Below are 57024 nucleotides of genomic sequence, written 5' to 3' on the forward strand. Positions count from 1 at the left end.
GCCGCCCGCCCGCAGGCCTTTGACCCGCTCGTCGAGGTGGCCCATGGCCGACAGGATCAGGATGGGCGTGGATGCCCCCGCCGCGCGCAGGGCCTTGACCACCGACAGACCGTCGAGCCCGGGGATCATGCGGTCCATCACGATGGCGTCGAATTCGGACGAGGTCGCCAAGTAGAGCGCATCTCGGCCGTCGCCGGCCTGTTCCACCGTGAAGCCCTCTTCACGCAGGCCTTTGGCGATGTAATCCGCCGTCGAGACGTCGTCCTCGACGACCAGCACCCGCCTGGACATGCCTGAGCTCCTTCGCGTGCGACCGCCGTCAGTCCTCCGCGGGCCTGGTGTCAGCTAGGACCGGGACCCGCGTCTTGGCAAGAAAACCGCGCGTCTCCCGGTGCGCCCGGCGTCTGACGCGGGCCTGTCCGGCTTCCTTACAAGCCTGTGGGCCGCCGCGAAACGGCCTGGCTGGCATTCCTGTAAGGTGAAGGCGCAGCCCGCTGTGAGGCGCCCGGCCAAGGATCGCACGCGACGCAAGAGAGCGAGTTGCTCGTCCGGCTCCCGCCCCAAGCGCCCGGCCACGCCATCGGAGCTGCATCATGACCGTCGCCATCTTCGAGCCAGAGGCGCGGCTCGCCTCGCGGGAGGCGAACCACAGGTTCCTGAACACCCTGGCCGCCCTCCACGGACTGCTGCGCAGCGACTTCGGCGGGTTCGCCGATCCGGCCGTGCGCGACGCCGTCCGGGTCTTCTCCAGCCGCATCCAGGCCTTCGCCAACGTGCATCGCGCCCTGGGCGAGGACGACGGCGAGGTCAGGGTCGACGCGGCCGCCCACCTGGGCAGGGTGTGTGAGGAGCTGTGCGTCGCCCACCTGGCGCCGCGCGGCGTCCATTGCGAGTTCAGGTCGGACCCCGCGACCATGCCCCGTGAGGCCTGCCAGAGGCTCGGCCTGATCATCGTCGAACTGGTCACCAACGCCGCAAAGCACGCCTTCCCCGGGCGTAGCGGCGGCTGGGTCAGGGTGTCCCTGCGCCGCACCGGAACCGGCTGGCTCTGCCAGGTCGCCGACAACGGCTGCGGCCTGCGCGGCGGAGGAACCGGCGACGGCCTGACCCTGGTCCGCAGGCTCACCCAGGCCCTGGGCGGCGAGGTGCGGCTGCACTCGGACCCTGGTGGCGTCATCGTCACGCTCAGCCTGCCGGATTCGCCCTCGGCGCGGATCTGAAGGGCCGGGCCTGGCGGCGGCCTGGATCCCTCAGAAGCTTAGCGCGCGTCGGCCGAGCGCGCGGGGCCTGGCGCAGGCCCGGCGTCGCCGCGCCCCAGGGTCAGCACCGCGCGCAGGCCCGGGCGGTTGTCCTCCAGCCGCAGCTCTCCGCCATGCAGTTTCGCGGCCGCCGCGACGATGGAAAGCCCAAGGCCCGAACCCGCCCCGCCACGCGCCTCGTCCAGCCTGACGAAGCGGTCCTTCACCCGCTCCCGGTCCGCGTCGGGGATGCCGGGACCGTCGTCCGCGACGACGATCTCCGCCGCCTGCCGGCCGCCCAGCACCTCCAGGGTGACCGTCGCGCCGGACCCTGCGTGCCGGGCGGCGTTGAACAGCAGGTTGCCGACCGCCTGGCGCAGCAACTGCTCATGGCCGTCGATCGCCAGCGGGTCCATAGGACGGACCTCCAGCGTCTGGCCGGCGTCCTCCAGCACCGGCGCGAACAGGCTCGCCAGATCGAGCGCCAGTTCGTCCAGCCGCAGCGGTTGCATCATCTCCCGCGACAGGCCCGACTCCGCCCGGGCGATGTCGATCAGGGCGGCGAACACCGACAGCACCCGCTCCAGCTCCTGGCTGACCTGATCGAGGGCGGCGCGGCAGTCGTCGTGGCTGGTCGCCGGGTCGAGCGCGCCCTCGACGGCGCCCCGCATCCGCGTCAGCGGGGTCCGCAGGTCGTGGGCCAGGCTGTCGGTGACCGTCCGCATGCCGGTCAGCAGCTCCTCGATGCGATCGAGCATCCGGTTAAGCGAGGCCCCGATGCGATCGAACGAGTCGCCGCGCTCCGAGACCTCGGCGCGCGCGCCGAGGTCGCCGGCCGCGATCCGCTCGGCGACGCCGGCGACCGCCTCGGCCCGCCGGATCACCAGGGCGTTCAGCAACAGCCCAACCCCAAGGCTGGCTGTGACCACGATCGCGAGCGCGATCAGCAGGCCGTCGGCGGTCCGCGCCTCGAAATCGCGCTGCCCGGCCGCGTCGCGTCCGACGACCAGCAGCGATCCGTCCGGCAACCGGGCGGCGGTGGCGTTGAGCGTGATCGGCCCGGCGCGGGTCCGCGAGCTGACCTTGACCCAGTCGCCCAACGGCAGAGGCGTCGGCGCGGCCAGCAGGTCGCCGCCGATGCGCCGGCCCGCCGGATCGAACAACGCATAGTGGGATTCCGGCGCGGCCAGCCGCGTCCGGCGTTCCATCCGCTTCACCAGGCCCGGCGCGCCTTCCACGGCGAAAGCCTCGGCGAGAATCTGACCCTCCGCGACGGCGGCGTCGCGCTCGCGGTCGAGGAACACATCCTCGGCCGACAGATTGACCAGGTAGAAGGCCAGGGCGACCGCCCCCAAGACCGTGGTCATCGCAAAGGCCGTGAAGGCCAGCGGCCGCAGGCGCAGGGAGGGCCTCAGCGACCCAGCCCTCATGCCTCCAGGCCCGCAATCGCCGACGCCATGCGCGCCCTCCTGTCCAGCGCCCCTTATGCAGCGCCGCTCCCGGGGCCGCCCGGCAGCGAGCTTACACCCTTGTAAGTCCCGGGCGAGGCCGCTGCGGCGGGGGCCTGCGAAGGTGCGCCCCATGGCCCAGGGACGGGGCCGGGTTGGAGACCGACGTGAGTTGGAAGCTGTGGGTTGGCGGCGCTTCCGCCCTGGTGCTGACGGGCGGGCTTTGCCTGGTGTCGCCGCGGTTGGGCGGCTTGGCCCTGATCGTGGCCGCGCTCGGCGCCGTGGCGGCGTTCGCCTACCGCCTCCTCTGAACGGCTCCTGGCCCTGGGTGAAACGCGAGTCGCCGGCGAGCCGTTAAGGCATCGGCGCGGGAGAGGTCTGGAGATGCCCAGTTTCGGCGCGCCCGCGCGCAGACGCACGCGCGGATTGTCATGGGCGTGGACGGTGGCGGCGGGACTGCTGGCCGGATGCGCCACCTATTCGCCATCGCCGCTTCCCACCGCGCCGCAGCTCGCCCCGGCGGTTGACCGGCTGGCCCACGACCAGCCGTTGCCTGCCGGTCCGCTCACCGTCGCCCAGGTCGCCGCCCTCGCCGTGCAGAACGACCCGGACCTGCGCGCCGTGCGCGCCCAGCACGGCGTCGCCCAGGCCCAGTTGATCCAGGCCGGCGTGCTGCCCAATCCGCAATTCGGCGGGGCCGTCCTGCCGCTGCTGGCCGGCGTCGGGACCACCACCGCCTGGAACGCCGCGCTCAACTTCAACTTCGGCGCCCTGGTCACCTACCGCACTCGCCAGGAGACGGCGCGCAAGGCCGTGCAGCAGGTCGATGCCGACATCCTCTGGCGCGAGTGGCAGGTGGCCGGGCAGGCGCGCCTGCTGGCCGTCGACCTGATCGAGGGCCGGCACAGCCTCGAGGTGCTCGCCCAGGCCCGCGACCTGCTCGCCGGCCGCGGCGAGCGGCTGGAAACCGCGCTCGCGGCCGGGAACGTGACCCTGGCCGACGCCGCGCCCTACCTGGCGGCGCGGCAGCAGGCCCAGGCCCAGCTCGACGACCTGCAACGCCGCATGCTCGGCGAGCGCCACCAGTTGAACGCCCTGCTGGGCCTGGCGCCCGAGGCCGTCGCGCCGCTGGCGGCCAGCGCGGACCTTCCGCCCCTCGACCCTGCGGCCATCGAGCGGGACCTGCCCAACCTGCCGCTCCGGCGGCCCGACCTGGTGGCCTTGCAGCTCGGCTACGCCGCCCAGGACGCCAGGCTGCGCACGGCGCTGCTGAGCCAGTTCCCCGGCCTGACGCTGGGCGTCTCCGGCAGCAGCGACAACGCCAATGTGCGCAACGCGGGCCCGACCGCCAGCGTCGGCCTGCCGGTCTTCGACCGCAACCAGGGCGGCGTCGCCGTGGAGCGGGCCACCCGGGCCGTGCTGCATGAGGAATACGCCGCTCGGCTGACCGCGGCCGTGGGCGAGGTCCGCGCCCGGCTGAGCGAGATCGCCGCGACGGAGCGCCAGCTTCAGCAGGTCCGCGCCGACCTGCCCATCGCCGAACAGCGGGCGGCCAAGGCCGAGGCGGCCCTGCGCACCCGCGACATCGACCAGCGGACCTATGTGGACCTGGTCAACGCCCGCCTCACCCGCCTCGCCCAGGCCGTCAGCCTGGAACAGGTCCTGCTCGAGCAGCAGGTGGCGATCGCCACCCTGGTCGGCGCGGGCCTGCCCTCCGTCCAACCGTTGCCTCAGGAGGCGTCGCGATGAGCCCGCGCCCGATCCGACCCGCGCTCGCGGCCGCAGCCCTCGCCGCGACCCTGGCCGCCTGCGGCCAGCCGCCGCCCGCCCCGCCGGCGCCCACGGTCCTGGTGCGCACCCAGCCGCCGACCCAGGGCGCGCTTCCCGACGTGGTGACGGTCTATGGCGCCGCCGCGCCGGCCAGCGGCGCCGTGCAGACGCTGAGCCTCCAGCAGCCGGCGCGGGTGGACACCATCCTCGTGGCGCCCGGCGCCTTGGTGAAGGCCGGCCAGCGGCTGATCGCCTACAGCCTCAACCCGCAGGCGGTGAGCGCCTACCGCCAGGCCGCCGCCGCCCTGAAGCTCGCCCAGGACCAGCAGACGCACGCCGCCCAACTGTTCGCCCAGCAACTCGCGACCCGCGACCAGGTGGCCCAGGCCGAGGCGGGGCTGCGCGCCGCCCAGGCCAACCTCGCGGCGCTCGGGCAGCAAGGGGCCGCCGCGCCCTCCGGCGGGCTGTCGGCGCCCTTCGACGGGGTCGTGGTGTCGATCCCGGTCGCGGCGGGCGACCAGACGATGGCCGGCGCGGCGCTCGTGACGGTCGCCCGGAGCACCGGATTGGTGGTCACCGCGGGCTTCGACCCCGGCCAGGCGGCGCGGCTGAGGGTAGGCCAGCCCGCGACGCTGCAGAGCCTGTCCGGACGGCCGGCGGTTGCGGGGCGGGTGCTTCGGATCGCCGGCGCGCTCAATCCCCGGACCCGGCTGGTGGACGCCGACATCGGCGCCGCCGGCGGCGGCCTGATCCTCGGCGACGCCTTCCGCGCGGCGGTGACGGTCGGCCAGGTGGCGGGCTGGCTCGCGCCCCATGTGGCCGTGCTCAACGACGGCCAGCGGGACTACGTCTTCCAGGTGGCGGGCGGCCGCGCGCGGCGGGTCGACGTCAGCCTCGTGCGCAGCGCCGGCGACGTGGACGTGATCCGCGGGCCGCTGGACCCGCGCCTGCCGCTGGTGGCCGACGGCGCCTACCAGCTCGACAACGGCGCCCAGGTGCGCACCGCGGCCGCCAAATGAGCTTCACCGGCTTTATCGAGGCGCAATGGCGCGCGATCGTCCTGGTCGCCTTCGCCCTGGCCGCCGCCGGCCTGGCGGTGGCTGTCACCCTTCCGGTCGGGCTGTTCCCGCAGATCGCCTTCCCGCGGGTCGTGGTCGACCTCGACGCCGGCAGCCGGCCCGCCGACCAGACCGCCCTGCTGGTGACCCGGCCGGTCGAGGAAGCGATCCGCATGGTGCCGGGCGTGCTCGACGTGCGCTCCGAGACCAGCCGCGGCTCGGCGCAGATTTCCATCGACTTCGGCTGGGGCCGCGACATGACCGCCTCGACCCTGCTGGTGGACGCCGCGGTGGCCAAGACCCTGCCCAGCCTGCCGCCCGGCGCCGCCTACGACGTGCGGCGGATGGACCCGACGGTGTTCCCGATCACCTCCTACGCCCTGGAGTCGCACACCGCCTCGCCGGTGGCGCTGCAGGACCTCGCCCAGTACCAGATCAAACCGCTGCTATCTTCCATCCCCGGCCTGTCGCGGGTCGCCGTCCAGGGCGGTGACACCTCCGAGGTGCAGGTGCTGGCCGATCCCCACCGGCTGACCGCCTACGGCCTGTCGATGGCCGACCTCGCCAATGCGCTCAGCGTCGGCAACAGCCTGCAGGCGGTCGGGCGGCTGCAGGACCGCGGCAAGCTCTTCCTGGTGATCTCCGACCGCAGTGTGATCCACGCAGCCGACGTGGGCGAGGTGGTGGTCCGTTCCGATCCGACCGGCGTGGTGCGGGTGCGCGACGTGGCCACGGTGGTCGACGGTGTCATGCCGCAGTGGACGCGGGTGGTGGAGGACGGCCGTCCGGCGGTGCTGTTCAACGTCTACGAGCAGCCGGACGGCAACGCGGTGCAGATCGCCAAGGGCGTGCAGGCCAAGCTGGCCGCCTTCAAGCTGCCGCCCGGCGTGCGCCTGGTGAAGTGGTACGACCAGAGCGAGCTCGTCACCCAGTCGGCGGGCAGCGTGCGCGACGCGGTCCTGATCGGCCTGGCGCTGGCCGCCATCGTGCTGATCATGTTCCTGCGCAGTTGGCGGGTGACCCTGATCGCCGTCCTGGTGGTGCCGGCCACCCTGGCCGCCACCGTTCTGGTGCTCAGCATCGCCGGCATGAGCTTCAACATCATGACCCTGGGCGGCATCGCCGCGGCGGTCGGCCTGCTGATCGACGACGTGATCGTCATGGTCGAGCACATCGCCCGGCGCGCCGGCGCGCCGACCCCCGAGGGCGGCGTGATCGGGGCCGCGGCGGTGATGCCGGCGGCGCGCGAGTTCATGACCCCGCTCACCGGCTCGAGCCTCGCGACGCTCATCGTCTTCCTGCCCCTGAGCTTCCTGGACGGCGTGACGGGCGCCTTCTCCAAGGCGCTGTCGGTGACCATGGCCGCGGCCCTGGCCATCTCCTACCTGATGACCGCCCTCGTGGTCCCCGTGCTGGCCCGCAATCTGGTGGACTTCCAGCGCTGGCGCGACCCGGGCGCGGGGAAGACCAACTGGCTGGCGCGCCGGCACCTGAGCCTGCTCGACGCCCTCTTCCGGCGGCCCTGGATCCTGGCCGTGGTGTTCGCTGTCCTGCTGGCAGGCGGGTTCCTGGCGTCGCGCGCGGTGCCCACCGGCTTCATGCCCAAGGTCGACGAGGGCGGTTTCATCATCGACTACACCACAAAGCCCGGGACCTCGCTCGACGAGACCGGCCGCGAGGTCGCCCAGATCGACGCCCTCCTGAAGGCCACGCCCGAGGTGGAGACCTTCTCCCGCCGGCTCGGCACGGGCCTCGGCGGCAACCTGGGCCAGAGCTACCACGGCGACTACTTCGTCCGCCTGAAGCCCGACCACAAGCGCTCTACGCCGGAGGTGATGGCCGCCGTGCTGGCGCAGACCACCGCTCTGACGCCCGGGGTGCAGATCGAGGTCGCGCAACTGATGGAGGACCTGATCGGCGACCTCACCGCCGTGCCGCAGCCGATCGAGGTCAAGCTCTATGGCGCCGACACCGCCACCCTGATCCCCCAGGCCGAGCGGGTGGCGGTCGCGATCTCCAAGATTCCCGGCGTCGTGGAAGTGAAGAGCGGCGTGAAGCTGGCCGGCGACGCGCTCGACGTGCGCATCGACCCGATCCGCACGGGGCTGGAAGGCATGACGCCGGACCTGGTCACCCAGGCGCTCTCCACCGCCATCGCCGGCGCCGTCGCGACCAACCTGCCGCAGCCGACCAAGGTGGTGGGCGTGCGGGTGCGCCTGCCCGACGCGCTCGGCCTTCGCGAGCCGGACCTGGCGGCCCTGCCGATCCGTGCGCCGGACGGGCATGTGTTCCCGCTGAGCAAGGTCGCCACGGTGGTCCCGGTGACCGGTCAGCCGGAAATCTCCCGCGACAACCTGCAGCCGATGCTGGCGGTCACCGGCCGGATCGAGGGCCGCGGCATGGGGGCGGCGGTGGCGGACGTGAAGACGGCGCTGGCGCGGCCCGGCATGCTCGATCCGGGCACGCGCTACGAGCTGGGCGGCCTCTACCAGCAGCAGCAGATCGCCTTCACCGGCCTCGCCAAGGTGTTCGTCGCCGCCCTGATCGCGGAGTTCATCCTGCTGCTGATCCTCTACCGCCGGCTGTGGCTGCCGGTGATCATCATCGGCTGCTCGCTGCTGTCGACCACGGCGGTGTTCACGGCGCTGTTCCTGACCAAGGTGGAGCTGAACATCACCGCGCTGATGGGCATGACCATGATCATCGGCATCGGCACGGAGATGGCGATCTTCTTCGTCTCCGAATACGCCGAGTTCGCCCATCGGATGCCGCCCCGCGAGGCCCTGCGGCAGGCCGCCCGCGAGCGGCTTCGGCCCATCACCATGACGACGCTGGCGGCCATCCTCACCCTGACGCCGCTGGCGCTGGCCATCGGCCAGGGATCGGGCATTCAGCAGCCGCTGGCCATCGCGATCATCGCCGGCCTGTTGCTGCAATATCCGCTGGTGCTGCTGGCCATGCCGGTGCTGATCGGCCTGACCGTGCGCCGCGACGCCTGACGGCGCCTGCGGCGTCAGACCGGACTGGCGCCCGGGGGCCGAGGCCTGCGCGCGGTGAAGTCGCGGGCGATGACCACGCCGCCGCCGTCGCCCTGGATCGCCGAGGCCTTGTCGATGATCAGGCGCTCCAGGTCGCGGGCCATGCGCTCCTGGATGCCGGTCTCGGCGCGCAGCTTCTCCCGGGTCTCGCTGACGATGGCGTGGACCGCGGCCGAGCCGTGCCGCTCTTCCGTCGCGATCGCCCTCAAGGCCTCGTCGAGAGCCAGGTCGATCGCGTGATGGGTCTTGCGCGATGTCGCGGTCAGCCCCTGCAGCAGGGCGCTGCTGATGGCCAAGGCGCTGCGCAGGTCGATTTCGAGCGCCGACAGACGCGCCTGCAAGGCGTTCACGTTGGCCGGCTCAGGAGTGCTCATGGACAGATCTCGCAAGATGGTGATGACGCCGAAAGTCTTGGGGCGGAACGGATGGCGGCTCGGGCCTCGGAAGAAGCCCCACAACCGTCATGCCGCCTCCAGGTTCAGCTCGGGTACGATGTTGTCGAGGCCGATCAGGCTGATCATCCGGCCCTCGCTCGCCAGCAGGCCGCGCACGAAGGTCTTGGCCGCGCCGGACGCCACGTCGGGGGTGGGCTGGATCACGTCGTCGGTCACCGACAGGATGTCGGAGACCGCTTCGACGAGCAGGCCGATCGCCTGGCCGCCGATCTCGGTGACGATGATCACGTGCTTGGCCGTGGGATCCGCGGCGTCGAAGCCGAGCCGCGAAGCCAGGTCGACGATGGGCAGCACGGCTCCGCGCAGGTTGATCACGCCGTAGACGAAGTCCGGCGCCCCCGGCAGGGCCGTGGCCGGCGTCCAGCCACGGATCTCACGCACCGCCATGATGTCGACGCAGAAGTCCTGGGCGCCTACGCGAAAGGAAATCAGCTCGCGCGCGGATCCGTGATGGGCGGGTTGGCTCATCCTCAGAATTCCGACCATTCGTCCTCGGCGACGGCCGCCCCGCCGACGCTGGCCGCGACCTTGCGGGCCATGGCCCGGGCCGGCGACGGAGCCGCAACGTCGCGCCCGGTCGCCGCGCGCGGCCCCGAGCGGCTGACGGCCTTGCCCGCCGCGACCTTGAACCGCGAAATCAGCGCGGCCAGCTCGCTGGTCTCGCTCTTGAGCGAGTGGGTGGCGGCGGTCTGCTCCTCCACCATCGCGGCGTTCTGCTGCACCACCTGGTCCATCTGGTTGACCGCGGTGTTGACCTGCTGAAGCCCCGTGGCCTGCTCCTGGGCCGAGGCGGCGATTTCCAGGACCAGGGTGTCGATCTTGGCCACCTGGGTCACGATCGACTGCAGCGCCCGGCCCGTATCGCCGACCAGGGCCACGCCCTGGCCGACCTGATGCGACGAGGCCGAGATCAGGGTCTTGATCTCCTTGGCGGCTTCCGCAGAGCGCTGGGCCAGGGCCCGCACCTCGGAGGCCACGACCGCGAAGCCCTTGCCCGCATCGCCCGCCCGGGCGGCCTCGACGCCGGCGTTCAGGGCCAGCAGGTTGGTCTGGAAGGCGATCTCGTCGATCACGCCGATGATCTGGCTGATCTGGCCGGAGGACTGCTCGATCTCGCCCATGGCCTGGACAGCCTCAGCCACCACCGCGCCGGAATGCTCGGCTTCGGCCTTGGCGGCGGTGACGACCTCGCTGGCGTCCTTCGCGCCCGAAGCGGTCTTGCGCACCGTGGCGGTGATCTGGTCCAGGGCCGCGGCCGTTTCCTCAAGGCTCGCCGCCTGCTGCTCGGTGCGGCGCGACAGGTCGTCCGAAGCCTGGCTGATCTCCTCGGCGCCCGACCGGATGCCGTCGGTGTTGGCGGAGACGACCCGCATCGTCTCTTCCAGCTTCTCCATGGCGTCGTTGAAGTCGCTGCGGAGCTTCTCGTATTCGGTGGCGAAGGCGGTGTTCAGGCGGAACACCAGGTCGCCGTCCGACAGCTTCGACAGGCCGGTGGCGAGGGATTCGACCACCATCGCCTGCTGCTTGGCCGCGGCCTCGCGCTCCGCCTCGTTGCGGGCGCGCTCCTCCTCGGTCCTGCGGCGCTGGTCGGCCGCCTCGCTCTCCAGCCGCTGCTTCTCGATCGCAGCGTCCTTGAACACCTGCACGGTCTTGGCCATCGAGCCGACTTCGTCACGCCGATCGTCGCCGACCACCGCCACGTTCAGGTCGCCCTTGGCCAGGCTCTCCATGGTGTCGTTCAAGCCCTTCAAGGGGTTGGCGACCCAGGCGCGGATGGCGAAGAAGGCGAAGCCCACGACCAGAACAAGGCCGCCCAGGATCACGCCGTAGGTCATCAGGATCGTGCGGTTGGTGGTCGCCGTCAGGTCGTCGCTGGCCTTGCTGGCGGCCTTGTTCATGGCGTCGACCTTGGTCGCAAACGCCGGCCCGAGCGGCTCGAATTTGGACGCGCAATCGCGCTGATACACCGGCAGAATCTTCAGGACCTCCGCAGGCGCCGTGGTCGTCTTGCCGAGGCGAATCGATTCCGCGCAGTCATTGTTGACGACCTGCAGGCTCTGGGCCTTCAGCGCCTGGATGTCGGCGGCGTCGGATGGCGAGGCCTTTGCGGCCTCATCCATGTAGTTTTCAGCCTTCTTCGCGGCGGTGTTGAATTCGTCTTCCGACTTGCGATTTCCTTCGTCGGTGGTGGCCATCACCAGGTCGCCGATGGCCGCCCGCGCGGTCTGCATGTTTCGAGTGGCGCGCGCCAACAGGACTGTCGCCTGATCGCGGTCGATGATGGCGCTGTAGTCGGTGTCGATCTTCTTGAGCTGGCTCGTCGCATAGAACGCGACCCCCAACACGAAGACGCCGAAGAGGGCGAGGACTGCCAGGAATTTTCCAATGATCGGGACGTTCTTCACTCGACTCTCCGCATTCTGACGGATCGATGACAGATTATTCGACTTCGATCGGTCCGTTTTGATGCCACCTTGGCTATCTATTCCATCATCGTATTAACCCTTCTCTTAACAGGTCGTAACTTGGCAGATCGATGATTTGGGATTTAAGTATATAAGTAGATATACTAGTCGTATCTATTGAATTAGTTCTTATGTCGGCTCCGACGTAATCTTGATCCATATGGCCATAGCCATTTGGCTGTTTCGGCCAACCGCACGGCTCGCCCGCCCCATGCGGCTGCGGCCGGGCCGACATGGGCCGTCGTCCGGCGCGGCCATCGGCAAGCGGAACTCAAGGGGGCGTCGATGGCCGCGGAACGGGCCGCAGCGCCCGCCCGGCGGTCAAAGCGTCGCGGCGGCGGCGATGATCATGTTGCGCAGCCACCTGTGCGCGGGATGGTCGTCGAAGCGGCTGTGCCAGACCATCACGCATCGCAGGATGGCCGACGGGATCGGCAGGGGCGCGAGCTCGACCGGATAGGCGCGGCGGAGCGCCTCGGCCACCCGCCGCTCCATGATCGCCACCATGTCCGACTGGGTCAGGATGGCCCCCGCCGAAAGATAGGGCGCCTCAAGCATGACGGTGCGCCTCAGTCCCCGCGCCAGGAGCTCGCCGTCCACGAAACTGAGATCTTGATCGCTTGAGGAGATCCGCAGGTGTGGCGCGGCGGCGAACGCGGCGAGTTCGAGCCGCCCCTGGGCCAGGGGATGCCCGCGCCGCATGACCGCCACGCAGGGGTCCTCCACCAGCACCTGGCTGGAAAACCGGGCGCCCGGCGCGGGCCGGCCGACGATGGCGATGTCCAGGTCGCCCCGGTCGAGCATTCCGGGTACGTCCAGGGTGCCGCTCGGCCGGACGGCCAGGCGCACGTTCGGGGCGGCCGCGCGGCTGTCGCCTGCGATCGTTCCGACCAGGACGATGGCCGCCCCGTTGTTGGCCGCCACCGTGAAGCGCCTTTCCGCCGTTTCGGGAACGAAGTCCTCGGGGTCCAGGGTCCGCTGCAGGTCCATCAGGGCGCGGCGCACCGGCTCGGCCAGTTGCTCGGCCCGCGGCGTGGGCATCATGCCCTCCGCCGAGCGCACGAAGAGCCGGTCCTTCAGCCGTCCGCGCAGGCGGTTGAGCGCGTGACTCGTCGCCGGCTGGCTGAGGCCGAGCTCCTGGGCCGCCTTGGTCACGCTGCCCTTGCGCAGCACAGCGTCGAACACCAGGAGCAGATTGAGGTCGAAGGAATTCAGCTTCATCGCGGCGCAGCCTGGGGCGCCCCGGCCCATTCAGTCTCTGAATGGGTAGGTGCAGAAAATGCACTGGTCGCACAGATCATCCCGGCCACTATGGGTGCGGAAAAGCGGCGAAAAAGAGATGCCGAATTTCCGATCTTGGTAAATCGGCGACTCACTTTTCACATTTACCTGACAGCGTTGACGACAAACCTTCGATCAAGGGGCGGATCGAGAACTTGTTCGCGGAACTTCGGAATTCGAATGATTTACACCCAGTCCACGGCCTGGCGGCCGCGGGCCATCCCGATTCCTTCGCAGGGTCGAAACTGGGCCGCTACGCGGTCCGGGGCCGCCTGAGGACGCGGACGCGCGCCATTTCGCGGCGAAACCGCGGCGGGTCGGAGCCGTCGTCGTGATCCAACCCGTCGGTCGGTGAGCGCACGCCGGCATGCAGTTGCTTCTCGTCGATGAGCATCCGCTGGTTCGGGATGCGCTGGAGAGCCTGTTGCGCGCGACGTTCCCGAGCGCGAACGTCACCGTGGTGGAGTCGCACGAGGACGCCTTCGAGGCCGTGCGCCGGCAGTCGGTCGACCTGATTGTCGCCAACCTCATATCGCGGCACGCCGCCATGCTGCAGAACCTGCCCGAACTGGTCAGCAGCGCCGCGCCCGGAAAGGTCGTCGTCTTCGGTGAGCCCAGCCTGGGCCCGGGCGTGAGGCAGGCGATCGCCGCGGGCGTGCACGGCTACGTGCCGGCCACCAGCCGTCCGGAGCTCATCGCCGCCGCCATTGGCCTGGTCGCGGCCGGCGGGGTCTACTTCCCGCAGATGCCATCCTTCGACGAGCGCCCGCACGGCTCGGCCGGGCGTGACGTGGTCGCGCGCCTCTCGCTTCGGCAGCGCGACGTGTTCCATGCGCTGAAGGAGGGCAAGAGCAACAAGGTGATCGCCCGCGAGCTGATGATCTCCGTCGCCACGGTCAAGCAACACGTTCAGGCCATCCTGAAGCTCTCCGGCGCGAGCAACCGGACGGAGGCCGCGGCGCTGATGTCCCGGCAGGCCGCGCCTTCGGGCCTCCCGACCGAGTCGGGAGACTGAACGGCGGAAGAGACGCGGCGCCTTGGCCCGGGCTCAGTACTTCATCCTGAGACCGACCGTGTAGTAGCGCCCGACGGGGTCGTCGCCGAGCACGTACGGCGAGCCGAACCCGGGAATCCCCGCGAACGTCGTCGAGGGCGAGATGCGCGGCTGCTGGTTGAACAGGTTGGTGACGATCAGATAGGCCTGCAGGTCGCGGCCCACCGCCTTGAACCGGTAGGTGAGGTTCACGTCGTGATACCAGATCGCCGGCAGGTCGGGTCCTGCGTAGACCTGCAGCGGATTGCCGCTGCGGGCCTGGCTGCTCAGGTAGCGCGCCTGCCAGAGCGCCGAGAACGGCCCGAGCTCATAGCCGACCGTACCGGTGACGCGGTCCGCCGAAAGCCCCGCCACCCCCGCCGCATTGGTGAGCTGCGACGTGGGATAGGTGCGGCTCTTGAGGACCGGCTGGTGGGACCAGAGCAAGCGCAGGTCGACGTGCCCGGGTGCGCCGGCAATGAGGTCGCTCAGGGTGCGATCTGTGCGCGCCTCGACATCGAACCCGTGTGTGTAGGTCTGGGAGATGTTCTGGTTGAGGTTGTAGACCAGCGTGGGGAAGTTGGCCGCGCTGTGGTCGCTGAACGGCAGCGGCCGCACGATCGTCGAGCAGACCGGCGAGGTTCCGCCCGAGTTCTCGCACTCCTGCAGGATCGCGGTGTTGGAGCCGTTGATGGAGCCGATCGCGTTGTCGATGACGATATTGTAGTAGTCGAACGACAGCGAGAACCTCGGGATCCAGGCCGGCGTGTAGACGAAGCCCGCCGTGGACGTCCGCGCGACCTCTGGCACCAGGTTCGGGTTGCCGCCGCCCTGCACCTTGATCACGCCGTTCACGCCGGTGTGCGGATCGTTGACGTTGAGGATCGCGATCGTGGTCCCGGCATAGAGGTCGGCGAGCGTCGGCGCGCGGATATCGCGCGACTCCGAGAACCGGAACCGCAGGTCCTCGATCGGCTGGTAGTTGAGGCCGACCTTCCAGGTCGTGGCCGGGCCGCTGGAACTGTAGTCGGTGTAGCGGGCCGCGCCGTTCACCTCGAGCTTGTCGACCAGGGGCAGGTCACGCAGCAGCGGGAAGACGGTCTCCGCGCCCACTTCCCAGACCGAGTTGGAGCCCTGCTGCGGCGCCTGGGTGGCGTAGGCCCAGTTCGTGGTCGGAGGAGCCCCCAGCCGGATGCCCGTGGTGACGGGCACGGTCAGCGAGTTGGCGTTCGAGGTCTCCACCAGGCTCTGCGAGCGGAACTCGGCGTTGAGCGCGACCGAGACCGGCCCGGCCCAGTTCTGGAAGGCGACGCCCGAGATCGTCGCGGCGACATCGTCGATCTTGTTCAGGGCCTGCCACTGGGTGTTGTCGTAGATGTAGGCCTTGGCGGCGGCGCTCGCGGTGTTGTTGCCGAGCAGGTTGATCGGCGTGCATCCGGGATAGAGCCCGGGATTGGTAAGCGTCACGCGACAGACGACGGCGCCGCTCGGATCCTTCACAGCGTCCAGCGCCGCGTAGAAGCGCGGATAGTTGATGTTGTTATAGGTGACCGACCGGACCCTGGACTCGCCGTGGGTGTAATAGACGTCCCAGACGTAGTCCTTGAGCGCCGTGCCCGTGAGGCCGGCGGTGACGTTGAAGGTGCTGATCGTCTGGGTGGTCGAACTGTCCGCCGCGAGGTCGCGGCTGAGCCGCGCCACGGTGAAACTGGGGACGTTGGCGGTCGTCAACAGGGCCTGCTGGCCCGCCGACAGGAACGGGTTGCCGCTGAAGATCGTGAACGGCGTCGGCGGGGCGTTGGAGGTGAGCTGGTCGGCGCTGCGCTCCTCGGTTCCATTGACCTGGAGGTAGGCTTTGACGTTGTTGTCGAAGTCGTAGTCGAAGCGGCCGAAAAGCTGGTCGGTGCGCACCGGCGCGGTCAGCGCCAGGCCGGTATAGTAGGCGCCGTCGCCGCCGACGGCGATGCCGTTGGACTTGGTCGGTGTGCCGGGATTGAACGGGGCGAGGACGTCGGAGCCGACGAACTGCTGGCCCTTGAAGGGGCCGCTGGTCACCAGCCCGCCGTAGGTCGCCCCCGATAGCCGGGCGCCCTGCGTCAGGACGAACGGATTGGCCGCCGTCCCGGCGCCCGTGTAGACCGGCACGGACGCGCTATAGCTGCGGTCTTCGTGCGTCTTGATGCCGGCGTTCTGATAGTGCTCGTAGCTCCAGATGACATGGCCGCGGCCCAGGACGTCGTCGCCGCCTGCAACGCCCAGCTTGGTCGACGGCGCGTCGTGCTGGTCGGAGATGCCGGTCTGCGCCTCGACCTTCAGGCCGGTGAACTTGTGGTCCAGGATGAAGTTGACGACGCCGGTCACGGCGTCCGACCCGTAGACGGCCGAGGCGCCGCCGGTGACCACGTCCACCCGCTGAGTCAGCATTTCAGGCAAGGTGTTGGTGTCGACCTGGCCGTTCAGCGTTGTCGGCGGGACGCGGTGGCCGTCCATCAGGATCAGGGTGCGCACAGGCCCCAGCGACCGCAGGCTCAGGAAGTTGCCCACCAGCACGCTCGGCGGGCCGCCGCCCGTCCCGTTGCTGGACCCGGCGTTGATCGCCGAGCCTGCGAACTGGGGCAATTTGTTGAGGGCGTCGGGGATGGTGGTGGGCGTCGTCGCCTCCAGCCGATCCGCCGTGGCCACGGTCTCGGGCGTCGGGGCGGTGAAGCCGTCGCGGATGTGCGTCCCGGTGACCACCACCTCTTCGAGCTGCGTCGCCTTGGGGGGCGCGGCCGCGGCCTGCTGAGCCAGCGCCGGCGAGGCCAGCGCCAACAGGCTGGCGCTTCCACATAGCGCGGCAGACAATTTGATGTTCATGCCCCTCCCCGGGTCTATTGTTTTGCGCCCCCGACCTGAATGGCGGGTTGTTCGCGTCGCTGCATTTCGGAATACAACCGACCTATCTAGCTTAGACTCCTCTATTCATTGGAGAAATATATTTGAGAAATTAGCGATAATTGTCGAACTATTTCGCTCTTAGTCTTCATGTGGCAGTTTTGTACTTACCACGAACCATAACGACCCCCATGGTCTTCTGGAAGTGGTCTTAGGCGCCATCCGGCTCCGCGACGATCGTGTTTTCGATGTGGCCAAGCCCTTCGACCTCGACCCTCACGGTCTGTCCGACCGTGAGCCATAGCGGCGGATGCATGTACTGGCCGACCCCCGACGGCGTGCCGGTGGTGAGGATGTCGCCGGGCTCGAGCGTGAACACGGTCGACAGCTCCTCGATCATCTGGCCGAAGCTGTAGATCAGCTCGGCGGTGTCGCCGTCCTGGCGCAGGGCGCCGTCCACCCAGGTGCGCAGGCGCAGGGCGTGCGGATCGGCGACCTCGTCGGCCGTGGTGAGCCAGGGACCGATGGGGCCATGGGTGTCGAAGGACTTGCCCAGGGTGCCGGTGGGCGAGCGTTGCTGCCAGTCGCGCACGCTGACGTCGTTGCAGACCATGAAGCCGGCGATCACGCCCCCGGCGTCCGCCGCGCGGACATGGCGGGCCCGCCGCCCGATCACCACCGCCACCTCGCCCTCGTAGTCGAGCTGGACGGAGACCCGTGGCATGTGGATGGGGTCATAGGGCCCGTTCACCGCGGTGACCTGCTTGTTGAACCAGTTCTGGTGCTCGGGAAGCGCGCGCCCGCGGGACACCACCTCGGCGGCGTGCGACCGGTAGGAAAGGCCGAGGCCGAGGAACTTCCTCGGCGCGGCGATGGGCGCCTGTAGCCGCACCTCGGCCAGCGGATGGCGGGCTGCGCGGAGGGCCGCCGCGGAGATGGCGTCGCGCGCCTCGTCGCCGCCTTCGAGCAGGGTGCGCAGGTCGCGCGGCAGCCGCGGGTCGGCGGCGCTGACGTCGGCGATCTCGTGGCCTTCCACAAGGCCGACGCCGGCCAAGCCCTGGCGGGTGAAGGCGGCGAGCTTCACTTGGGCGCGCCGGGCCCGTGGCCGCCATCCGCGACGAGCCCGACCTGTTCGATGCCGTAGACCGCGCAGGCTTCGTCGTTGTCGGGATGGTCGCCGCTTGCGCCGGCCGCCCCGATGATCTCCCCGTCGGCGTCGCGGATCAGCACGCCGCCGCCCACCGGGATCACCCGGCCTTGCGAGGTGGCGGCGATCGCCGCGTAGAAGGCCGGCGCCTCGACGGCGCGTCGCGCCAGGTCGCGGCCGCCGTGGCCCATGCCGAGCGCGCCCCAGGCCTTCCCCTGGGCGATCTCCGGTCGCAGAATTCCAGACCGGTCCTGGCGCTTGAACGCCACCAGGTGGCCGCCGGCGTCGAGGACGGCGATCGTCATCGGTCGGAACTTCAGCTCGGCGGCGCGGGCCAGGCCGGCGTCGACGATCTGCGAAGCCTGCTCGAGGGTGAGGACGGTCATGGTCGCTCCTTAATTAAGGCTTGGGCTGAGGAGGTTGCGGGTCGCTCAGCGGCAGACGCAGGGCGTAGAGCCGCTCGTAGACGTGCTCGGCGAAGCGCCAGCGGCCGTCGGCGCCCCGCGCGCAGACGCCCGAGACGTTGCCGACGCGAAGCTGCACCTCCGTCTCGGAGACCGCCGGGTCGAAGGCGTAGTTCGAGAGCGCCACGCGGATCTCCGCCCGGCCGTCGGCCGCGGGCGCGACGTAGAGGTTCGACCACAGGTGCCGGGTGGTCCGCCGCGGATCGCGCAGGCGGTCCGCATAGAAGGCCTCCACCGCCGCCGGTCCCTGGAGGGCCGCGGCGGCGGGCTTGAACACCCCCCCGGCGGTGAACTGCTCGGCGATCTCCTGAGGACGGCGGGAGTCCACCGCCTCGCTGAACCGCAGGAGCAGGAGCGCGATCCCGTTGGGGTCGAAACCCGGATCGGCGGATCCGGCGATAGGGCCGAGGCGGGCGGAGTCGCTGGACATGGGGGCCTCCGTGACGGGCTCAGGCGTTGGCGCGCGGGGCGTGCTGCCCGACGCCGAACACGGCCAGGGCCGCGCCGGCGGACATCACCCCGACAATCAGGAAGAGCCGCGTCGTCGGCATGCCGGCCCCGACCAGCATGCCGCCCACGACGGGGCCGACGATCGCGCCGACGCGCCCGACGCCGATCGCCCAGCCCACGCCGGTGGCGCGCAGCCCCGTGTCATAGAAGCTCGCGCAATAGGCGACCGTGCACATCTGGGCGCCCACGCTGAAGACGCCCGCGAGGAACGTCGTGGCCAGGAGCCAGGCGCTGGACTGACCGGAGGAGCCGATCAGGACGATCGCCAGAGCCCCCAGGGCGAAGCCGAAGCTGATGAAGGCCGTGGGGTCCCCGCGCCAGTCGGACAGCCGGCCGATCACCAGGCAGCCGAAGATGGCGCCGAGGTTGACCGCCGCCACGGCCAGCACCGCGCTCGACATGCCGATGCCGGACTGGCGGGCGATGAGCGGGATCCAGTTGATCAGGAAATAGGTGAGCAGCAGGCTGAGGAAGAGCGTCGTCCACAAGAGCAGCGTGCCCGCCGCCCTGCCCTCGGCGAACAGCTCCGCCACCCGGGACCGGCCGGACTGAGCCGGGGCGGCTGGAAACTGGCCGTCCCAGGCCCCCGCCCACTTCATCCGCTGCAGTATGGCCAGCACCCGGGGCCGGTTCTGGCTCATGGCGAGGAAACGGACCGACTCCGGCACGAGGCCGAGGATCGCCGGGAGCAGCAGCAGCGGGATGGCGGCGCCGACGTAGAAGATGCTGGGCCAGCCGAACGCCGGAATCAGCCGGGTGGCCGCCACGCCGCCGACCACCGCGCCCAGAGGGAAGCCGCAGAACATCAGGGACACCAGGGTCGAGCGCAGCCGCGTCGGGGCGTACTCCGAGGTGATCGAGATGAGGATCGGCAGGGCGCCGCCGAGGCCCAGGCCGGTCACCAGCCTGACGGCGATCAGTTGCCCCATCGAGGTCGTCAGCGGCGTCACCAGAGTCACGGCGGCGAACAGCAGCATCGCGGCGATCAGCGCCGGCTTGCGCCCCGCCCGGTCGGCGGCCAGCCCGAACAGGAAGGCGCCGACCAGGCTGCCGAACAGTCCCGCGCCGAACACGACGCCGAACGCCGCGGCCTTGAGCCTCCAGGCCGAGACGATCACCGGCGCGACGAGCGCGATCGACTGGGTGTCGAAACCGTCGATCATCGCCACCAGGGCGCAAAGCCCGAAGATGACCAGTTGCCGGCGGTTGAGCGGGCTGGTGTCGACGATGGTCTCTAGGTCGAGCGTTCCGGGTTTCATCGCCGTCCCTTCCCTGGGCTGGTCCGGCCTAGTTGGGGACGTAGCTGAGCGAGCCGTCGGCGTTGCGGCGCCAGTGCTTGAAATAGTCCCACTCCAGTTGCGCCTGCCGCGGATCGCCGCCGTGCGTCAGGTCGCGCACCCAGACGAAGTTGAACAGATTGCGCGGCGTGGGGTCGGCGCTGCTGTACTGGTAGATCTTGAACCGGCCCTGCGGGTAGCGCGCATCGACAGCGTCCGAGACCAGCTTGCCGCCCGGGACGAGGATGTCGTAGCCCGGCCCTGTGGGGCTGTGGAACGGCTTGGCCCCATCGGCCGTGGCGATGTGGTTGTAGGTCTTCATCTCGTCGATGGCGCCGCGCAGGATGCCCTGTGACGGGATCTCGCCATCCACCGAGCCGCCGCGGTCGGCGTCGCCGTAGAGCAGCAGCATGGGCGTCCGGGCGTCCGACTTCGCCTTGATCTGCGCGATCCGCGTCTCGACATCCTTGGGCATCGGGCCGATGCCGCTGTTGGGCGAGACCCCGGCGAACAGTTCCGGGTGGGTCAGGCCCATCATGTAGGTCAACCCGCTGCCGAACGAGAAGCCCTGCATGTAGATCCGGCCCGGGTCGGCGCCGTAGTCCGCCTCGACGGCGGCGATCACCTTCAGGATGTACTGCTGGTCCGGCCCGTCGGGGTCCTCGAAGGTCCAGGCGTCGCGCTGGCCCTGCAGATAGACGGTAATGAAGCCTTCCTTGTCGCCGACCTCATGCAGCTTGATCTGGCTGAGGTACATCCAGGCCGGGAAGGCGAAGCCGTGGGCGGACAGCACCACCGGCAGCTTCTGCCCCTTGCTGTAGCTCGGCGGGGTCTTGACGTAATAGGTGTAGGTCCGGTCGCCCACGGCGATGGACTTCACCTCGAAGGCCTTGTCGACCTCCGCGTGGGTCATCAGGCGGCCGAGGTCGCCGTTGGGCGAGGAGGTCCAGCGGGCGACCCGCGCGAAGAGGTCGTTCCAGATCGTCCCGGCCAGGCGGGCGTCGACCGGCGCCGAGGCCGGCAGGGTGGTGGTCCGGACCTGTTGGGAGGGATTGTCCCGCGCGGGGAAGACGGCCGTCTCGTAGCCGCCTGCGGAGTTCGTCGCGGCCGCGGCCGCCACGCGGTCGGCGCGCTTCCAGTAGTCGGCCTGCCGCGTCTCGGCGGCGGTGGGCGCGCCATGGGTGAACAGCCAGATCGCGACCGGCACGTCCTTCTTCTGCTGCTTCCAGATCGGGACCAGGGCCTTGTCGGGCCAGATGTGGAGATAGGCGCCGTCCGCGGGCTGCTCGCCCTTGGCGTAGGCGGCGTCGTTCGCCACGCCGTCGACGGTCGCCACGGCCGCATAGAGGCCCGGGTGGTTCATGGCGAAGGCCTGGGCCAGGGTCGCGCCGGCGCCGACGCCGGTCAGGTACTGGAACGGGGCCCAGGTGCGGATCCGCGGGGGACCACCGCGCCGTCCCGCGTCGCCCTCCGCCGCGCCCTCGCCCCCGCCGCCTCCGGCGCGCGGGCCGCCGGGGCCACCGCCGGGCGGGGCCGGGATCAGCATGTGCGTCCCGGCGTGGGCCAGCACGGCGGCCAGGTAGTCGTCCTCGCCGCCGGCGCTCGGGCCCCAGTCCTTCTGCACCGTCTCCGGGAAGACGACGACGAAGCCGTTGTCGGCGGCGACCTTCATCCAGCCCGAGGCCTGGGCGAATTGCTGCGCCGTCTGGCCGTTGTCGTGCAGCGCATAGACCACCTGGTTGAAGCCCGCGCGGTCGGCCTTGGGCGGCACGAAATAGTAGTAGTCGCGGTCCTGGCCGCCGACGGTGACCGTGTTCTTCACGAGCGCGGGAGGTCCGGCGGGCCGGGCGGGCGCCGGCTCGGAAGCCGTGGCCATGGTGGGTCGCGCCCCAGGCGGCCCGGCCGCGCCGGGAGGCGCGGGGGGCTGTTCGCAGTAGGCCTTGGTCCCGTCCGGCGCGGCGGTGCAATGCCAGGTCACCGAGCGTGTCACGCCGTTCCAGGTCACCTTGTCGGAGTCGCGCTTCAGCTCCGCGACGACGACCGTCTCCCAGGCGAGGTTCCCGACCGCCAGGGCGGTGGCCTTCTGCAGGCCCTCGGTCGTGGCGGGCTTGCCCGGCGGCTTGGGCGGCTTCGGCGCCGCGGCGGCGACCGGCGTCGGGGCGGGCGACGCCGCGCCCTCGGCCTTCGGCGGCGGCCCGAACGCGGCTTCGCCGTCTGGTGACGGCTTGCCGAAGTCACGGGTGTTCTCTTCCCCGTCGTACTCCACCTGCTCCCAGTCGGGCCGGCGATAGTAGGTCTTCTCGGTCGTCCAGGGCTTGGTGAAGGCCTTCGGGTCCTCGACCGTGATCGCGTCCTTCAGGGCATGGCCGTCGGGCGACCAGAACCGCTCTGTCACGTGCATCTGGTCGCTGTGCGCGCCGCCGCCCGGCAGGCGGGTGTCGGCCCGGAAGCAGCAGGTGTCGACCACGAGGGTCTTGCCCTCCCAATGGCCGATGGAATGCCCCCGCGAGCTCGGCAAGGCGTCGGCGGGATGCACGCGCCCGTCGGTGTAGATCTCCCGCGCCCCGCCGTTGGCGGTCATGATCACCACTTCATGCCGGTTGATCTGGATATCCATGGGGAAGAGCATGATCATCATCGCCGGCATGCTTCCGTAGAGGCCCGCGCCCCGGAAGGTGCGCGGACGGCCGGCCAGGGCGTCGGCGCGCTGCTCCGCGCGACGCGCCATGTATTCCTTCAGATAGTCGGCGTTGTAGGGCGGCAGCTCCGGCTCGCCCGCCTTGAACGGAATGCGATCGTCCCAGACGATATCGCCGCCACGCTCCCAGAGGCCGCTCCAGTCGGGCAGGACCGACCATTGCGGCAGCTTCGGGCCGCCGGCCGGATATTTCGCCTGCTGCGCGTTCGCGCCGCCGACGGCCAGGACGCCGGCCGTGGCGATGCAGAGCGCGACCATCGACGCCGCGCGGCGTGACCCAACTCTCGTCTTCATGACACTCCCCTGTCGCGACGCGCGCGATCCCTGCAGTCAGTTCGGCGTGGGCGACTCGGTGAGCACCGTCCCGTCGGATTTGGTGGCCTTGACGAAGGCCCCGCCCGGCCCGCCGTTCTTGAGGGGGCTGATCACCAGGTCGAGCTTCTCGCCCGGCGCGAAGGTGTTGAGGCCGAAGCCCTGCCGCACCAGCGTCAGCACGCTCGCGCCCTCGACGTTGATTTCGGTCGGGCGGCCGTTCTTCATCACCACCATCACCAGCCAGCTATGCGGGTTGGTGAACTCCCAGGACTTCACCGTCCCCTGGAGCTCCACCGGATGCTCCTTGTCGAACATCGCGAACGAGTGGTGCGCCGAGGCGGCGGACGCTGCGACCGCCACGGCCGCGAATGCGCCCAGGCCTACAAGCCAACCGCCCAGAGACCGCGCTCCTGATTGCGCCATTTGTCCTCTCCCCAGAGCGCCAGGCGCTCATCGTCAACTATTGTTGGCCCGTACTACGGCGATAGGACGATAAAGTCAATAAATGAGGGAGATTTAATCCTTATTTTTACTGTCACTTTACATGTATCCTGATGGCGATACATATCATTCACTGTATACATATCTCAAAATCTATCTCAGTAATTCCGGACGACAGAGGCCGACACACTTTGACACTTTTGCCGGAGGGGTAACGGCGGTAGCCTTCGGCAAGCGCGCGGACCCTGGGATCCAGGCAACCGCAACGCAAAGATTGGGGAAGGAGCGCGTCGCGACCGGCATCGCCGCCGGCCGGGGCCAAGGATGGAAATGGGAAAGAACGTGCCGTCGGATGCGTGGGCGCCGCTGGAAGCGGTGGCCCAGTCCCTTCAACGAACCGTCCTGATCGTCGACGACGACGAGGACATCCGCACCCTGGCCGCCGAGCCCCTGACGCAGGCGGGCTTCCAGGTGGTCATGGCCGCGGACGGAACCTCGATGTTCGCCGCGCTCAACAGCCAGCCGGTCGACCTGATCGTGCTGGACCTCAACCTGCCGGGAGAGGACGGCCTGTCGCTCTGCCGCCTGAGCCGCAGCCGCCGCGACATTCCGATCATCATGCTGACCGCGCGCAGCGACGCCATCGACCGCGTCATCGGCCTTGAGGTCGGCGCCGACGACTACGTCACCAAGCCGTTCGAGCCGCGCGAGCTGGTGGCGCGGGTCCGTAGCGTCCTGCGGCGCACCTACACGCCCACCAGCCTGCAGGACGCCGCGCCGCCCAGGCGCGCGACGTTCCAGGGCTGGACTCTGGACTTCGAGAACCGGCGGCTGAGCGACCCCAAGGGCCGCGTGGTCATCCTCTCGGGCAATGAGTTCAGCCTGCTCAAGTTCTTCGTCGAGCACGCCAACGAGGTGCTGACCCGCGAGCAGCTTCTCACCCTCACCTCGCATCCGACCCTGATCGACGGTTCGCCCCAGCGGGTGGCCGACCTGCAGATCAGCCGCCTGCGGCACAAGCTGGACGACGACGCGCGCGCGTCGCAGTTGATCATGACGGTGCGCGGCCAAGGCTATGTGCTCGCCGCGGCGGTGACCTTCGAATGATCCTGCAGCGCTACTTCGATTCCATGGCGGGACGCCTGTTCCTGTTCCTGCTGGTCGGAGTCGTGGGATCGTCCAGCCTGGCCCTGGGCCTCGCCGACATCCGGCGGAAGTCCGATCTCGAGCACATCAATATCGTGCGCCTGGTCGACCGGGTTCAGGACCTGGTCTCGCTGATCGACAGCGCCCCGCGGCCGCTGCGCGCCCAGATGCTGTCGGAGGGGATCCTCGGCCTGCGGCCGCCGAAGGGCGCCGAGCAGATCATCGGCCCCGACCCGGAGTTCAGCCGCGTCCTCGCCTCGCGCCTCGATCCTTCCAGCCGGGCGCAGAAGGCCGTGCCACGCACCTGTATCCAGCCGTTCCGCACCTCGTTCTACGCCCAGCTCAGTTGCTGGGTGATCTCGACACGGCTTGCGGACGGCTCCTCGATCGTCCTCGTGGCGCTCAGCCCGCGCACCGACACCTTCGACCTGCCGCGGCTGGACCCGGTCTTCCTGTCCATCCTGACCCTGACGGTCAGCGTGCTGGCCTTCCTGGCCTCGCGCATGGCCGCCGCTCCGCTGCGGGACCTGTCCCGCGCCGCCCGGGAGTTGGGCCGCGACCTCGACCGCTCGCCCCTGCCCGAGAGCGGCCCCTATGAGGTGCGCGACGCGATCCGCGCCTTCAACCTGATGCAGGCCAAGCTGCGCGACCACGTCGTTGAGCGCACCCGCATCCTGGCCTCGATCACCCATGACCTGCAGACCCCGCTCACCCGCCTGCGACTGAGGATCGAGAAGGTCTCGGATCCCGCGCTGCGCAGCCGCCTGATCGACGATCTCGGCGGGATGCTGGCGCTGGTCCGCCAGGGCCTCGACTACCACCGCGGCAACGAGTTCGAGGAGCCCTTCGTCCGGCTGGCCCTCGACTCCCTGCTGGAAAGCGTCGTCGAGGATGCGGCCGAAGGCGGCCGGCCGGCCTCGCTCAGCCAGCGGTCCGGCTGCGACATCGAAGGCAAGCCGAGGGCGCTGCAGCGGTGCCTGGCCAACCTCCTGGACAATGCCTTGAAATATGGCGGCGCGGCGGAGGTGTCCGCCGCCGTGGCGGACGGCGCCGTCAGCATCCGCATCCGTGACTTCGGCCCGGGGATCCCGGAGGAGAAACTGGAATCGGTCTTCGAGCCCTTCGTCCGCCTGGAAACCGCCCAGCCTCCGAAGGGCGGCGTCGGGCTCGGCCTGACCATCGCCCGCGCCCTGGCCCAGAAGAGCGAGGCCGAGCTGATCCTGGCCAACCACCCGCAGGGCGGTCTGGAAGCCCGGCTCATCCTGCGCCGCGGCGTGATCTGCAACGAGGTGGCCGAGCCGCGCTCCTCGGCGGCCTAAGGCTGCGCGATACGCGCCTCGACCTGCGCCAGGACAGTGGGCTGAGCATTGCTGGCGCTCGGGGGGCCGAAGGCCGCTTGGGTCGTGAAGCTGACCATGCGCCCGCAGGTGACGACCGCGATCCAGAAGATCAGCGACAGGCCCGCCGCCACCTTCGCCGCCCGCGGCGACGGCGCGTCCCGATCCCAGGCCTCCACGCCCGCATAGGTGAAGTGGTGGAAGACCAGCATGTTCGCCCCAGCGCAGAGCAGGAGCAGCATCTTGAGCTGAAACGGCAGGTCCGTGGCATATTTCACCGCCGCGGAAACGAACATCAGCGATCCCGCGACCGCGGCGATCACGAAGGCCGCCCAGGTGACCGGCAGCACGTCGCCGGCGACCTCGGTGACCGGCCGGCTCCTCCACGAGACGCCCAGCAGCCGAAGGTCGACCACGGCGATCGAGCCGACCACCAGGGCGATGGCGATCACATGCAGGGTCTCCGCCGCCGGGAACATCCAGCTCGACTGCGCGATCGCCCGCGCCGGGCCCGTCGCTTCAATCCATGTGGCGATGGAAATGATCGACATTCCTCAGTCTCCCGGGATCTCTGCGGTCCGCCCGTTCACGTGGCGTAGGCGATCAGCCGCCCGCAGACGGCGATGCCGAACCAGAACGCCAGCGAGCCGACGGCCAGGGCGCGCAGCGGCCAGCCGGGGCGGTCCGCCGCTGCGCGCCTGACGATGGACTGGATGCCGAGCGTCGCGGCCAGGGCGCAGATCAGCAGCAGCATCTTGGTCTGGAACACCGGATTGAGCAGGTCGCGGCGCGGCTCGCCGATGATCAGGATCGCGCCGGTCACGGCCATCAGGGGCACGGCGGTCCAGATCCACGGCAGGAAGTGGGCCGCCATTCCGTCGAGCGACGTGCGGCGCGCGCCGACGCCCAGCACCCGCAGGTCGATGGAGAGGGCCGAGAACAGCACCGCCGCCAGGCACAGGATGTGGACGATCTGGCTCGCCGGAATGATCCAGCCGACGTTCTGAACGCCGGCGCTGAGCGGCGTCTTCTCGAGCCAGGCGCACAAGGACTCCAGCATGCTTCCCCCGTCAGTGCAGCGGCTGGCCGCCGAGCGCCAGCGGGGCGGAGCGCGACGGCCACGCCCACAACATAGCGTCCATCCGCGGCGATATTGAAGAACTAATTTGCGTCATTTTGTATCGAAAGAAGTTGAATCGATACAAATCGGCGATGCAATTCAATCTAACTCACATCCAGCCGCCGCTCAATACAACCATTAACCTCCCTATAACAGACTCCTATCTCATCGTTCATTGACTAGACACGTCATTTCCCCTAGTCGATCAATGTCTTTTCATGGGGATCGGGCATGCCGACCCGAAAGGTCGCGAATTTGGCCCGCCGGCTCTGGATGAAGGCGCCGACGCGCGCATCGCTGAGCTGGCTGGCCTGGATCGGGGCGGCGATCGTCCTCGCCTGGGGCGCGGCCGGACTAGTGACATCCGGCCGGACCGAGGCGCAGCTCGTGCGCGGCGATCCAGACGCCATTCCGGCCCAGGCTCCGTTGATGCGGTTCGCGGTCACGCATGGCGCCGGCGTGTTCAAGGCCCGGTGCGCGAGCTGCCATGGGGCCGAGGGCAAGGGGAGCTCCGCGCGCGGCGTCCCCGACCTCACCGACGCCGACTGGCTCTATGGCGCGGGCAAGGTGAGCGACATCGAGAAGGTCGCCTATTACGGCATCCGCGCGCACAACCCGCGGAGCTGGAACCTGGCGGTCATGCCGGCCTTCGCCCGGCCGGTTCCCGCCGCCGGCGAGCGGCTTCAGCCCCTCGGCCCTGGCGAGATCGCCGCGGTGACCGCCTACCTGCAGGCGCGCGGAGGCCAGGCGGCGGACCCCGCCGCGGCCGAGGCCGGCCGCCGCATCTTCGCGGGCAAGGGCGGCTGCTATGACTGCCACGCCAACGACGCCAGGGGCGATCCGGCGATCGGTGCGCCCAACCTCGTCGACAAGGTCTGGCTGTACGGCGACGGCAGCCGCCTGGCGATCTTCGACTCCATCGCCTACGGCCGCCAGGGCATGTGCCCCGCGTGGGCCGGCCGGCTGTCGGCCCTGCGCCTGCGCGAGGTTTCGCTCTACGTCTTCGCCCTGTCCCATCGGCCGGGCCCGCATCCGGACATGTCCCGCCCATGACCCCGCCGACCGCTCCAGCCGCCGCGCCGCCGCTCTGGGATCCTCGCCAGGTCAGCGCCCGCCGCTCCCTGTCGCTGATGGCGCTCGGCGCCCTGATCGGCCTCGCCCTGGCCGGCTACGCCCTCTTCACCGCGCGCGGGACCACGACCTTCCATGTGCCGGCGGAAGACGTGGCCCTGGTCAATCAGCAGCCCATCGCCCGGGCGGACTTCTACGCCCAACTCCAGGCCACGTTCGGCGTCGATAGCGCCCACACCACGCCGGCCCAGCGCCGCCGGGTGCTCAACGACATGATCCGCGAGGAACTGTTCGTGCAGCGGGGCAAGGAACTGGACATCGCCGCCACGGACCCGGATGTCCGCACGGCCATGGTAAGCGCGGTCGAGCAGATGGCCGCGGCCGACGCGGTCACCTCGCAGCCCAGTGACAGCGCCTTGCAGGCCTATTTCAACGCCCACCAGGACCGCTACGCCCAGGAAGGCGTGATGAGCGTCCGCGACCTCGTCTTCGCCCAGCCGGCGGACGCCGCGGGCGCGGCCCGGGCCTTGGCGGCCGGCGCGCCGATCACCGCGACGCTCGGCCGTTTCCGGGGCCGCGACTCCGGGCGCGAGGCCGCCGAGGACTTCTACTTCGCGGCCAAAATCCATCTGGGCGCGGCGCTGTTCGCCGTCGCCCGCGCCCTGCCGAGCGGCGCGGTCTCCCCGCCCTTCGCCCAGCCGGACGGCGTCCACCTGCTCTACATGGCGCGCAACGCGCCGCCCCAGCCGTTCGCCTTCGCCGAGGCCCGCGCCCAGGTGCTGTCGGACTACCGCAATGACAAGGTGAAGCGCACGACCGCGCAGTACCAGGGCTTCCTGCGTCAGCGGGCGAACGTGCTGGTCGCGGGCGACCTTCGCTGATGCGCCGGGTCCTCCTCGCCGCCCTCTGGCTCGCGCTCGCCGTGACGCTGGTCGCCCGCCCGGCCGGCGCCCACACGCGCAGCGAATCCCACTCGGTCTGGGAGATCAACGGCGCCGACGTGGACCTGGCGATGACCATCCCGGTCCTGGAGCTGCAGCGCCTCGGCGCCGGCGGCGCGGCGCCCTCCGACGAGGCGGTGAAGCGTTACCTGACGGCGCGGGTCTTTCCGATCGCGGCCGGGCGACGCTGCGCCCTGGTCCCGCCCGTGGAGACCCTGTCCGCGGCGCCCGGTTTCCGCAAATACGACTTCACCTTCCGCTGCGCGGCCCGCGACGACCTCGAGATCCGGTCGGCGGCCTTCTTCGACCTGGTCCCCAGCCACACCAACTTCGCCGAGATCCAGGACGAGACCACGGGCGCCTTCGCCGAGCAGCTCATCACCAACGAACGCCAGACCGTCGCCGTTTCGGGCAAGGCGGCCAATGGGCTGAAGAGCGCCAGCTTCTTCGAATTCGTCCGGATGGGGGTGATGCACATCTTCACCGGCGTCGACCACATGTCCTTCCTGCTGGGCCTGGTGCTGATCTCGCGGCGCCTGCGCGATCTGGTGTTCGTGGTGTCGGGGTTCACGATCGGCCACAGCCTGACCCTGGCGCTGGCCGTGACCGGGGTGATCCGGCCGCATCCGGAGTTCATCGACGCCCTGGTGGCCCTGACCATCGCCCTGATCGGCGCGGAGAACATCGCCGAACAGACCCACCGGCCGCTCCCGGTCGCCCTGTCGTTCGGCGCCAGCCTGGCCATGATGGCTCTGGCCAGCGCGTTCGGCTTCGGGGAGCTGCCGAGCCTGCTGCTGCTCGGCGCCGGCCTGTTCACCAGCAACTATCTGATGATCTCAGGCCGGCTGGCCGACCCGGGCCGGTTCCGGATGATGATCACCCTGGTCTTCGGCCTGATCCACGGCTTCGGCTTCGCCTCGAACCTGTTGGAGATGCAGCTCCCGACGGGCCGCCTGGCGGAGCTGCTGGTCGGGTTCAATCTGGGGGTCGAGATCGGGCAACTGACGCTGGTGCTCGGCGTCACCGGCCTCGTGCTGCTGGTCTCGAAGCTGAAGCTGGCGACGCCGCGGGCGGTGACCGTCGACGTGGCCTCCAGCTTCCTGGTCGGCCTCGGCGTCTTCTGGTTCGTGACGCGCAGCTTCCGGTAGCCGCTCCAGCGCGAGGGCGTGCGGCCCCGCGGCGCCAAATCTCCGCGATTTCGCCACGCGAGACTGTCAGCCAATTGCCACACCTGACGCATGAACCCACGTCATGCTGAAGCTGGGCCCCCATGTTCGCAAAAGTGTCATCGATCCGCGACGTTTGCTTCACAAACCACGCCTAGCGAGGCCCCACGACCGGCCGCAGCCAAGCGCCGCCGGCGTAGGGATATCGCTATGACATCGAAAACGTCGCTCCTGGCGAGCGCTGGTATCTGCATCGTCTGCTTCCTTTCGGCCGCCGGCCCATCGCAAGCCGCGCCCAAGCACAAGCATCCTGTGGCCGCCGCCAACTCCCAGCTTGCCGACGAGGTGAAGGCGCTGAAGGAGCAGGTCGAGGCTCTGCAGGCCACCGTCCAGGCCCAGGCCCAAAACCAGCAGCAGACCCAGGCTCAGGTCGCCGCCAGCCAGGCGCAGGCCGAACAGGCCACCGCCGCCGCGCACGCCGCCCAGGCCAAGCTGGACGCGCAGATCGAGCAGATTCCGGGCACGGTCCAGACCGTCGTCGCCGCCCAGCCGGCCCCGACGCTCGACAAGCTCAAGTACAAGGGCATCACCCTCACGCTCGGCGGCTTCGCCGAGGCGGCGGGCATCTACCGGTCGAAGACCCTGGAGTCGGATATCTCCTCGCCCTTCGCCAAGATCCCGTTCGAGAACTCCGGCCTGTCGAAGCTCCACGAGCTCCGCGGCACCGCCCGCCAGAGCCGGGTCCAGTTCCTGGCCCAGGGCGACATCAACGTCGCGACCCACGCCGCCTTCTTCGGCGAGTTCGACTTCCAGGGCGCCGCCCAGACAGCCAACTCGAACGAGAGCAACTCCTACAACCCGCGCATCCGCAACCTCTACGGCACCGTGGACTGGGACTACTGGGGCCTGCACCTGCTCGCCGGCCAGAACTGGTCCCTGGTGACCCTGAACAGCAAGGGCATCACCCCGCGCAACGAGGTGCCGCCGCCGTCGATCGACGCCCAGTACGTGCCGGGCTTCTCCTGGACCCGCACGCCGCAACTGCGCCTGACCAAGGACTTCGGCGACAAGCAGTACTGGCTCGCCTTGTCGCTTGAAAACCCGCAGTCGACCTTCACCGGCACGTCCGGCAGCGGCCTGCCGGGCGGCGTCAGCGTCCTCGACCTGGCCACCGGCAACGCGACGATCAACCCGGCGCCGGCGGCGACCAGCGGCTTCAGCGGCTTCAACGCCGTCAACACCACGTCCTTCAACAAGACCCCGGACGTGATCCTGAAGGCCGCCTGGGAGCCCTACATCGGCGTCGCCCGGCCGCTGCACGTCGAGGCCTTCGGCATCTATCGCGACTTCTACGACCAGATCACGGTCTCGCCGACCAACACCCAGGGCCTGACGCCCGGCGTGCACGAAGCCAGCGTCACCGGCGGCGGCTGGGGCGCGGGGATCACCTACAACGCCATCCCCAAGATCCTCGACCTGCAGGCCTCGGTGATGAGCGGCAAGGGCATCGGCCGCTACGGCGCCGGCCAGCTTTCCGACGCGACCCTGGACGTGACCGGCAAGGTCGCCCCGATCCAGGAGACCATGTACCTAGTGGGCGGCACCCTGCACGTCACGCCGGAGGTGGACCTCTACCTGTTCGGCGGCGACGAGCGTCAGAACTCCCGGATCAGCACCTTCGGCGGCGCGAACTTCGGGTTCGGCAACCTGAACAACACGGTGTTCACCGCCGCGGGCTGCACCACCGTCGGCGGGTCCTGCTCGGCCACCGTCCGCGACGTCGGCCAGATCACCGCCGGCCTCTGGGACAAGGCCTACACCGGGTCGTTCGGCCAGGTCCGGATCGGCCTGCAGTACTCGCACACCCGGCTGGAGGGCTTCTCGGGCGGCGGCTACACGCCCAAGACCTCCGACGACATGATCTTCACCAGCTTCCGCTACTATCCGTTCTAAGGCGCGGGCGCGGGGCCGCCTCCGGGCGGTCCCGCGCCTATCTTTCGAAGTCAGCCGCAGCCGCTGTCACCAAGGCGCATTTCGCGCCCGCCGGCCAAGCCGCCGCCCCAGGGGCGCCGGCGCCAGGCATCCGCTACCCCAGATCCACATCCAGCAAGCGGGCGAACGATTGCCCCTGGTGCATGTCGCGCTCGCCCATCCAACCCTGCGGCGCGGCCCGGGGATAGGAGACCTTGACCATGTTCAGGCTCTTCACCGGCACGCGCTTCACAAGGTCGGGGTCCGCGCCGTAGAGCGCCTGGAAGAGCTTCGGCCCCAGCGCCTCGCCCATGGCGTAGGCCTCGAAATTGCCGGGGCCGTCGAAGAACAGGTCGATGGTCACCCAGAACGGACCCGCGTTCTTGGAGCGGACGTGACGGCAGACGTCGCGGACCTTAGCCATGAGCGGCCGCCTCCGGCTGCGGATCTGCCACGTCGATCCACCGGGTGCGGACCAGCTCGAACCCGTCGGCCGTCTCCACCACGTGGTTCAGCCGGAACTCGTACAACTGGCCGCGCTCGATCTCGGCGGGGGTGAACGGAAAGGCGTAGCTGGGCATCTCAATCCCGGGCTTCAGGGGCAGGTGGAAGAAGGTCGGGTTGCAGGCCTTGGCCATGCGGTTGGCCAGCGACTGCGTCGCAGCCGTCACCACGAACATCACCCCGACCTCGTGCGGCGGCGCGGCGGTGTCCGGCATCGGCCGGCCCGAGACGCCGTTCCAGCCGTAGATGCGCAGCGAGACGTCGAAATCACCGGCCTCGTCGCCGAAGGTCTGCCGGATCTTCGAATCCAGGGCCCGCAACATCCCCTCTTCGAAGAGGTTGAGGTTGGCCAGGACCTCGGGGTCCTCGATGCCGATCAGCATGATCGACTGGAACCGCCCGGCGCCCGCGCCCTCCAGCTTCATGGTGTAGGGCATCGGCTCCCAGCGCGAGCCGGTGACCCGGGTCGTGCGCTCGTCCAGCCATTCGTAGCGCGACTCCGAGACGTCGAGGACGCCGCCCGGCTCGGTCAGCCGGATCGGATCGCTGCTCTCGTAGAGCATGTGGGCCGAGACGCTCTCCGGCGAGCACTGGTTCTTCAGGTTGAGCGGCTCCACGTCGAAACCCTCGTCGTCGACGCTGAAGATCACGCCGCCGGTGCGGGGGTGGACCGTGCATTGGCCGCCGCACTCGGTGACCTTGGCCGCGTGCCAGGCGGCGGCCACGTTCTTGCCGTGCATCAGCGGCACGGAGGCGAGGATCGCGGTGTCGGTCGTGCGGCCGCCCAGCACGATGTCCGCGCCCTCGCGGACCGCACGGATGTAAGGCTCGGCGCCCATCAGGGCGACGATGTGCTGGCAGGAGTCCAGGGTCTCGTTGCTGACCGGGCCGAGCGGCGCGAGGGGATGGATCCGGCCGTGGTCGTTGCGGGCCTTCAGCAGGACCGGCGACTGCTCGCTGTAGAGCAGCGCGATCCTCGGCCGGATGCCGAGCTCGCGCGCCACCTCCACGGCGATCTCGGCCGTCCAGTCGACGCCGGCGTCGGTCCCTGAGGTGCCGCAGGACCCGATCAGCAGCGGGATGCCCGCGTCATGGGCCGCCGCGATCAGGATCCGCAGGTCATGGCGGATGGCTTCGGCCGGCATCTTCGAGACGCCGCGCGCGAGATAGGCCGGGCCGCTGTCGGTGGAACCCGCGTCGCAGGCGATCGCATGGGCCCCGCGCTCGATCCCATAGCGCACGTGCTCGGCCGAGACGCCCGCGCCCAGCGCGCCGGTCGGCACGATGACCTTGATCGCCTCGCCGGCGGGTTTGCGGTCACCCATGTCTGGCGTCTCCCCTGGTCATATCTCTTCCAGCGACAGTCCCCGGGTCCGGGGGCCGAACAGGCCGATGGTGAGCGCCACCACGACCATGGCGCTGGCGATGGTCACGAACACCCAGGCCGCGCCCGCGCGGTCCAGGACCAGGGCGATAATGTACCCCGAGAAAATCGCCGTCAGCCGGCTGAACGAATAGACGAACCCGACGCCGCGGGCCCGGATTGAGGTGGGGAACAGCTCGCTCTGATAGGTGTGATAGGCCAGCGACATCAGCGAATTGCCGATCGCGACCCCCGACCCGATCAGGGTGAAGAGCAGGAAGCCGGAGTTCTGGGTCATCCGCGACAGCAGGAGCCCGGACGCCGCGGCCAGCAGCGCGCCCGAAACCACCAGCCATTTGCGCTCCGCCCGGTCGGCGAAAAGGCTGAACGCCAGCGGGGCGACCGGCGGAACCAGCGCCAGCACCGCCGTATAGGCCAGCGACTTGGAGATGGTGATCCCCTCCGAGACCAGCAGCGTCGGCAGCCAGTTCGAGAAGCCGAAGTAGCCCAGTGTCTGGAAAAGGTGGAAGACGACCAGCACCATCGTCCGCCTGCGATAGGGCGGCCGCCAGAGCGATGGCGCCGGCGCGGGCTCCCGGCGGTCCTGACCTGACGCCTGCGCCGCCGCCGGCGGCGGCAGGGGCGCGCCGAGGTCGGCCGCCACCCGCGCCTCGATGCGCGAAATGACCGCCTCGGCCTCCGGCGCCCGACCGTGGGCCTCCAGCCAGCGCGGCGATTCCGGCAGGGCGCGGCGCACCCACCAGATCAGGAGCGCCCCGATCGCCGGGACGAAGGTCAGCCATCGCCAGCCGGCGACGCCCAGATGGTCGCCCGGGATCAGCCGCCAGGCCAATACCGCCACCAGGGGCGTGGAGAGGAACTGGATCGAGGCGCTGACCGCGAAAGCCCGGCCGCGCAGGCTGCGGGGCATCAGCTCCGCCAAGTAACAATCGATCGCCACCAGCTCGAGGCCGACCCCGATGCTGGCGATGAAGCGCCATAGGTCGATGGCCGCCGCAGTCGACTGCAGCCCCATGACCACAGTCGCCAGGGCGTACCAGACCAAGGCGAAGGTGAAGATCGGGCGGCGGCCGAAACGGTCGGCGGCCGCGGAAAACCCCAGGGTCCCCACATAGAGTCCCGCGAAGGTCACGGCGATCAGGGTCGCCTGGTCGCTCAGGCCGAACAGCCCCGCGCCGCCGCGATGGAAGACGCCCGCCGCCTGCAACCCCAGGCTCAGCGGCGCCGACAAGGCTATGTCGTAGATCTCGAAGAAGGCCCCGAACGACACCAGCACGATCAGGAGCCAGACGTACCGCGTCGGGGGCAGCCGATCGATCCGCGCCGCGACGCCGGAAGGGCTAGCCGGACCGCAGTCCGTGGATCGCGACATGCTCACCCTCGCCGATGGGGTCCCCCCGGAACCGGGCGGCACGCCGACAGGAGGTCAGACGCCGGGCCCCGCGCCAAGTCCGAACGACCCACGTTGGGCAATTGCAATGCTGCGGCAATGCTGCGGCGAGCCAATGCAAGCTCGGCCAAAGAAGTGGCCAGGAGCCTCCGTCACGTCGCGCTCTGTTGCGTCAGCCCGCCGACCACGAAATCGATGAACAGGCGCACCCGGTTCGGCAGGTGGGTCCGCGTCCGGTAGATTACATAGAGGTTGATCTCACTGTCGATGTAGGGCGCCAGCAGCTCGACCAGCCGCCCCTCGGCCAGGTCCTCCTCGATGTCCCAGAGCGCCTTCAGGCCGAGGCCGTGGCCGGCGAGGATCCAGTCGTGGACGACCTCGGCGCTGTTGGTCGACAGCGTCCGGGGCACGCGCACTTCCAGGGGCTTGCCGTTGTCGACGAAGGTCCAGCGGTCGAAGAGCTGATGGCCGCGGACAAGCTGTATGCAGTCGTGCCGTAGCAGGTCCGCGGGCGTCTCCGGGCGGCCGCGCCGGGCGATGTACTCCGGCGAGGCGCAGACGGCGCGACGGCTCGGCAGCACCAGACGGGTGATGATGTCGCCGTCCAGCGGCTGGTCGGTGTGGAGGGCCAGGTCGAGGTCGTCGCCGACGATGTTCGCGCGCGAGTCGCTGAGCACCAGTTCGACAGTCACGCCCGGGTGCTCGCGGGTGAAGGCGCCGACCAGCGGCGCGATGCGGCGGCGTCCGATCTCCAGGGGCGCGCCGACCCGGATATGGCCCCGCGGCGCCTGGGTGCGCGCGCCGACCTCCGCCTCCACCTGATCGATGTCCGCCAGGATGAGCGTCCCTCGCTCGTAGAGGAGAGCGCCCTCCTCCGTCAGGGCGAAGCGTCGCGTGCTGCGGTCGATCAGCCGCGCGCCGAGCCGATGCTCCATCGCCGAAAGACGCCGGCTCATCGCCGGCAGCGAACTGTTCAGCCGCCGCGCGGTCTCCGAGAGGCTGCCGGCCGCCACCATGCGGACGAACAGCCGGATGTCGCTGATCTCATCGTTCATCGGGGGCCCATCCTTCCAGAAATCGGAAGGATACGATGTGAGGCCGGCGACTACCACAGGCGCCGGGTAAGGCAGATTTGTGGCGGCGACAGATTATCGGACCAGCGCGCGTCTCCGACGCCGCTTCAGCAGAACGAGCCGGGCATGACAGTCGCCGAACTTACACGAAACACCACGGCCGCGGGCGCGCGGCGCAACGTGTCGCGTCGCCTCCTGGCGGCGGGAGCCGCGGGCGTCGTCGTCCTGGCGGGCGCGGCCTGGGGCGCCAACTACTGGGCCGTCGGCCGCTTTTTCCAGACCACCGACGACGCCTACGTGAAGGCGGACGCCAGCGTGGTGGCGCCCAAGGTCGCCGGGTACATCGGCGAGCTGCTCGTACAGGACAACCAGGCGGTCAAGGCCGGTCAGGTCCTGGCCAGGATCGACGACCGGGACTTCCGCGCGGCCCTGGACGAGGCGACCGCCAGCGTCGCAGCCGCCAAGGCCTCGGTGGCCAACCTCGACGCCCAGATCGCCGCGCAAGGCTCGATCATCCGCCAGGCGGACGCCAGCGTCACCGCCGCCGGCGCGACCCTGGCCCTCGCCCAGCGGAACGACGCCCGGCGCGCCGAGATGGCCAAGGTGGGCTACGGCTCGGACGAACAGGCCGACAACGCCTCGACCGACGCGAAAGAGAAGGGCGCCGCCCTGACGCGCCTGCAGGCCGCCGCGACCACCGCGCGTCAGCAGGTGCAGGTCCTGACCTCCCAGCGCGAGCTGGCCCTGGCGCAGGTCGCCCGCGCCGAGGCCGCGCAGCATCAGGTGGAGCTCAATCTCGGCTATTCGAGCATCGTCGCCCCCATCGACGGCGTGGTCGCCGCCCGCTCGGCGCGGCAGGGTCAGTATGTCCAGGCCGGGACCCAGCTCATGGCCGTCGTCCCTCTGCAGCGGACCTACGTGGTGGCCAACTTCAAGGAGACCCAGCTCACCGACGTGAGGCCGGGCCAACCCGTGCGCGTCAAGGTCGACGGCTTCCCGGGCCACGACGTGGAAGGCCGGGTGGACAGCCTGGCGCCGGCCACCGGCCTGGAGTTCAGCCTGCTGCCGCCGGACAACGCCACGGGCAATTTCACCAAGATCGTGCAGCGGATCCCGGTGAAGATCGTCTTCGATCCGCGCAACCCGCTAGCCGGCCGCCTGCGCCCGGGCATGTCGGTTGACGCCTCGATCGACACCCGGCCCGGCGGCGCCGGCCCGTCGCAGGGGCGCTGAGCCATGTCCAGCATCGCCGCCGCGCCCGCCGCGGCCCGGCGCCCCGAACCGGCCGCGCCCGCCGCGCGGCATGACGAGGACGCGGTCTCCCTGAAGACCTGGATCGCCGTGGTGGGCGCCGCGCTCGGGGCCTTCCTGGCCATCCTCAACATCCAGATCGTCAGCTCCTCCCTGGCCGACATCCAGGGCGCCATCGGCGCCGGCGCCGACGAAGGCGGCTGGATCACGACCGCCTATCTGGTGGCCGAGATCATCGTCATCCCGATGAGCGGCTGGCTGGCGCGGGTGTTCTCCGTTCGCCGCTACCTGCTGGTCAACACCTTCGCCTTTCTGGTGATGACCGTCGCCTGCGCCTTCACCACCAACCTCGGCCAGATGATCGTCGTGCGGGCCCTGCAGGGGTTCGCCGGCGGCGTGTTGATCCCGCTGGCCTTCTCGATCATCATGACCAAGCTGCCGCCGTCGAAACACGCGATCGGCCTGTCGATCTATGCGATCTCGGCGATCTTCGCGCCGTCGATCGGGCCGGTGATCGGCGGCTGGTGCAACGAGACCTTCGGCTGGCAGGCGATCTTCTTCGTCAACCTGCTGCCCGGCGCGATCATGTTCGCGATGCTGTGGTTCTCGCTCGAGGCGGAGCCGATGCAGCTCGACCTGCTGCGCAGTGGCGACTGGCTGGGCATCGCCACCATCGCCGTAGGCCTCGGGTCGCTGGAGACCGTGCTGGAGGAAGGCGAGAAGGACGACTGGTTCGGCTCTACCTTCATCGTGCGGCTGGCCATCGTCGCGGCCGTATCCCTGATCGCCTTCGTCGTGGTCCAGCTCAAGCGCAAGGCCCCGCTCCTGAACCTGCGCCTGCTGGGGCGGTGGAACTTCGGCCTGGGCACCGTGGCCAACTTCTTCTTCGGCTTTTCGATGTACGGCTGGCTCTATGTCGTGCCGCTCTACCTGGCGCGCATCCAGGGGTACAACGCCGAGCAGATCGGCGGCGTGCTGATCTGGATCGGCCTGCCGCAACTGGCGCTCATCCCGCTGATCCCGCGGCTCATGAAGCGGGTGGACCCGCGGCGTCTGGTGATCGCCGGGTTCGTCCTGTTCATCCTCGGCAGCCTGCTGGCCACCAACCTCTCCGACAACTTCTCGGGCCCGCAGTTCATCGGCTCCAGCCTCGTGCGGGCGGTAGCCCAGGCGCTGATGATGACGCCGCTCTCCGCCATCGCGGTGGCGGGCATCGAGCGCGAGCAGGCGGGCTCCGCCGCGGCGCTCTACAACATGATCCGCAACCTCGGCGGCGCGATCGGCATCGCCGTGCTGCAGACCTTCCTGAGCAAGCGCGAGCAGTTCCACTCCGACGTGCTGACCGGCCAGATCTCCGTGCTGGGCGAGGCGACCCGCGCGCGGATCGACGCGCTCGCGCACCGCTTCATGACCCATGGGGTGGCCGACTCCGCCCTGGCCCATCATCAGGCGGCGGTCGCCGTCGCCCGCCTCGTGCGCCGCCAAGCCTACATGCTGGCCTACAGCGACGCCGTCATCCTTCAAAGCGCCCTTCTCGGCCTGGCCCTCGTGCTGGTGCTGCTGCTGAAGAAGGCCAACGCCAGCTCCGCCGGGGAGGCGCACTGACATGTCCCGATCGTTCACAAACCGGATCGCCGTCCTGCTCGCGACGGCCGCCCTCGCCGGCTGCGCCGTCGGGCCGGACTTCAAGGCGCCGGCCCGTCCGACCGAGCAGGCCTACCTGCCGCCGAGCGCCAGCGACATCGGCCCGATGACGGCCGGAACGGTGACGCAGCAGGTCGAGATGGGCCAGGCCCTGCCGACCGACTGGTGGACGCGCCTCGGCTCGCAGGCGCTGAACGACACCGTGCAGATGGCGCTGGCCAACAACTGGTCTCTGGCCGCTGCCCAGGCCAACCTGGCCAAGGCGGGCCAGCTCGTCAGGGCGTCGCGCGGCGCGCTCTATCCGCAGGTCGACGCGGCCGGCGGCGCCGAGCGGCGCGCCTACGGGGCCTATTTCCTCGGTCCCAGCGCCTTCACCTTCCCAACCTTCTCCGCCTACACCGGGGGCGTCGGGGTCAGCTACGACCTGGACGTGTTCGGCGGCGCGCGCCGGCGCATCGAGCTCGCCGCCGCGGACGCCGAGGTGAACGGCGAGGCCCTGCGCGCCGCGCGGCTGGCGGTCGCCGGCGGCGTGGTCATGACCGCCCTGCAGATCGCCTCGACCCGCGGCCAGATCGCCGCGGTGCAGGACATCATCGCGTCCGACCAGAAGACGCTGGATCTCGTCGGGGCCGCACGGCGCACCGGCGTCGCGAGCCAGATGGACGTGACCACCGCCCAGAGCCAGCTCGACCGCGACCAGGCGTCGCTGCCGCCCCTGCGCCAGCAGCTCGCCGTCGCCCAGGACGCGCTCGCGGCGCTCGTGGGGAAATCGCCGGCCGCCTGGTCCGCGCCGGCCTTCGACCTGGACGCGATGACACTTCCCGCGGACGTCCCCCTGGTGGTGCCCTCGCAACTGGTTCGCGCCCGGCCCGACATCCGCGCCGCCGAGGCCCAACTTCATGCGGCCAGCGCGCAGGTGGGGATCGCCACGGCGGATCTCTATCCCCGCATCAACCTCAGCGCCGGCGTCGCGGGCGAGGGCCTGATGTCCGGGGGTTCGAGCACGGCGTGGAGCCTGGTCTCCGGCCTGACCGCTCCGATCTTCCACGGCGGATCGCTGACCGCGCGCCGCAAGGCCGCCGAGGACGCCTACCAGGCCGCCTTCGCGGACTATCAGCAGACGGTGCTGTCCGCCTTCCAGCAGGTGGCGGACAACCTGCAGGGCCTGTCCAACGCCGCCGACGGGGTCAGGACCGAGCAGCAGGCCATGGACTCGGCCACTTCGGCCCTGCGCCTGACCCGGCTCGGCTATGGCGTCGGCAACGCCGGGATCGTGCAGGTGCTGGACGCCCAGCGCCTCCAGCAACTGGCCGCGCTGAACCTCGTGCGCGCCCGAAGCGCCCGCTACCTCAGCACCGTCAACCTCCTCCTCGCCGAAGGCGGCGGCGCGGCGGGCAGTCCCCCGGCGCCTCGGGCGCTGGATTGAGGACGAACGCGATGAAGCTGAGCACGATCCTCCCGGAGCAGCCGCCGCGCTGGGCGGACGCCATTCTCGACTGGCCGGGGACATGGCTGATCACCCGCCTCGCTTTGACCTCGCTGTTCCTGATCGCCGTCGTGATCGAGCTCGGGGATTTCGCAGGCGCCGTGGCGATCCAGGCGCATTTCGGGTTGCATCCCGCTGCGCTGTGGGCAGGCGTCGTCATCGCCGTCCAACTCGCCGGCTCGCTCATCATCCTGTCGGGACGCTACGTGTGGCTCGGGGCCGGGATGCTGGCCAGCCTGACCGGCGCCACGGAGATCGTCGCTCACCGATTCTGGGAACTCAGCGGCCCGGCGGAGTTCGCCGCCCGTAACGAGTTCTTCGAACATCTCGGCCTGATCGCGGGGCTGGTGCTGGTCACCGCCACGGCGCGGGCGCGCCGCCAGGCGGCCGGCGCCCCCTATACCAAAGTCGGTCTTGACGCGGCGGGCAGCGCCGAGGCACGGCGTGTCTCCGAAGCGCCGACCGAGCGATCGGGATCCGCCGCTTCGCCAAACCACCCAGGACGCGAGTCTTCGACGTGAGGATCCCAATGCCCGCCACGCCTCCGACGCTGCGCGCGATCGGTCTGGGGACCGCCTTGGCCGCCGCCATCCTGGGGACGATGCTCGCGTCCGGCGGGCATGCCCGCGCCGCCCAGTTCGACACCATCTTCGGACCCCGCACCAACCCGACCGCCCGCGACGCCACGCAGCCGCTGACCACGCCGCTCGAATACCGCAGCCAGAACGGGGAGCTGAACGTCACCCTGGAAGCGCGCGAGACGCAGGTCCGGCTCGGCAAGGACCTGATCAACGGCGCCACCTACAACGGCGTCTACGGCGGCCCGGTGCTGCGGGTGAAGCCCGGCGACACCCTGCACGTCAAGCTGGTCAACCACCTGCCGCAGGCCACGAACATGCATTTCCACGGCCTGGCGGTCTCCCCGCTGGGCCATGGCGACAACGCCATGCACATGGTCGCCGCCGGCGAGACCTGGGACTACGTCATCCCGATCCCGAAGGACCACCCGCCGGGGGTCTACTGGTACCACACCCACGCCCACAGCTTCGCGGAGCGCCAGTTGATGGGCGGGCTCAGCGGCACCCTGGTGATCGAAGGCTTCCAGGACGAGGTGCCTGCGACCAAGCCGCTTAAGGAGCGGCTGTTCGCGCTGAAGGAGTTCTCGCCCGACCGCAAGGGCGACCTCAACCGCGTCCCCAAACCCTTCAACCGCGACATCAAGACCATCAACGGGCAGTTGATGCCCAGGGTCGATATCCAGCCCGGCGAGACGCAGCTCTGGCGCTTCAGCGACCAGACCGCGGACACCTATTTCCGCCTGCGGCTCGAGGGGCACCAGTTCACCGTCGTCGGCCGCGACGCCCAGCCGGTCGCTCAGCCCGAACGCGTCGCCGAACTGATGATCGGACCGAGCCAGCGCGCCGACGTGCTGGTCACGGCGGGCGCGGCCGGCGCCTACAAGCTGATCTCGGAGACCACCTCCACCGGCCCGGTAGGGGACATCTTCCCGGCCCAGAACATGGCCCTGATGGTGTCCGCGCGCGATCCGGCGCAGCCGGCCCCCGCGCCCCTCGGCCCCTTGGAGGTCGCGCAGGTCGCGAAGACGCCCATTCCGGCGGACCACATCGACGCCCAGCGGGTCATCATCTTCTCGGAAGACCCGGTCACCGGCCTGTTCTTCATCAACCACGCGACCTTCGACCACACGCGGGTCGACCTGAAGGTGCCGCTCGGCTCGGTCGAGGAATGGACGATCCGCAACGCGTCGGCGGAGCTGCACACCTTCCACATCCACCAGGTCAAGTTCCAGGTGGTCAGCCTCAACGGCAGGCCGCTTCCGTTCGAAGGGCTGGTCGACACCGTCAATGTGCCGATCCACGGCGAGGTGAAGATCCGCATCCCCTTCACCGATCCGAAGATCGTCGGCCGCTTCATGTACCACTGCCACATCCTCGAGCATGAGGACAAAGGCATGATGGCCCAGATCGAGGTCTATGACCCCAAGGTCGGGCCGATGCCCGACGGCGACATGGACATGGACATGGCCGGAATTGACCACGGGCGCGCAGGCGCCGGGCGGCCCTCACCGGCCGCCGTAACAGACATCCCGGCCCCGGCCACCGAAAAGGAGGGCGGACATGTTCCGCGGTAGTAAACGGCCGCTGCGTCTGAAGTGCGTCCTGGCCGCGGCGGTGTTCGCCGCCCTGGCGGCCGCCCCCGCCGCGATGGCGCAGTCCGGGGCCATCATCGAGCAGGCCCGCGCCACCGGCGAGACCGCCTCCGGGCCGCCGAGCCAGTCGGACGTCGGGGCCTTCCCGAAGATCGGGTTCGAGACCATCGCGACCGTGGAATACGGCGGGACCACCGCCGACAGCGGTTCCGGCCGCCACGCGGACACCAAGCTGTGGCTCGACTCGACCTTCCTCCTTCAGCTCAACGACGACCTGTCCATCGACGGCCTGTTCCAATTCAAGCCCCGGCAGCCGATTTCGGCGAGCAATCCGAACAACCAGCTCTTCATCAATCAGGCTCCGGGGCGCCGCGAAGGCGGGAAGATGAAGGAGCTCTACGTCCGCTACGGAGACTACCGGATCGGCAAGTTCGTCCAGGACTTCGGCCGGGCCTATGCCCTGCTGCCCGGCCTGCAAGCGCAGGACCTGGTCGCCGAGTCCGACCAGGGATACGAACCCACGGAGATGATGGGCGTCGAAAAAATCCACGTCTTCCGGGACGAGGACGGCGGATGGCGCCAGCTCTCCGTCTCGGCCTTCATGGTCGACTACACCTTCCTGCACGAGAGTTTCCCCTACAACGAGGGCTTCATCCGCTACAAGACGGGCGGCGTCGGCAACACGCGCTGGCCCGAGAACTTCATGGTGACCTGGGACGTGCTCAACAAGCCCGTCGGGAACTGGGGGCGCCTGAACTACCAGGCGGGCGTCATCCGGTGGGGCAAGACCTACGGCACGCAGCGCGGCGAGGTGTGGACGACCCTGGGCGCCGACCTCAGCATCCCGGTCCGCGGCTCGGTCGAGGACACCCTGCGCGGGCGCTACAGCCAGCTTCGCTTCTACGTCGAAGCCGCGCGGCGCGACAACTTCGAGGGCGTGGCCGGCCGGGCGAGGGACTTCCTGAGCGCCTCGGCCGAGTACATGGACGGGCCCTGGATCATGGACCTGTCCACCACCCAGCGCTGGACGACCGACCGCCTCAATCCCCTGCAGAAAGACGAGATATACGCGGCCAGCGTCGGCTATGCCCTGCCGTCGCGAACCGTCGTCGGCTTCACCACGGCGCAGGAAACGGTGGCCGGCCGCTCCGGCGCCTACTTCGGCATGCGGCTGACCCAGACCCTCACCACCTGCAGCATGTGCCTGGCCAGGGCCTCGTACTACTGACGGCGTCGCGTGGCTCGCCGAGGCGGCGCGCAGAGGCGCCGCCCCGGTTTCTCGGCGCTACTGGTGGTAGCTGAGCCGCAGGTAGAAGAACCGCCCGGGCGCGTCATAGACGTTCGGGTCGTAGTTGTTGAGGCTGCAGGTCAGGCAGGCCGGCGGGTCCTTGTCGAAGAGGTTGTTGCCGCCCGCGGCGATGGTGAAGGCCTTGCCCCAGTAGTCGGGGGTCCAGCGCACCTGGGCGTCGAAGTAGGCCAGGGCCGGGAACCGGTTCGGCGCCCCTGACTCCGTCACCGACGAGATGTAGCGGACGGTTCCGGTCGCGCCCCACTGCCCGCGCATCCAGTCGACCGACAGGTTGGACTTGGCCCTGGGGTAGGCCTGATCGGGACTGCCCCGTTCGGTGCCTTCGCGATGGACCTCCGTCAGGCCGGAGGACGTCGGCTGCAGCTCGGTGAAGTTCAGCAGGAAGGTCGTGTACCAGTGGGCGCTGAACTGGCCGAAGTCCCAGGCCGGAGACGTCCAGACCAGGTTCAGGTCGATGGCGCGCGTCTTGATGCCGCCGATGTTGATCAGCGGATTGGTGATCGCCGACACCGTGCCGGACGCGGTGCGGGTGATCGTCGCGCAGGAGAGCGCGTCGCCGGTGTTGGCGCACCGGTCCAGCAGGGTCTGGCCGTTCAGCGCCTGGATGGCGTTGTCGAGGGTGATGTCCGAATAGGCGACCTCCATCGAGCCGCCGCTCGACCAGGCGGTGTCGCGCAAGGCCTTGGGCTGCCACACCAGGCTGGCGTCCCAACTCTTGCTGGTCTCGGGCTTCAGGTGGACGTTGCCGCTGGTGATGACCGGCAACTGGGAGTTCAACTGGCTATAGGACCCGCTGGCGGGAACGCCGTGGGCGATGCAGTTGGCCCGCACCGTCGCGCTCACCCCGCTGGTCAGGAAGCCTGAACAGGGGTCGTTGATCACCTCGTCGAAGCGCGAGGCGCTGCCGTAGAGTTCGCCGATCGACGGCGCCCGGAAGCCCTGGCCCCAGGACCCCCGCAGCAGCACCTCGTCCACCGGCCGCCAGTTCAGCCCCGCCTTGTAGGTGGCGTCGCTGCCCGAGGTCGAATAGTGGAACCAGCGCCCGGCGACGGACCCGTCCAGGCGGTTGAACCCGGGCATGTCGCGCAGCAGGGGGATCCGCAGCTCGCCATAGGCCTCGTTGACCGAGATCGAGCCCCGCGCCGGCTGGGCCGGGATGTCGGCCGAGAGCCCCTCGGCCACGATGGCGTCGGGCTGGAAGTAGCCGCTGGTCTCCCGGCGTTCGAGGCCCGCGGCGAAGGCCAGGGGGCCGGCGGGCAGGTCGAAGACGTCGCCGGTCAGGTTGGCGCTGTAGTCGTGCAGTTCCTGCTGGGAGGAGTCCTGCTGGGTGAAGCCGATGAAGGCCAGCATGGCCGGCGTGATCGTGCCCGCGCCGCCGAACAGGTTGAGCGGCACGCAGGATCCGGTGCAGCCAGCGAGCGGCCCCAGCGCCTGCTGCACCCGCGCGGCGTTGACGTTGCCGGTGAAGGTCTGCTCGGCGTGGTTGCGCGACCAGACGGCGTTGGCGTCCCAGTGCCAGGTGCGGTCGGCGACCTTGAAATCACCCTCCAGCGTGCCGGTGACGTTGAAGGTGTTGACCGTCTGCTCGTAGTGCCGCGGGCCGTTCTCCACCAGGCGGCGGCCGACGAACGAATAGGTGCCCGGCTGCAGGGTGAAGCCGAACGGATTGTAGGGGTTGGTCCTGTCGATCGAGACGGTGTCCAGCAGGTTGCCGTTGCCGGCGTCCGGCCCGACGAACAGAGGCAGGGGCGCAGCCTGGTTGGCGGACTTGCGCTCCACATAGCTCGCCCGCACCCGCAGCCGGATGTCGTCCGTCAGGTCCTGCGTCACGGAGGCGAAGGCGCTGACCCGCTCCAGCGGCGTCAGGATGTAGTTGTAGGGTTGGAAGTCGAACCGGTCCGCCGTGGTGAAGGGCTTGAAGCTGCCGCTCGCCCCGGTGGGGTCGGCGGGGTTGTAGACCGCGCGCTGGCCCGGCTGGAGAGCCTGGCGAAGCGTCGCGTCGATGTCCTGGCCGGTGTTGGGGTCGGTGATGATGAACCGGCCCAACGGAGTCGCCGAACTGCAGCCGCCTGCCAGGCAGGAGGTGGCGTAGGGCCGCGGGAAGCGCGAGATGGCGCGATCGGCCGAGAACACCGGCTCCTGGCGGAAATAGCCGCCGCCCAGCACCGCGTGGGTGTGCTCCTGATTGACGCCCCAGGAGACGTTGTAGTCCTGGCTGTAGCCGTCGCCCTGCCCGAAGCCGCCCACCTGGGCCGAGGCATGCATGCCGTCCTGATGTTCCTTGGTGATGATGTTCACCACACCGGCGATGGCGTCGGAGCCGTAGATCGGCGAGGCGCCCTCCTGCAGCACCTCCATCCGGCTGATCATCTCGGTCGGGATGGTGTTGAGGTCGACCGCGCCGGGAACGCCGGAGGCCGACGCGCCGGACACCCAGCGCAGGCCGTCCACCAGCACCAGCACCCGCCGCGAACTCAGGTACCTCAGGTCGATCTCCGCGGAGCCCGCGCCCACGCCGCCGCCGTCGGGCGGGTTTCCGAGGTTGCCGGAGTTGTTGAACTTGCCGTTGAGGCCTCCGCCCGCGGACGGAATGCGCTGCAGGACGTCGACGGTCGAGGTCAGGCCCGTATTGGCGACCGTCTGCTGGTCGATCTGGATCACCGGCTGGTCCTGGTCGAGCGGGCTGGTTCGAATTCGCGAGCCGGTGACCACGATCTCCGAGACATCCTTGTCCCCGGCCGCCGTGCTCCGCACGGTCTGGGCATTGGCGAGGCTAGCGCCCGTCGCCATGAGCACAGCCACAGATGCGCCCATCAAATAAGACTTCATTGGGTCCTCCCTCCCAAGTGATTCTCACTCGACTGTACGTTGCGTCGGCGGGGAAGACCTACCGGATACCCATTATTCGAAAGCTGGCCGAGACGCTGACCTGAAAAATGGTCGCCGGGAGCAGCCACCTACCGGCGCGTGGCCCGTCGATGCAGAAGAGAACGCGCGGCCTAGCCGACGGTGTTCGTCAGCACACTGACGAATCGATTCGCGAATAAGGGCGAGGCTCAGGAGCGAGCCCGGCGCGTCAGGACTTCCGGCTGGCGGCTAGCCGAATCCCGGGGCGCTCGCCGCGCCGCGGATTGGAGTCCGTGGCCAGCAGCCGGAGCTGGGCGAACAGGGCGACGATGTTCATCGGCACTGCGATGACGAACGGATAGCGCCATCCCCAGCTCAGGAAATCCGCCGGCGTCAGGACGAGAGAGAGGACGGCGAACAGAGCGCCCGCCAGGCCGAGCGCGAGCAGGGCGGCCAGGGCGGAGACCACGGCGGCGGCGCGAGGCTCCGCGACGGCGCCGTCGCCCTTTCCGACTCCGCCCGCCGCGACGCCCTGCACCAGCCGGCAACAGGCGAGCATCCCGAGCACCGCCGCCGTCCCGAAGGCCGAACGGTCGGGCAGGAAGGCGATCGCCGCCGTCGACGCGCCGAGAACGAATTGCGCGGCGGTCAGCCGCACGCCGCGCCCGTGCCGATGGTCGACCTGCGTCGCCAGCCAGGCTCCGAGCGGGCGGACCGCGAGCGCCAGGCCGCAGAAGGCCAGGCCGCAGAGCACCGCGATATTGAGGTCGAGGCTGGGGAAGAGGGTTTGCGGAAAGACCAGCACGGCTGCGATTGCAAAGGCGAAGGCGTCGAAGAACACCGGCAGGCGGCCCAGGACCAGGGCGGGCGCCAACGCGCCAAGCCCGAGCGAGCGAGGCTCCGCATGCAGTCTCCGCGCCTCCAGCTCGAGGCGCAGCGACGACGGCCAAGTGTTCACGTGGCTCATGGTTTCCATTTCCCTCGACCTGTTGGCCGCGCCGCCATTTTCTGGCGATCTCCAGGGCGAGCATGATCCACTCACGCGGCCGCGCAACTGCAAACTGCTGCGCCGCTGGGGCCCAGTTCGCCCCTTGCCTTGGACAATCCGTCCAATGTCCCGGCCCCGGGCCGAGGGTGTATCGCGCCGCAAAATAGCCAGTGGCTGCGGTTGGACGGACCGAAACGTGAGATTTTTCAAAGCAGCCCTGATCGCACCCCTGCTGGCTGGCCTCGCGGGCTGCCACATGACCGTGATGGATCCGGCCGGCGATGTTGCAACGCAGCAGCGCGACCTCATCCTGCTTTCGACGGCGCTGATGCTGCTGATCGTCGTGCCGGTGATCGCCGCGACCCTGTTCTTCGCCTGGAAGTACCGGGCCTCCAACACCCGGGCGAAATACGATCCGGAGTGGCACCACTCGACCCGGCTCGAAGTGCTGGTCTGGGCCGCGCCGATGGCCATCATCTTCGTGCTGGGGACGGTGGCGTGGATCAGCAGCCACACGCTCGACCCCTATCGCCAGCTCGACCGCCTCGCGCCCCACCGGCCGGTTCCGGCCGGGGTGAAGCCGCTCGAGGTCCAGGTGGTGGCGCTCGATTGGAAGTGGCTGTTCATCTATCCGGAGCTCGGGGTGGCGTCGGTGAACGAGATGGCGGCCCCGGTCGACCGGCCCATCGAGTTCCAGATCACCGCCACCTCGGTGATGAACTCCTTCTACGTGCCGGCCCTCGCCGGACAGGTCTACGCCATGCCCGGCATGCAGACCCAGATGCACGCCGTGATCAATCGGGCGGGCGTCTATGACGGGATTTCGGCCAACTACAGCGGCGCCGGCTTCTCCGACATGCGCTTCAAGTTCAAGGGCATGGCGCAGGGCGATTTCGATCGGTGGGTGGCCGCCCTTCGCGCCGACCCGGCCCGGCTGACGCGCGCCGACTACCTGCAACTGGCGCAGCCGAGCACCGACCAACCCGTCCGTCACTACGCCAGCGTCGAGCCCGGGCTGTTCGCCGCGATCGTCAACCGCTGCGTCGAGCCCGGCCAGGCCTGCATGGACCAGATGCCGGGCATGACCCGCGCCGACGCGGGCCAGATGGCCATGCCCAGCTCCGAGCCCGTCGGCGGCGCCGCGCCTCACCATGCCGCGATGACGGCTCCCGTCGGAGGCGAATGAAGATGGAATCGATGCAGACCCTCCCCGCGTCCAGCCGCCCCGGCCTCGCCAAGCTGATCTTCGGCCGCCTGACCTGGGACGCGCTGCCGCTGCATGTGCCGATCCTGATTGGAACCTTCGCCGTGGTCGCCGTTATCGGCATAGCGGTCCTGGCCCTGATCACCCGCTACAAGCTCTGGGGCTATCTCTGGCGCGAGTGGTTCACCAGCGTCGACCACAAGAAGATCGGGATCATGTACATGATCCTCGGTGTGGTGATGCTCCTGCGGGGCTTCGCCGACGCCCTGATGATGCGCGCCCAGCAGGTGATGGCGTTCGGGCACTCCCACGGCTACCTGCCGCCGGAACACTACGACCAGATCTTCACCGCCCACGGCGTGATCATGATCTTCTTCGTGGCCATGCCGCTGGTCACCGGCCTGATGAACTTCGTCGTGCCCTTGCAGATCGGCGCGCGCGACGTGGCCTTCCCCTTCCTCAACAACTTCAGCTTCTGGATGACGGTGGGCGGCGCGGTCACCGTGATGATGTCGCTGTTCGTGGGCGAATTCGCCCGCACCGGCTGGCTCGCCTATCCACCCCTGTCGGACCTGGCCTACAGCCCCGATGTCGGCGTCGACTACTACATATGGTCGCTGCAGATCGCGGGGGTCGGGACCCTGCTGTCGGGGGTCAACCTGATCGCCACCATCGTCAAGATGCGCGCGCCCGGGATGAGCCTGATGCAGATGCCGGTGTTCACCTGGACGGCGCTCTGCACCAACGCCCTGATCGTGGCGAGCTTCCCCGTGCTGACCGCCGCGCTCGCCCTGCTCTCCGCCGATCGCTACCTCGGCATGCACTTCTTCACGAACGACCTCGGGGGCAACCCGATGATGTACGTGAACCTGATCTGGATCTGGGGCCACCCGGAAGTCTACATCCTGATCCTGCCCTGCTTCGGCGTCTTCTCCGAAGTCGTCTCGACCTTCAGCGGCAAGCGCCTCTTCGGCTACGCCTCGATGGTCTACGCCACCATTGCGATCACGGTGGCCTCGTACCTGGTGTGGCTGCACCACTTCTTCACGATGGGCTCGGGCGGCGACGTCAACGGCTTCTTCGGGATCACCACCATGATCATCTCGATCCCGACGGGGGCGAAGATCTTCAACTGGCTCTTCACGATGTTCCGCGGCCGGGTCCGCTTCGAGACGCCGATGCTCTGGACCGTGGGCTTCATGGTCACCTTCGTCATCGGCGGCATGACCGGCGTGCTGCTGGCCGTTCCGCCGGCCGACTTCGTCCTGCACAACAGCCTGTTCCTGGTCGCCCACTTCCACAACGTGATCATCGGCGGCGTCGTGTTCGGGGCGTTCGCGGGGATCAACTACTGGTTCCCCAAGGCCTTCGGCTTCAAGCTCGACCCGTTCTGGGGGAAGACGTCCTTCTGGTGCTGGCTGGTGGGCTTCTGGGTCGCCTTCACGCCGCTCTACGTGCTTGGACTGATGGGCGTGACCCGCAGGGTCAGCCACTTCGACGATCCCAGCCTGCGCATCTGGTTCATCATCGCCGCGCTCGGCGCCGTCCTGATCCTGTGCGGCATCGTCGCCTTCCTGATCCAGATCGCGGTCAGCGTGATGCGCCGCGAAGAGCTGGCCGACGCCACCGGCGATCCGTGGGACGCCCGCACGCTGGAGTGGTCCACAGCCTCGCCGCCGCCGGCCTACAACTTCGCCTTCACGCCGGTGGTGCATTCGCACGACGCCTGGTGGGACATGAAGTCCCGCGGCTACCGGAGGCCGGTGGACGGCTTCCTGCCGATCCACATGCCGCGGAACACGGGCGCGGGCGTTATCCTCGCCGGCATCAGCGTCGCCGTCGGCTTCGGCCTGATCTGGCAGATGTGGTGGCTGGCGGTCGTGGGCATGATCGCCCTGCTGGCCGTCGCCATCGGCCACAGCTTCAACGAAGAGCGCGACGAGACGGTCCCGGTCGCGACCGTGATCCGCACCGAGGGCGCGCGCACTGAACTCCTGAGGAACGTGGCATGACCGCCGCATCGCAAATCCGGCTCGTAGGCGGCCGGGACGGGCCCGAGTTCCACCTCGCCGAGGCGCATCATCCGGAGAACGGGACCCTGCTCGGGTTCTGGATCTACCTGATGAGCGACTGCCTGATCTTCGCGTCGCTCTTCGCGACCTACGGCGTGCTGGGCCGCAGCTACGCCGGCGGCCCGACCGGGGCCCAGATCTTCGAACTGCCCATGGTGGCGGTGAACACCGCGATGCTGCTGTTCTCCTCGATCACCTACGGCATGGCGATGATCGGCGCCCAGGGCGGCAGCGTGCGCCGGACGCTGGGCTGGCTGGCGCTCACGGGCCTGTTCGGATGCGGCTTCCTGGGCCTGGAGCTCACCGAATTCACCCACCTGATCGGCGAGGGCGACGGGCCGCAGCGCAGCGCCTTCCTGTCGAGTTTCTTCACCCTGGTGGGGACGCACGGCCTGCACGTGACGTTCGGCGTGATCTGGCTCGTCACCCTGATGACCCAGGTGGCCCGGCGCGGCCTCACCGAGACCAACCGGCGGCGGCTCATGTGCCTGAGCCTGTTCTGGCACTTCCTCGACGTGATCTGGATCGGGGTCTTCTCCTTCGTCTACCTGCTCGGAGTGATGTGATGAGCGCGACCGGTCACGCCGACCATGGGGGCCACGACGGCCATGGCGGCTCGGAGCACGGCGCGAGCCACGCGAGCCGAAAGGACTACGTCGTGGGCTTCCTGCTCGCGGCGGCGCTGACGGCGCTGCCCTTCTGGCTGGTCATGGCCCATCCGCTCGGCGCAGGCGCCGCGACGGCGGCGGCGGTCATGGGGCTCGCCGTGGTCCAGATCGTCGTCCACATGGTCTACTTCCTGCACATGAACAGCCGCTCGGAGGGCGGCTGGACCATGCTCGCCCTGCTGTTCACCCTGCTGCTGGTGGCGATCGTGCTGAGCGGCTCGCTGTGGGTGATGCACCACCTGAACGTCAACATGATGCCCATGTCGCCGCTGGATGCGCGGCAGATGCCGTGACGATGAGCCGCCGGCGGGCCGCGGCGGTCCTGGCCGGCGTCCTGCTGGTCCTCGTCTTCACGGGCCTCGGCGTCTGGCAGCTTCAGCGGCGGGCCTGGAAACTCGACCTCATCGCGCGCGTCGACGCGCGCGTGCACGCCGCGCCGACCGCGCCGCCGGGGCCCGCCGCCTGGGGTCGAATCTCGAGGAAAGGCGATGAGTACCGCCGCATCCGCGTCGGCGGCGTCTTCGAAAACGACAGGGAGACCCTCGTCCAGGCGGTGACCCAAGCCGGCCCGGGCTTCTGGGTCATGACCCCGCTTCGCACCGACCAGGGCTATGTCGTCCTGGTCAACCGCGGCTTCGTCCCGCAAGAGCAGAGCCGCCAGGCTTCGCGCCTCGCGGGCCTTCCGGCGGGAGAGTCCGCCGTGACGGGTCTGCTGCGGATGACCGAGCCGCACGGCGGCTTCCTGCGCGCCAACCAGCCGGCGCAAGGGCGCTGGTATTCGCGCGACGTGACCGAAATCGCCCGCGCCCGCGGCCTTTCCCAGGTCGCCCCCTATTTCATTGACGCCGACGCCACCCCAAATCCCGGTGGGTGGCCGCGCGGAGGCCTGACCGTCGTGCATTTCCGCAACGCCCACCTGGCCTATGCGCTCACCTGGTTCGGCCTGGCCGGGCTGACGGTTTTGTGGGGCGCGTGGCCATTCATCGAAGCGGCGCGGGCGCGCCGCCGGCCGCCGGGAGCACGCTTCGACCTATTCCATGGCCATCCGAGCTGACGATCCCGCCGGCCTCGCGGCCGGGCAAGACCCGCTCGCGGCAGACACCGCGCGCCGCAACCTGCTCCTGCTCGCGCAACTCCGCTGGATCGCGGTGGCGGGCCAGGTGGCGACGATCGGGATCGTCGAGTGGGGCATGCGGGTCCGCCTTCCGCTGGAGCCCATGGGCCTCATCCTGGCGGCCCTGGTGGCCGGCAACCTCCTCACCCTGATGCGCCTGCGCCTGCCCAAGCCGGTCACTCACGGGGAGCTCTTCCGCGTCCTCACCTTCGACGCCCTGACGCTCACCGCGCTGCTCTACCTGAGCGGCGGCGCGACCAACCCCTTCACCTTGCTCTACCTCCTGCAGGTCATCCTGGGGGCGGTGCTGCTGGAGACCCGGGCGGTCTGGGCGCTGATCGCGGTCACCTTCCTCTGCTTCCTGGGCCTGACCGTGGCCCATCGCCCCCTGGCGCTTCCGGCGGACAGTCCAGGCCTCTTCACGCTCTACGTCCGCGGCGCGCTGGTGGGCTTTGTGCTGAACGCAGTGCTCCTGGCCACCTTCATCAGCCGCATCAACGCCAACCTCCGACTGCGTGACGAGCGCCTCGCCGCCCTGCGCCAGCGGGCCGCGGAGGAGGACCACATCGTGCGGATGGGCCTTCTCGCCTCCGGAGCCGCCCATGAGCTCGGCACGCCCCTGGCCACGCTGGACGTCATCCTGGGCGACTGGCGGCGCATGCCCCGGCTGGCCAGGGACCCGGAGCTCCTGCAGGAGATCGAGGAGATGCGCTCCGAGGTGGCGCGCTGCAAGACCATCGTCACCGGCGTGCTCGTTTCGGCCGGCGAGGCCCGCGGCGAGACCGCCGGCGTCTCGGGCCTGAAGGCCTATCTGGCGAACCTCTTCGACGAGTGGAAGGCCCGCCGCGCGCCCTCCGTCGCCATCTACGACGACGGCCTGCCCTCCGATCCGATGATCGTCGCCGACTCCGCGCTCAAGCAGGCGCTCCACAACCTGCTCGACAACGCCTTCGAGGCCTCTCCAGAAGCGGTGTGGATGCGCGCGCGCCTGGAGGGCGACGAACTTGCCCTGCGCATCCAGGACGCGGGCCCAGGCTTCACCCGGCAGATGCTGGCCGAGATCGGCACGCCCTACCACTCCACCAAGGGTCGCCTGGGCGGCGGCCTAGGGCTCTTCCTGGTGGTCAATGTGGTGCGCAAGCTGGGCGGGCGCGTGGAGGCGCGCAACCGTGACACCGGCGGCGCCGAGGTGACGATCACCCTTCCGCTCAGCACCCTGGCCATCGAGGCCGCGGCATGAGCGCGCCGCGCCGCCTGATCATCGTGGAGGACGACGCGAAGTTCGCCTCCGCCCTGCAACGCTCGTTCGAGCGCAAGGGCTACGAGGTGCGGCGCGCCGCCCATCTCGCCGAAATGCTCGAACTGCTCGACGAGGTCCGCCCCGGCTACGCCGTCGTCGACCTGAAACTTGCCGGCGAGTCGGGCCTGGCCTGCGTCGTGGCCTTGCACGCGCACGACCCGTCCATGCTGATCGTCGTGCTGACCGGCTTCGCCAGCATCGCCACGGCGGTGGAAGCCATCAAGCTCGGCGCCTGCCACTACCTCGCCAAGCCTTCCAACAGCGACGACATCGAGGCCGCGTTCGCCAAGGGCTCGGGCGACCCGAGCGCCCCGATCAGTCCGCGCCCGACCTCCATCAAGACGCTGGAGTGGGAGCGGATTCACGAGGCGCTCGTCGAGGCCGATTTCAACATCTCCGAGACGGCCCGCCGCCTCGGGATGCATCGCCGAACCCTGGCCCGAAAGCTCGAGAAGCGGCCGCTGAAGTAGGGCCGGGCCGACTAGAAGCCGCCGATCTTGTAGCGAAGGCCGACCGTGATCGCCGAGGTGTCGTAGGTCCCTCTGACCGCGTTTGCGCCCGCGCCGATCCGGATGTCGTTCACGCCGAGGTAGCGGTAGGCCAGGTCGCCGGTCAGGCGGTCATTGAACGGGTGGCTCACGCCGACCTTGAACTGGTAGGCGAAGCGGGTGTCGTTCCCGTGCGGAGCGATCGTCCCGCCCGAGGTCCTGACCTGGGCTACGCCCACGCCGGCGCCCACATAGGGCTGCCAGGCCGTACCGGGCAGGAAGTCATAGTAGCCGTTCAGGAGGGCGCCGGTGGTCTGGATGTCGGCCGAACCGCTCTTGCCCTTGCCGTCGAGGTAGAGCGCCTCGCCTTCCGCGCGGAAGCCGGTCCCGAGGCTGCGGCCCACGCCGACGTCGACGGCCCAGCCCCCGTCGCTGCGCGCGCCGCTGTTCCCGTCGATGCGGCTCGAGAAGGTCCCGCCGACATCTCCGCGCACGTACCATTGAGGATCGATCGTCTGGGCGGACGCCGCGGTTGCGGAAAGGGCGGCGACCGCGGCCGCCGTGATCAAAAGGGTTTTCATTACGATACTCCCGCCCGTCCATCGGGCCTGGACCGCCAGATCGGCGGTCCCGCCGCCGGGCGCTGTCAGGCGCGTTCGGGGACTTTCACGAAAGTGCGAAAATGCAACGCCGCTTCCGCTTTCGGGCCCCGGCGCCTTGCCCCGGGCCACCTACAGCCCAACTAGGCCTCAAGCCTTGTAGGATGCTCAGATGTCGGTGGCGCTCGCACTCAACCTGCCCAGGACGGCCGCCCGTCCGTTCGCCAGCCTGGAAAGCGTCGGCGACGTCGTCACCTTGAAGACCGGCGCCGCCTGGCTCCGGCACCAGCAGCTCGGCCCGTTCGCCTTCACCTACAGCGGCGAGCATCCCATGGTGCTCTTCCTGTTCAACCTCGACCGAGACGCGACCGTGAGCCGGGACTGCACGCGCGGCTCCTTCGTGCTGCTGCTTCCGGGCATGTCGGCGTCATTCGAGCCGACCGGTCCCATGGAGGTCCTGGCGGTCGGCTATGACGATCCTACCGTCGCTTCGGAACGGGCCGTCGCGACGGGCGAAGCCGCCAGGGGCCTGACGGACGCCGGAATCCGCGCGCTCGCCCACGAGATCCGCCGGGTCCTCCTGCATGAGGGAGAGAGCGCGGCGGAGTACCTTGAGAGCCTGGCCCACAGCTTCCTCATCCGCGCGTCGCGGGCCACGCGCCTGGCGACGCCTCCGCCGCGGCGCGAAACCATATCGCCGTTCAGCCTGCGCCGGATCGCCGACCACATCGAGAGCCGGCTGTCCGAGCGCATCACGGTGGTCGAACTGGCGGCGATCGCGGGCCTGAGCCGGGCGCACTTCAGCCGCGCGTTCGTGAATGCGACCGGCGAGTCGCCGCACAACTTCATCCGGTCCCGCCGCCTGACCCTCGTCCGCCGCCGGCTCGACGAGGGCGCCGAAGACCTCGCGCTGCTGGCCGTCCAGGCCGGGTTCTCAAGCCATTCGCACATGACCACCGCCTTCCGGCAGGCGTTCGGCGTCACGCCGCGGGAACACCGGGAGAGCCTGGCGCCGCAGACAGGCCTGCCGCGGCCTCTGGCGGTGGGCGGCTAGCCGCCAAGGAATTCGCGAAACAGATTTTCGCACAATTGTGAAAGTCGCCGCGCCCCACTGACAGCCCGGCGCGCTGAAACGCATCACCTCTCCCGCCAGACACACCGTCTGTTGGAGATGAGCCATGGGCAGGCCGAGCCAGCTCCCGAGCCGCCGGGCGGGTTTCTCCGGCGCGGTCCTCGCCGCGGTCGCGCTGGCGGTTCTTCTGGCGGCCT

At 69.5% G+C, this 57024-nt stretch carries 49 protein-coding genes (1 of these 49 only partly in view); 27 read left to right on the top strand and 22 right to left on the bottom strand.

Going from position 1 to position 57024, the window contains the following annotated elements:
* A partial coding sequence (locus VNW53_RS16145; RefSeq protein WP_325556834.1) for a response regulator occupies nt 1–291 on the bottom strand: 291 nt, incomplete at its 3' end.
* A gap of 302 nt (nt 292–593) precedes the next feature.
* Between VNW53_RS16145 and VNW53_RS16150 the strand changes: the two genes are divergently transcribed.
* Nucleotides 594–1220 (top strand): sensor histidine kinase, encoded by a 627-nt coding sequence (locus VNW53_RS16150; protein WP_325556835.1) that lies wholly within the window; start codon nt 594–596, stop codon nt 1218–1220.
* 38 nt (nt 1221–1258) lie between these two features.
* On the opposite strand, the gene VNW53_RS16155 is transcribed toward VNW53_RS16150, so the two are convergent.
* A complete protein-coding gene (locus tag VNW53_RS16155) occupies nt 1259–2668 on the bottom strand; it encodes a HAMP domain-containing sensor histidine kinase (RefSeq protein ID WP_325556836.1) in 1410 nt (469 codons plus the stop codon).
* Nucleotides 2669–2853: 185 nt separating this feature from the next.
* On the opposite strand from VNW53_RS16155, the gene VNW53_RS16160 reads away from it, so the two are divergent.
* The 4 genes from VNW53_RS16160 (at nt 2854) to VNW53_RS16175 (ending at nt 8513) form a co-directional block, all read left to right on the top strand.
* Complete coding sequence (locus VNW53_RS16160) at nt 2854–2997, top strand: hypothetical protein (protein WP_325556837.1); 144 nt, start codon at nt 2854–2856, stop codon at nt 2995–2997.
* Nucleotides 2998–3130: 133 nt separating this feature from the next.
* Entirely contained in the window at nt 3131–4435 is a 1305-nt protein-coding gene (locus tag VNW53_RS16165) for a TolC family protein (protein WP_325556838.1), read from the top strand.
* A complete protein-coding gene (locus VNW53_RS16170) occupies nt 4432–5475 on the top strand; it encodes an efflux RND transporter periplasmic adaptor subunit (protein WP_325556839.1) in 1044 nt (347 codons plus the stop codon). The genes VNW53_RS16165 and VNW53_RS16170 overlap by 4 nt, the downstream gene beginning before the upstream one ends.
* Nucleotides 5472–8513 carry an efflux RND transporter permease subunit gene (locus VNW53_RS16175; RefSeq protein ID WP_325556840.1) on the top strand — a complete coding sequence of 1014 codons (3042 nt, stop codon included), beginning with the start codon at nt 5472–5474 and terminating at the stop codon, nt 8511–8513. The genes VNW53_RS16170 and VNW53_RS16175 overlap by 4 nt, the downstream gene beginning before the upstream one ends.
* A gap of 14 nt (nt 8514–8527) precedes the next feature.
* Here the strand turns inward: VNW53_RS16175 and VNW53_RS16180 are convergent, their stop codons facing one another.
* The 4 genes from VNW53_RS16180 to VNW53_RS16195 all read right to left on the bottom strand — a co-directional run bounded on the left by VNW53_RS16180 (nt 8528) and on the right by VNW53_RS16195 (nt 12693).
* Nucleotides 8528–8926: a hypothetical protein gene (locus tag VNW53_RS16180; protein WP_325556841.1), complete on the bottom strand. Its 399-nt coding sequence runs from the start codon at nt 8924–8926 to the stop codon at nt 8528–8530.
* Nucleotides 8927–9013: 87 nt separating this feature from the next.
* Complete coding sequence (locus tag VNW53_RS16185) at nt 9014–9475, bottom strand: chemotaxis protein CheW (protein WP_325556842.1); 462 nt, start codon at nt 9473–9475, stop codon at nt 9014–9016.
* Between the two features lie 2 nt (nt 9476–9477).
* A complete protein-coding gene (locus VNW53_RS16190) occupies nt 9478–11412 on the bottom strand; it encodes a HAMP domain-containing methyl-accepting chemotaxis protein (RefSeq protein WP_325556843.1) in 1935 nt (644 codons plus the stop codon).
* A 381-nt stretch (nt 11413–11793) separates the two neighbouring features.
* A complete protein-coding gene (locus tag VNW53_RS16195; protein WP_325556844.1) occupies nt 11794–12693 on the bottom strand; it encodes a LysR family transcriptional regulator in 900 nt (299 codons plus the stop codon).
* 427 nt (nt 12694–13120) lie between these two features.
* Here VNW53_RS16195 and VNW53_RS16200 point away from each other — a divergent pair, with 427 nt between their 5' ends.
* Nucleotides 13121–13768, top strand: a complete 648-nt coding sequence (locus VNW53_RS16200; RefSeq protein ID WP_325556845.1) for a response regulator transcription factor — start codon at nt 13121–13123, stop codon at nt 13766–13768.
* A gap of 33 nt (nt 13769–13801) precedes the next feature.
* Here VNW53_RS16200 and VNW53_RS16205 read toward each other — a convergent pair whose 3' ends face one another.
* From VNW53_RS16205 to VNW53_RS16235, 7 genes are all read right to left on the bottom strand, one after another.
* Nucleotides 13802–16642 carry a TonB-dependent receptor domain-containing protein gene (locus VNW53_RS16205; RefSeq protein WP_325556846.1) on the bottom strand — a complete coding sequence of 947 codons (2841 nt, stop codon included), beginning with the start codon at nt 16640–16642 and terminating at the stop codon, nt 13802–13804.
* 229 nt (nt 16643–16871) lie between these two features.
* A complete protein-coding gene (locus tag VNW53_RS16210; RefSeq protein ID WP_325556847.1) occupies nt 16872–17744 on the bottom strand; it encodes a fumarylacetoacetate hydrolase family protein in 873 nt (290 codons plus the stop codon).
* On the bottom strand, nt 17741–18193 hold the full coding sequence (locus VNW53_RS16215; RefSeq protein WP_325556848.1) for a GlcG/HbpS family heme-binding protein: 453 nt from the start codon (nt 18191–18193) through the stop codon (nt 17741–17743). The genes VNW53_RS16210 and VNW53_RS16215 overlap by 4 nt, the downstream gene beginning before the upstream one ends.
* A 13-nt stretch (nt 18194–18206) precedes the next feature.
* The gene (locus VNW53_RS16220; RefSeq protein WP_325556849.1) at nt 18207–18701 is read right to left on the bottom strand and encodes a nuclear transport factor 2 family protein; all 495 of its coding nucleotides are present in this window, start codon (nt 18699–18701) and stop codon (nt 18207–18209) included.
* A 19-nt stretch (nt 18702–18720) separates the two neighbouring features.
* Nucleotides 18721–20040: an MFS transporter gene (locus tag VNW53_RS16225; protein WP_325556850.1), complete on the bottom strand. Its 1320-nt coding sequence runs from the start codon at nt 20038–20040 to the stop codon at nt 18721–18723.
* A gap of 28 nt (nt 20041–20068) precedes the next feature.
* Nucleotides 20069–23050, bottom strand: a complete 2982-nt coding sequence (locus VNW53_RS16230; RefSeq protein ID WP_325556851.1) for a PHB depolymerase family esterase — start codon at nt 23048–23050, stop codon at nt 20069–20071.
* Between the two features lie 36 nt (nt 23051–23086).
* Nucleotides 23087–23431, bottom strand: a complete 345-nt coding sequence (locus tag VNW53_RS16235; RefSeq protein WP_325556852.1) for a DUF6152 family protein — start codon at nt 23429–23431, stop codon at nt 23087–23089.
* A 405-nt stretch (nt 23432–23836) separates the two neighbouring features.
* Here VNW53_RS16235 and VNW53_RS16240 point away from each other — a divergent pair, with 405 nt between their 5' ends.
* Both VNW53_RS16240 and VNW53_RS16245 read left to right on the top strand, forming a co-directional pair.
* Entirely contained in the window at nt 23837–24619 is a 783-nt protein-coding gene (locus VNW53_RS16240; protein ID WP_325556853.1) for a response regulator transcription factor, read from the top strand.
* On the top strand, nt 24616–25977 hold the full coding sequence (locus VNW53_RS16245) for an ATP-binding protein (protein ID WP_325556854.1): 1362 nt from the start codon (nt 24616–24618) through the stop codon (nt 25975–25977). The genes VNW53_RS16240 and VNW53_RS16245 overlap by 4 nt, the downstream gene beginning before the upstream one ends.
* Here the strand turns inward: VNW53_RS16245 and VNW53_RS16250 are convergent.
* Complete coding sequence (locus VNW53_RS16250; protein WP_325556855.1) at nt 25974–26546, bottom strand: DUF6644 family protein; 573 nt, start codon at nt 26544–26546, stop codon at nt 25974–25976. The genes VNW53_RS16245 and VNW53_RS16250 overlap by 4 nt on opposite strands.
* A gap of 35 nt (nt 26547–26581) precedes the next feature.
* On the bottom strand, nt 26582–27055 hold the full coding sequence (locus tag VNW53_RS16255) for a DUF6644 family protein (protein ID WP_325556856.1): 474 nt from the start codon (nt 27053–27055) through the stop codon (nt 26582–26584).
* Between the two features lie 291 nt (nt 27056–27346).
* Between VNW53_RS16255 and VNW53_RS16260 the strand changes: the two genes are divergently transcribed.
* The 4 genes from VNW53_RS16260 (at nt 27347) to VNW53_RS16275 (ending at nt 32246) form a co-directional block, all read left to right on the top strand.
* Nucleotides 27347–28168, top strand: a complete 822-nt coding sequence (locus tag VNW53_RS16260) for a c-type cytochrome (protein ID WP_325556857.1) — start codon at nt 27347–27349, stop codon at nt 28166–28168.
* A complete protein-coding gene (locus tag VNW53_RS16265; protein ID WP_325556858.1) occupies nt 28165–29067 on the top strand; it encodes a peptidyl-prolyl cis-trans isomerase in 903 nt (300 codons plus the stop codon). The genes VNW53_RS16260 and VNW53_RS16265 overlap by 4 nt, the downstream gene beginning before the upstream one ends.
* Nucleotides 29067–30275, top strand: coding sequence for a HupE/UreJ family protein (locus tag VNW53_RS16270; protein ID WP_325556859.1), 1209 nt, complete (start codon nt 29067–29069; stop codon nt 30273–30275). Before VNW53_RS16265 ends, VNW53_RS16270 begins: the two co-directional genes overlap by 1 nt.
* Nucleotides 30276–30503: 228 nt before the next feature.
* The gene (locus VNW53_RS16275) at nt 30504–32246 is read left to right on the top strand and encodes a hypothetical protein (RefSeq protein ID WP_325556860.1); all 1743 of its coding nucleotides are present in this window, start codon (nt 30504–30506) and stop codon (nt 32244–32246) included.
* Between the two features lie 133 nt (nt 32247–32379).
* On the opposite strand, the gene VNW53_RS16280 is transcribed toward VNW53_RS16275, so the two are convergent.
* From VNW53_RS16280 to VNW53_RS16295, 4 genes are all read right to left on the bottom strand, one after another.
* Nucleotides 32380–32688: a DUF4387 domain-containing protein gene (locus VNW53_RS16280; RefSeq protein WP_325556861.1), complete on the bottom strand. Its 309-nt coding sequence runs from the start codon at nt 32686–32688 to the stop codon at nt 32380–32382.
* Entirely contained in the window at nt 32681–34093 is a 1413-nt protein-coding gene (locus VNW53_RS16285; RefSeq protein ID WP_325556862.1) for an acyclic terpene utilization AtuA family protein, read from the bottom strand. Before VNW53_RS16285 ends, VNW53_RS16280 begins: the two co-directional genes overlap by 8 nt.
* Before the next feature lie 18 nt (nt 34094–34111).
* Nucleotides 34112–35524: an MFS transporter gene (locus VNW53_RS16290; RefSeq protein ID WP_325556863.1), complete on the bottom strand. Its 1413-nt coding sequence runs from the start codon at nt 35522–35524 to the stop codon at nt 34112–34114.
* A 170-nt stretch (nt 35525–35694) separates the two neighbouring features.
* A complete protein-coding gene (locus tag VNW53_RS16295) occupies nt 35695–36597 on the bottom strand; it encodes a LysR family transcriptional regulator (protein WP_325556864.1) in 903 nt (300 codons plus the stop codon).
* A 144-nt stretch (nt 36598–36741) separates the two neighbouring features.
* Here VNW53_RS16295 and VNW53_RS16300 point away from each other — a divergent pair, with 144 nt between their 5' ends.
* Genes VNW53_RS16300 through VNW53_RS16325 form a run of 6 tightly spaced genes read left to right on the top strand, consistent with a single transcriptional unit; the run spans nt 36742 to nt 44394 of the window.
* Nucleotides 36742–37848 carry an HlyD family secretion protein gene (locus tag VNW53_RS16300; protein ID WP_325556865.1) on the top strand — a complete coding sequence of 369 codons (1107 nt, stop codon included), beginning with the start codon at nt 36742–36744 and terminating at the stop codon, nt 37846–37848.
* A gap of 3 nt (nt 37849–37851) precedes the next feature.
* On the top strand, nt 37852–39471 hold the full coding sequence (locus VNW53_RS16305) for an MDR family MFS transporter (protein ID WP_325556866.1): 1620 nt from the start codon (nt 37852–37854) through the stop codon (nt 39469–39471).
* 1 nt (nt 39472) lies between these two features.
* Nucleotides 39473–40936: an efflux transporter outer membrane subunit gene (locus VNW53_RS16310; RefSeq protein WP_325556867.1), complete on the top strand. Its 1464-nt coding sequence runs from the start codon at nt 39473–39475 to the stop codon at nt 40934–40936.
* An 11-nt stretch (nt 40937–40947) separates the two neighbouring features.
* The gene (locus tag VNW53_RS16315) at nt 40948–41517 is read left to right on the top strand and encodes a DoxX family protein (protein ID WP_325556868.1); all 570 of its coding nucleotides are present in this window, start codon (nt 40948–40950) and stop codon (nt 41515–41517) included.
* Nucleotides 41518–41525: 8 nt separating this feature from the next.
* Nucleotides 41526–43148, top strand: a complete 1623-nt coding sequence (locus tag VNW53_RS16320) for a multicopper oxidase family protein (protein WP_325556869.1) — start codon at nt 41526–41528, stop codon at nt 43146–43148.
* Entirely contained in the window at nt 43135–44394 is a 1260-nt protein-coding gene (locus VNW53_RS16325; RefSeq protein ID WP_325556870.1) for a hypothetical protein, read from the top strand. Before VNW53_RS16320 ends, VNW53_RS16325 begins: the two co-directional genes overlap by 14 nt.
* A gap of 57 nt (nt 44395–44451) precedes the next feature.
* On the opposite strand, the gene VNW53_RS16330 is transcribed toward VNW53_RS16325, so the two are convergent.
* Both VNW53_RS16330 and VNW53_RS16335 read right to left on the bottom strand, forming a co-directional pair.
* A complete protein-coding gene (locus VNW53_RS16330; protein ID WP_325556871.1) occupies nt 44452–47304 on the bottom strand; it encodes a TonB-dependent receptor domain-containing protein in 2853 nt (950 codons plus the stop codon).
* Between the two features lie 247 nt (nt 47305–47551).
* Complete coding sequence (locus VNW53_RS16335) at nt 47552–48289, bottom strand: hypothetical protein (protein WP_325556872.1); 738 nt, start codon at nt 48287–48289, stop codon at nt 47552–47554.
* A 217-nt stretch (nt 48290–48506) separates the two neighbouring features.
* Here VNW53_RS16335 and cyoA point away from each other — a divergent pair, with 217 nt between their 5' ends.
* From cyoA to VNW53_RS16370, 7 genes are read left to right on the top strand one after another with little or no spacing between them, the layout of a single operon-like run.
* Nucleotides 48507–49496 (top strand): ubiquinol oxidase subunit II, encoded by a 990-nt coding sequence (gene cyoA / locus VNW53_RS16340; protein ID WP_325556873.1) that lies wholly within the window; start codon nt 48507–48509, stop codon nt 49494–49496.
* Nucleotides 49497–49507: 11 nt separating this feature from the next.
* Entirely contained in the window at nt 49508–51526 is a 2019-nt protein-coding gene (cyoB, locus tag VNW53_RS16345) for a cytochrome o ubiquinol oxidase subunit I (RefSeq protein ID WP_325556875.1), read from the top strand.
* A complete protein-coding gene (cyoC, locus tag VNW53_RS16350) occupies nt 51523–52152 on the top strand; it encodes a cytochrome o ubiquinol oxidase subunit III (RefSeq protein ID WP_325556876.1) in 630 nt (209 codons plus the stop codon). The genes cyoB and cyoC overlap by 4 nt, the downstream gene beginning before the upstream one ends.
* On the top strand, nt 52152–52547 hold the full coding sequence (cyoD, locus tag VNW53_RS16355) for a cytochrome o ubiquinol oxidase subunit IV (RefSeq protein WP_325556877.1): 396 nt from the start codon (nt 52152–52154) through the stop codon (nt 52545–52547). Before cyoC ends, cyoD begins: the two co-directional genes overlap by 1 nt.
* Nucleotides 52548–52549: 2 nt before the next feature.
* Nucleotides 52550–53308: an SURF1 family protein gene (locus VNW53_RS16360; protein ID WP_325556878.1), complete on the top strand. Its 759-nt coding sequence runs from the start codon at nt 52550–52552 to the stop codon at nt 53306–53308.
* The gene (locus VNW53_RS16365) at nt 53292–54608 is read left to right on the top strand and encodes an ATP-binding protein (RefSeq protein WP_325556879.1); all 1317 of its coding nucleotides are present in this window, start codon (nt 53292–53294) and stop codon (nt 54606–54608) included. The genes VNW53_RS16360 and VNW53_RS16365 overlap by 17 nt, the downstream gene beginning before the upstream one ends.
* Entirely contained in the window at nt 54605–55138 is a 534-nt protein-coding gene (locus VNW53_RS16370; RefSeq protein ID WP_325556880.1) for a response regulator transcription factor, read from the top strand. Before VNW53_RS16365 ends, VNW53_RS16370 begins: the two co-directional genes overlap by 4 nt.
* Before the next feature lie 11 nt (nt 55139–55149).
* On the opposite strand, the gene VNW53_RS16375 is transcribed toward VNW53_RS16370, so the two are convergent.
* Entirely contained in the window at nt 55150–55737 is a 588-nt protein-coding gene (locus VNW53_RS16375) for an outer membrane protein (protein WP_325556882.1), read from the bottom strand.
* A 190-nt stretch (nt 55738–55927) separates the two neighbouring features.
* Between VNW53_RS16375 and VNW53_RS16380 the strand changes: the two genes are divergently transcribed.
* Nucleotides 55928–56809 carry an AraC family transcriptional regulator gene (locus tag VNW53_RS16380; RefSeq protein ID WP_325556883.1) on the top strand — a complete coding sequence of 294 codons (882 nt, stop codon included), beginning with the start codon at nt 55928–55930 and terminating at the stop codon, nt 56807–56809.
* Nucleotides 56810–56933: 124 nt separating this feature from the next.
* A protein-coding gene (locus tag VNW53_RS16385; RefSeq protein ID WP_325556884.1) for a nuclease crosses the window boundary here: on the top strand, nt 56934–57024 show its 5' end (the start). The gene runs 434 nt beyond the window's last position; 91 of the gene's 525 nt are visible here — the first part of the coding sequence; its start codon is at nt 56934–56936; the stop codon falls past the right edge of the window.

It is taken from the genome of Phenylobacterium sp. (assembly GCF_035569475.1).
In the GTDB taxonomy this organism is placed as follows: Bacteria; Pseudomonadota; Alphaproteobacteria; order Caulobacterales; family Caulobacteraceae; genus Phenylobacterium.

Bases quoted from the DNA above. Each gene is read 5' to 3' on its own strand.
- VNW53_RS16230 (WP_325556851.1), bottom strand. From the start codon at position 23,050: ATGAAGACGAGAGTTGGGTCACGCCGCGCGGCGTCGATGGTCGCGCTC.
- VNW53_RS16305 (WP_325556866.1), top strand. From the start codon at position 37,852: ATGTCCAGCATCGCCGCCGCGCCCGCCGCGGCCCGGCGCCCCGAACCG.
- VNW53_RS16200 (WP_325556845.1), top strand. From the start codon at position 13,121: ATGCAGTTGCTTCTCGTCGATGAGCATCCGCTGGTTCGGGATGCGCTG.
- cyoC (WP_325556876.1), top strand. From the start codon at position 51,523: ATGACCGCCGCATCGCAAATCCGGCTCGTAGGCGGCCGGGACGGGCCC.
- VNW53_RS16300 (WP_325556865.1), top strand. From the start codon at position 36,742: ATGACAGTCGCCGAACTTACACGAAACACCACGGCCGCGGGCGCGCGG.
- VNW53_RS16365 (WP_325556879.1), top strand. From the start codon at position 53,292: ATGGCCATCCGAGCTGACGATCCCGCCGGCCTCGCGGCCGGGCAAGAC.
- VNW53_RS16225 (WP_325556850.1), bottom strand. From the start codon at position 20,040: ATGAAACCCGGAACGCTCGACCTAGAGACCATCGTCGACACCAGCCCG.
- VNW53_RS16320 (WP_325556869.1), top strand. From the start codon at position 41,526: ATGCCCGCCACGCCTCCGACGCTGCGCGCGATCGGTCTGGGGACCGCC.
- VNW53_RS16325 (WP_325556870.1), top strand. From the start codon at position 43,135: ATGTTCCGCGGTAGTAAACGGCCGCTGCGTCTGAAGTGCGTCCTGGCC.
- VNW53_RS16280 (WP_325556861.1), bottom strand. From the start codon at position 32,688: ATGGCTAAGGTCCGCGACGTCTGCCGTCACGTCCGCTCCAAGAACGCG.
- VNW53_RS16295 (WP_325556864.1), bottom strand. From the start codon at position 36,597: ATGAACGATGAGATCAGCGACATCCGGCTGTTCGTCCGCATGGTGGCG.
- VNW53_RS16250 (WP_325556855.1), bottom strand. From the start codon at position 26,546: ATGTCGATCATTTCCATCGCCACATGGATTGAAGCGACGGGCCCGGCG.
- VNW53_RS16150 (WP_325556835.1), top strand. From the start codon at position 594: ATGACCGTCGCCATCTTCGAGCCAGAGGCGCGGCTCGCCTCGCGGGAG.
- VNW53_RS16375 (WP_325556882.1), bottom strand. From the start codon at position 55,737: ATGAAAACCCTTTTGATCACGGCGGCCGCGGTCGCCGCCCTTTCCGCA.
- VNW53_RS16380 (WP_325556883.1), top strand. From the start codon at position 55,928: ATGTCGGTGGCGCTCGCACTCAACCTGCCCAGGACGGCCGCCCGTCCG.
- cyoB (WP_325556875.1), top strand. From the start codon at position 49,508: ATGCAGACCCTCCCCGCGTCCAGCCGCCCCGGCCTCGCCAAGCTGATC.
- VNW53_RS16310 (WP_325556867.1), top strand. From the start codon at position 39,473: ATGTCCCGATCGTTCACAAACCGGATCGCCGTCCTGCTCGCGACGGCC.
- VNW53_RS16170 (WP_325556839.1), top strand. From the start codon at position 4,432: ATGAGCCCGCGCCCGATCCGACCCGCGCTCGCGGCCGCAGCCCTCGCC.
- VNW53_RS16370 (WP_325556880.1), top strand. From the start codon at position 54,605: ATGAGCGCGCCGCGCCGCCTGATCATCGTGGAGGACGACGCGAAGTTC.
- VNW53_RS16220 (WP_325556849.1), bottom strand. From the start codon at position 18,701: ATGTCCAGCGACTCCGCCCGCCTCGGCCCTATCGCCGGATCCGCCGAT.
- VNW53_RS16180 (WP_325556841.1), bottom strand. From the start codon at position 8,926: ATGAGCACTCCTGAGCCGGCCAACGTGAACGCCTTGCAGGCGCGTCTG.
- VNW53_RS16205 (WP_325556846.1), bottom strand. From the start codon at position 16,642: ATGAACATCAAATTGTCTGCCGCGCTATGTGGAAGCGCCAGCCTGTTG.
- VNW53_RS16290 (WP_325556863.1), bottom strand. From the start codon at position 35,524: ATGTCGCGATCCACGGACTGCGGTCCGGCTAGCCCTTCCGGCGTCGCG.
- VNW53_RS16275 (WP_325556860.1), top strand. From the start codon at position 30,504: ATGACATCGAAAACGTCGCTCCTGGCGAGCGCTGGTATCTGCATCGTC.
- VNW53_RS16260 (WP_325556857.1), top strand. From the start codon at position 27,347: ATGCCGACCCGAAAGGTCGCGAATTTGGCCCGCCGGCTCTGGATGAAG.
- VNW53_RS16255 (WP_325556856.1), bottom strand. From the start codon at position 27,055: ATGCTGGAGTCCTTGTGCGCCTGGCTCGAGAAGACGCCGCTCAGCGCC.
- VNW53_RS16360 (WP_325556878.1), top strand. From the start codon at position 52,550: ATGAGCCGCCGGCGGGCCGCGGCGGTCCTGGCCGGCGTCCTGCTGGTC.
- cyoD (WP_325556877.1), top strand. From the start codon at position 52,152: ATGAGCGCGACCGGTCACGCCGACCATGGGGGCCACGACGGCCATGGC.
- VNW53_RS16335 (WP_325556872.1), bottom strand. From the start codon at position 48,289: ATGAGCCACGTGAACACTTGGCCGTCGTCGCTGCGCCTCGAGCTGGAG.
- VNW53_RS16155 (WP_325556836.1), bottom strand. From the start codon at position 2,668: ATGAGGGCTGGGTCGCTGAGGCCCTCCCTGCGCCTGCGGCCGCTGGCC.
- VNW53_RS16215 (WP_325556848.1), bottom strand. From the start codon at position 18,193: ATGACCGTCCTCACCCTCGAGCAGGCTTCGCAGATCGTCGACGCCGGC.
- VNW53_RS16285 (WP_325556862.1), bottom strand. From the start codon at position 34,093: ATGGGTGACCGCAAACCCGCCGGCGAGGCGATCAAGGTCATCGTGCCG.
- VNW53_RS16175 (WP_325556840.1), top strand. From the start codon at position 5,472: ATGAGCTTCACCGGCTTTATCGAGGCGCAATGGCGCGCGATCGTCCTG.
- VNW53_RS16270 (WP_325556859.1), top strand. From the start codon at position 29,067: ATGCGCCGGGTCCTCCTCGCCGCCCTCTGGCTCGCGCTCGCCGTGACG.
- VNW53_RS16330 (WP_325556871.1), bottom strand. From the start codon at position 47,304: ATGAAGTCTTATTTGATGGGCGCATCTGTGGCTGTGCTCATGGCGACG.
- VNW53_RS16195 (WP_325556844.1), bottom strand. From the start codon at position 12,693: ATGAAGCTGAATTCCTTCGACCTCAATCTGCTCCTGGTGTTCGACGCT.
- VNW53_RS16245 (WP_325556854.1), top strand. From the start codon at position 24,616: ATGATCCTGCAGCGCTACTTCGATTCCATGGCGGGACGCCTGTTCCTG.
- VNW53_RS16265 (WP_325556858.1), top strand. From the start codon at position 28,165: ATGACCCCGCCGACCGCTCCAGCCGCCGCGCCGCCGCTCTGGGATCCT.
- VNW53_RS16315 (WP_325556868.1), top strand. From the start codon at position 40,948: ATGAAGCTGAGCACGATCCTCCCGGAGCAGCCGCCGCGCTGGGCGGAC.
- VNW53_RS16240 (WP_325556853.1), top strand. From the start codon at position 23,837: ATGGAAATGGGAAAGAACGTGCCGTCGGATGCGTGGGCGCCGCTGGAA.
- VNW53_RS16185 (WP_325556842.1), bottom strand. From the start codon at position 9,475: ATGAGCCAACCCGCCCATCACGGATCCGCGCGCGAGCTGATTTCCTTT.